Source organism: Halomonas campaniensis, assembly GCF_002211105.1.
GTDB lineage: Bacteria > Pseudomonadota > Gammaproteobacteria > Pseudomonadales > Halomonadaceae > Vreelandella > Vreelandella campaniensis_A.
The window spans coordinates 123534-181204 of the sequence record NZ_JPUA01000028.1 but is presented as its reverse complement, the minus strand read 5'-3'; the positions used below and the strand labels follow the sequence as shown (position 1 = coordinate 181204).

The 57671-nt window shown below is 54.5% G+C and carries 53 protein-coding genes and 2 pseudogenes (2 of these 55 cut by a window edge); 35 read left to right on the top strand and 20 right to left on the bottom strand.

Annotated elements, in window-relative coordinates:
- The 4 genes from ispA to JI62_RS11120 form a co-directional block, all read left to right on the top strand.
- Nucleotides 1–885 carry the 3' portion of a (2E,6E)-farnesyl diphosphate synthase gene (gene ispA, locus JI62_RS11135; protein ID WP_088700219.1) on the top strand. It extends 9 nt beyond the left edge of the window, so 885 of the gene's 894 nt are visible here — the last part of the coding sequence; its start codon lies off the left edge, out of view; the stop codon is at nt 883–885.
- A gap of 2 nt (nt 886–887) precedes the next feature.
- Nucleotides 888–2813, top strand: a complete 1926-nt coding sequence (gene dxs, locus JI62_RS11130; RefSeq protein WP_088700218.1) for a 1-deoxy-D-xylulose-5-phosphate synthase — start codon at nt 888–890, stop codon at nt 2811–2813.
- Between the two features lie 32 nt (nt 2814–2845).
- Nucleotides 2846–3610: a co-chaperone DjlA gene (djlA, locus tag JI62_RS11125; RefSeq protein ID WP_088700217.1), complete on the top strand. Its 765-nt coding sequence runs from the start codon at nt 2846–2848 to the stop codon at nt 3608–3610.
- An 89-nt stretch (nt 3611–3699) separates the two neighbouring features.
- Nucleotides 3700–4323, top strand: a complete 624-nt coding sequence (locus JI62_RS11120) for a glutathione S-transferase family protein (protein WP_088700216.1) — start codon at nt 3700–3702, stop codon at nt 4321–4323.
- 80 nt (nt 4324–4403) lie between these two features.
- Here JI62_RS11120 and cheZ read toward each other — a convergent pair whose 3' ends face one another.
- From cheZ to JI62_RS22450, 4 genes are all read right to left on the bottom strand, one after another.
- Nucleotides 4404–5090, bottom strand: coding sequence for a protein phosphatase CheZ (gene cheZ / locus JI62_RS11115; protein WP_088700215.1), 687 nt, complete (start codon nt 5088–5090; stop codon nt 4404–4406).
- Between the two features lie 284 nt (nt 5091–5374).
- On the bottom strand, nt 5375–6094 hold the full coding sequence (gene trhA / locus JI62_RS11110; protein ID WP_170938536.1) for a PAQR family membrane homeostasis protein TrhA: 720 nt from the start codon (nt 6092–6094) through the stop codon (nt 5375–5377).
- Nucleotides 6095–6130: 36 nt separating this feature from the next.
- Entirely contained in the window at nt 6131–6766 is a 636-nt protein-coding gene (gene ribA / locus JI62_RS11105) for a GTP cyclohydrolase II (RefSeq protein ID WP_088700213.1), read from the bottom strand.
- A gap of 3 nt (nt 6767–6769) precedes the next feature.
- Nucleotides 6770–6970 carry a hypothetical protein gene (locus tag JI62_RS22450; protein ID WP_141101317.1) on the bottom strand — a complete coding sequence of 67 codons (201 nt, stop codon included), beginning with the start codon at nt 6968–6970 and terminating at the stop codon, nt 6770–6772.
- 59 nt (nt 6971–7029) lie between these two features.
- Here JI62_RS22450 and hemE point away from each other — a divergent pair, with 59 nt between their 5' ends.
- From hemE to JI62_RS11070, 7 genes are all read left to right on the top strand, one after another.
- A complete protein-coding gene (gene hemE, locus JI62_RS11100) occupies nt 7030–8142 on the top strand; it encodes a uroporphyrinogen decarboxylase (protein WP_088700212.1) in 1113 nt (370 codons plus the stop codon).
- Nucleotides 8142–9008, top strand: a complete 867-nt coding sequence (speE, locus tag JI62_RS11095; RefSeq protein WP_088700211.1) for a polyamine aminopropyltransferase — start codon at nt 8142–8144, stop codon at nt 9006–9008. The genes hemE and speE overlap by 1 nt, the downstream gene beginning before the upstream one ends.
- 272 nt (nt 9009–9280) lie before the next feature.
- The gene (locus JI62_RS11090) at nt 9281–10306 is read left to right on the top strand and encodes an amino acid ABC transporter substrate-binding protein (RefSeq protein ID WP_088700210.1); all 1026 of its coding nucleotides are present in this window, start codon (nt 9281–9283) and stop codon (nt 10304–10306) included.
- 98 nt (nt 10307–10404) lie between these two features.
- Nucleotides 10405–11595 (top strand): amino acid ABC transporter permease, encoded by a 1191-nt coding sequence (locus JI62_RS11085; protein ID WP_088700209.1) that lies wholly within the window; start codon nt 10405–10407, stop codon nt 11593–11595.
- Between the two features lie 15 nt (nt 11596–11610).
- Nucleotides 11611–12711, top strand: coding sequence for an amino acid ABC transporter permease (locus tag JI62_RS11080; protein ID WP_088700208.1), 1101 nt, complete (start codon nt 11611–11613; stop codon nt 12709–12711).
- Nucleotides 12712–12813: 102 nt separating this feature from the next.
- The gene (locus JI62_RS11075; protein ID WP_088700243.1) at nt 12814–13542 is read left to right on the top strand and encodes an amino acid ABC transporter ATP-binding protein; all 729 of its coding nucleotides are present in this window, start codon (nt 12814–12816) and stop codon (nt 13540–13542) included.
- 126 nt (nt 13543–13668) lie between these two features.
- The gene (locus tag JI62_RS11070; protein ID WP_425348137.1) at nt 13669–14064 is read left to right on the top strand and encodes a RidA family protein; all 396 of its coding nucleotides are present in this window, start codon (nt 13669–13671) and stop codon (nt 14062–14064) included.
- Here the strand turns inward: JI62_RS11070 and JI62_RS11065 are convergent.
- Nucleotides 14061–14654, bottom strand: coding sequence for a histidine phosphatase family protein (locus JI62_RS11065; RefSeq protein ID WP_088700206.1), 594 nt, complete (start codon nt 14652–14654; stop codon nt 14061–14063). The two genes, JI62_RS11070 and JI62_RS11065, sit on opposite strands and share 4 nt — an antisense overlap.
- Nucleotides 14655–14826: 172 nt before the next feature.
- Between JI62_RS11065 and phnD the strand changes: the two genes are divergently transcribed.
- From phnD to JI62_RS11025, 8 genes are all read left to right on the top strand, one after another.
- Nucleotides 14827–15819, top strand: a complete 993-nt coding sequence (phnD, locus tag JI62_RS11060; RefSeq protein ID WP_088700205.1) for a phosphate/phosphite/phosphonate ABC transporter substrate-binding protein — start codon at nt 14827–14829, stop codon at nt 15817–15819.
- A 56-nt stretch (nt 15820–15875) separates the two neighbouring features.
- The gene (gene phnC, locus JI62_RS11055; protein ID WP_088700204.1) at nt 15876–16673 is read left to right on the top strand and encodes a phosphonate ABC transporter ATP-binding protein; all 798 of its coding nucleotides are present in this window, start codon (nt 15876–15878) and stop codon (nt 16671–16673) included.
- Nucleotides 16660–17472 (top strand): phosphonate ABC transporter, permease protein PhnE, encoded by an 813-nt coding sequence (phnE, locus tag JI62_RS11050; RefSeq protein ID WP_088700203.1) that lies wholly within the window; start codon nt 16660–16662, stop codon nt 17470–17472. Before phnC ends, phnE (JI62_RS11050) begins: the two co-directional genes overlap by 14 nt.
- A complete protein-coding gene (phnE, locus tag JI62_RS11045; protein WP_088700202.1) occupies nt 17466–18275 on the top strand; it encodes a phosphonate ABC transporter, permease protein PhnE in 810 nt (269 codons plus the stop codon). The genes phnE (JI62_RS11050) and phnE (JI62_RS11045) overlap by 7 nt, the downstream gene beginning before the upstream one ends.
- Before the next feature lie 105 nt (nt 18276–18380).
- A complete protein-coding gene (locus JI62_RS11040) occupies nt 18381–18809 on the top strand; it encodes a host attachment protein (RefSeq protein ID WP_088700201.1) in 429 nt (142 codons plus the stop codon).
- A gap of 125 nt (nt 18810–18934) precedes the next feature.
- Nucleotides 18935–20815 carry a methyl-accepting chemotaxis protein gene (locus tag JI62_RS11035; RefSeq protein WP_088700200.1) on the top strand — a complete coding sequence of 627 codons (1881 nt, stop codon included), beginning with the start codon at nt 18935–18937 and terminating at the stop codon, nt 20813–20815.
- A gap of 14 nt (nt 20816–20829) precedes the next feature.
- Nucleotides 20830–22941 (top strand): methyl-accepting chemotaxis protein, encoded by a 2112-nt coding sequence (locus JI62_RS11030; RefSeq protein ID WP_088700199.1) that lies wholly within the window; start codon nt 20830–20832, stop codon nt 22939–22941.
- Between the two features lie 252 nt (nt 22942–23193).
- Entirely contained in the window at nt 23194–25050 is a 1857-nt protein-coding gene (locus JI62_RS11025) for a methyl-accepting chemotaxis protein (RefSeq protein WP_088700198.1), read from the top strand.
- A gap of 4 nt (nt 25051–25054) precedes the next feature.
- On the opposite strand, the gene JI62_RS11020 is transcribed toward JI62_RS11025, so the two are convergent.
- On the bottom strand, nt 25055–25981 hold the full coding sequence (locus tag JI62_RS11020; RefSeq protein WP_088700197.1) for a LysR family transcriptional regulator: 927 nt from the start codon (nt 25979–25981) through the stop codon (nt 25055–25057).
- Nucleotides 25982–26161: 180 nt separating this feature from the next.
- On the opposite strand from JI62_RS11020, the gene JI62_RS11015 reads away from it, so the two are divergent.
- Nucleotides 26162–26938, top strand: a complete 777-nt coding sequence (locus tag JI62_RS11015; protein ID WP_007112363.1) for a ferredoxin--NADP reductase — start codon at nt 26162–26164, stop codon at nt 26936–26938.
- 112 nt (nt 26939–27050) lie between these two features.
- Here the strand turns inward: JI62_RS11015 and glnK are convergent, their stop codons facing one another.
- The 3 genes from glnK to JI62_RS11000 form a co-directional block, all read right to left on the bottom strand.
- On the bottom strand, nt 27051–27389 hold the full coding sequence (gene glnK / locus JI62_RS11010; protein WP_007112362.1) for a P-II family nitrogen regulator: 339 nt from the start codon (nt 27387–27389) through the stop codon (nt 27051–27053).
- Between the two features lie 189 nt (nt 27390–27578).
- Nucleotides 27579–28826 (bottom strand): ammonium transporter, encoded by a 1248-nt coding sequence (locus tag JI62_RS11005; RefSeq protein ID WP_088700196.1) that lies wholly within the window; start codon nt 28824–28826, stop codon nt 27579–27581.
- Nucleotides 28827–28870: 44 nt separating this feature from the next.
- Nucleotides 28871–29209 carry a P-II family nitrogen regulator gene (locus JI62_RS11000; RefSeq protein ID WP_007112359.1) on the bottom strand — a complete coding sequence of 113 codons (339 nt, stop codon included), beginning with the start codon at nt 29207–29209 and terminating at the stop codon, nt 28871–28873.
- A 356-nt stretch (nt 29210–29565) separates the two neighbouring features.
- Between JI62_RS11000 and JI62_RS10995 the strand changes: the two genes are divergently transcribed.
- The 9 genes and pseudogenes from JI62_RS10995 to JI62_RS10950 all read left to right on the top strand — a co-directional run bounded on the left by JI62_RS10995 (nt 29566) and on the right by JI62_RS10950 (nt 41889).
- The gene (locus JI62_RS10995; protein WP_088700195.1) at nt 29566–29922 is read left to right on the top strand and encodes an accessory factor UbiK family protein; all 357 of its coding nucleotides are present in this window, start codon (nt 29566–29568) and stop codon (nt 29920–29922) included.
- Nucleotides 29923–30149: 227 nt separating this feature from the next.
- Nucleotides 30150–32303 (top strand): TonB-dependent receptor, encoded by a 2154-nt coding sequence (locus JI62_RS10990; RefSeq protein WP_240513221.1) that lies wholly within the window; start codon nt 30150–30152, stop codon nt 32301–32303.
- A 49-nt stretch (nt 32304–32352) separates the two neighbouring features.
- On the top strand, nt 32353–33351 hold the full coding sequence (locus tag JI62_RS10985) for a helix-turn-helix transcriptional regulator (protein WP_088700193.1): 999 nt from the start codon (nt 32353–32355) through the stop codon (nt 33349–33351).
- A gap of 334 nt (nt 33352–33685) precedes the next feature.
- Nucleotides 33686–35788 carry a TonB-dependent siderophore receptor gene (locus JI62_RS10975; RefSeq protein ID WP_088700242.1) on the top strand — a complete coding sequence of 701 codons (2103 nt, stop codon included), beginning with the start codon at nt 33686–33688 and terminating at the stop codon, nt 35786–35788.
- A 171-nt stretch (nt 35789–35959) separates the two neighbouring features.
- A complete protein-coding gene (locus JI62_RS10970) occupies nt 35960–36859 on the top strand; it encodes an ABC transporter substrate-binding protein (protein WP_088700191.1) in 900 nt (299 codons plus the stop codon).
- A 115-nt stretch (nt 36860–36974) separates the two neighbouring features.
- Nucleotides 36975–37823 (top strand): annotated as a pseudogene (locus JI62_RS10965) (YifB family Mg chelatase-like AAA ATPase); the annotation flags it as partial.
- 80 nt (nt 37824–37903) lie between these two features.
- Complete coding sequence (locus JI62_RS10960; protein WP_088700189.1) at nt 37904–39679, top strand: hypothetical protein; 1776 nt, start codon at nt 37904–37906, stop codon at nt 39677–39679.
- A 198-nt stretch (nt 39680–39877) separates the two neighbouring features.
- A pseudogene (locus JI62_RS10955) lies at nt 39878–40682 on the top strand (IS630 family transposase).
- A gap of 196 nt (nt 40683–40878) precedes the next feature.
- Nucleotides 40879–41889, top strand: a complete 1011-nt coding sequence (locus tag JI62_RS10950; RefSeq protein ID WP_088700188.1) for a zinc-dependent alcohol dehydrogenase family protein — start codon at nt 40879–40881, stop codon at nt 41887–41889.
- Nucleotides 41890–41993: 104 nt separating this feature from the next.
- Here JI62_RS10950 and JI62_RS23205 read toward each other — a convergent pair whose 3' ends face one another.
- From JI62_RS23205 to JI62_RS10925, 5 genes are all read right to left on the bottom strand, one after another.
- Entirely contained in the window at nt 41994–42392 is a 399-nt protein-coding gene (locus tag JI62_RS23205) for a Rid family hydrolase (RefSeq protein ID WP_088700187.1), read from the bottom strand.
- 5 nt (nt 42393–42397) lie between these two features.
- Complete coding sequence (locus tag JI62_RS10940; protein ID WP_088700186.1) at nt 42398–43309, bottom strand: PhzF family phenazine biosynthesis isomerase; 912 nt, start codon at nt 43307–43309, stop codon at nt 42398–42400.
- A 130-nt stretch (nt 43310–43439) separates the two neighbouring features.
- A complete protein-coding gene (locus tag JI62_RS10935) occupies nt 43440–44351 on the bottom strand; it encodes a LysR family transcriptional regulator (RefSeq protein WP_088700185.1) in 912 nt (303 codons plus the stop codon).
- A 14-nt stretch (nt 44352–44365) separates the two neighbouring features.
- Complete coding sequence (locus tag JI62_RS10930) at nt 44366–45340, bottom strand: quinone oxidoreductase family protein (RefSeq protein ID WP_088700184.1); 975 nt, start codon at nt 45338–45340, stop codon at nt 44366–44368.
- Between the two features lie 147 nt (nt 45341–45487).
- Entirely contained in the window at nt 45488–46381 is an 894-nt protein-coding gene (locus JI62_RS10925) for a LysR substrate-binding domain-containing protein (protein ID WP_205737509.1), read from the bottom strand.
- A 154-nt stretch (nt 46382–46535) separates the two neighbouring features.
- On the opposite strand from JI62_RS10925, the gene JI62_RS10920 reads away from it, so the two are divergent.
- Together JI62_RS10920 and JI62_RS10915 are read left to right on the top strand one after the other, a co-directional pair.
- The gene (locus tag JI62_RS10920) at nt 46536–47321 is read left to right on the top strand and encodes an NAD(P)H-dependent oxidoreductase (RefSeq protein WP_088700182.1); all 786 of its coding nucleotides are present in this window, start codon (nt 46536–46538) and stop codon (nt 47319–47321) included.
- Between the two features lie 41 nt (nt 47322–47362).
- The gene (locus tag JI62_RS10915) at nt 47363–47656 is read left to right on the top strand and encodes a DUF1330 domain-containing protein (protein ID WP_088700181.1); all 294 of its coding nucleotides are present in this window, start codon (nt 47363–47365) and stop codon (nt 47654–47656) included.
- 124 nt (nt 47657–47780) lie between these two features.
- On the opposite strand, the gene JI62_RS10910 is transcribed toward JI62_RS10915, so the two are convergent.
- The gene (locus JI62_RS10910; protein ID WP_205737508.1) at nt 47781–48494 is read right to left on the bottom strand and encodes an AraC family transcriptional regulator; all 714 of its coding nucleotides are present in this window, start codon (nt 48492–48494) and stop codon (nt 47781–47783) included.
- Nucleotides 48495–48688: 194 nt separating this feature from the next.
- Between JI62_RS10910 and JI62_RS10905 the strand changes: the two genes are divergently transcribed.
- The 3 genes from JI62_RS10905 (at nt 48689) to JI62_RS10895 (ending at nt 50731) form a co-directional block, all read left to right on the top strand.
- A complete protein-coding gene (locus JI62_RS10905) occupies nt 48689–49639 on the top strand; it encodes a DMT family transporter (RefSeq protein WP_088700179.1) in 951 nt (316 codons plus the stop codon).
- Between the two features lie 117 nt (nt 49640–49756).
- Entirely contained in the window at nt 49757–49951 is a 195-nt protein-coding gene (locus JI62_RS10900) for a hypothetical protein (RefSeq protein ID WP_088700178.1), read from the top strand.
- 84 nt (nt 49952–50035) lie between these two features.
- The gene (locus tag JI62_RS10895) at nt 50036–50731 is read left to right on the top strand and encodes a hypothetical protein (RefSeq protein ID WP_088700177.1); all 696 of its coding nucleotides are present in this window, start codon (nt 50036–50038) and stop codon (nt 50729–50731) included.
- A 70-nt stretch (nt 50732–50801) separates the two neighbouring features.
- Here JI62_RS10895 and JI62_RS10890 read toward each other — a convergent pair whose 3' ends face one another.
- Nucleotides 50802–51785: a GlxA family transcriptional regulator gene (locus JI62_RS10890; RefSeq protein ID WP_088700176.1), complete on the bottom strand. Its 984-nt coding sequence runs from the start codon at nt 51783–51785 to the stop codon at nt 50802–50804.
- A 120-nt stretch (nt 51786–51905) separates the two neighbouring features.
- Here JI62_RS10890 and JI62_RS10885 point away from each other — a divergent pair, with 120 nt between their 5' ends.
- The gene (locus JI62_RS10885) at nt 51906–52625 is read left to right on the top strand and encodes an enoyl-CoA hydratase-related protein (protein ID WP_088700175.1); all 720 of its coding nucleotides are present in this window, start codon (nt 51906–51908) and stop codon (nt 52623–52625) included.
- Nucleotides 52626–52797: 172 nt separating this feature from the next.
- On the opposite strand, the gene JI62_RS10880 is transcribed toward JI62_RS10885, so the two are convergent.
- The 4 genes from JI62_RS10880 to JI62_RS10865 form a co-directional block, all read right to left on the bottom strand.
- Nucleotides 52798–53562 (bottom strand): hypothetical protein, encoded by a 765-nt coding sequence (locus JI62_RS10880; protein WP_240513220.1) that lies wholly within the window; start codon nt 53560–53562, stop codon nt 52798–52800.
- A 650-nt stretch (nt 53563–54212) separates the two neighbouring features.
- Nucleotides 54213–55301 carry a TniQ family protein gene (locus JI62_RS23200; RefSeq protein WP_088700174.1) on the bottom strand — a complete coding sequence of 363 codons (1089 nt, stop codon included), beginning with the start codon at nt 55299–55301 and terminating at the stop codon, nt 54213–54215.
- Entirely contained in the window at nt 55301–56185 is an 885-nt protein-coding gene (locus tag JI62_RS10870; RefSeq protein WP_088700173.1) for a TniB family NTP-binding protein, read from the bottom strand. The genes JI62_RS23200 and JI62_RS10870 overlap by 1 nt, the downstream gene beginning before the upstream one ends.
- On the bottom strand, nt 56182–57671 hold the 3' portion of the coding sequence (locus tag JI62_RS10865; protein ID WP_088700172.1) for a Mu transposase C-terminal domain-containing protein. It continues 439 nt past the right edge of the window; 1490 of the gene's 1929 nt are visible here — the last part of the coding sequence; its start codon lies beyond the right edge, outside the window — the gene reads right to left on this strand; the stop codon is at nt 56182–56184. The genes JI62_RS10870 and JI62_RS10865 overlap by 4 nt, the downstream gene beginning before the upstream one ends.

Genomic DNA, 57671 nt, shown 5'->3' with positions numbered 1-57671 from the left:
GTGCAGCCTAGCCAGCTTGCCACCCTGCGCCAGACCAGCAATGCCCGTGTAGATGCCACCCTGGCGGCGCTGTTTGATAGCCGCCCAGCGGTAGCGCCAAGGCTTGAAGCCGCCATGCGCCATGGCCTGCTGGCCGGTGGCAAACGCCTACGCCCGCTGCTGGTCTATATGGCCGGGCACGCGCTAGGGGCTGAAGAGAGCGCCCTGGACGCCCCCGCCGCGGCCATCGAGTTAATCCACGCCTATTCGTTGATCCATGATGATTTACCCGCCATGGATGACGACGACCTTCGCCGTGGTCAGCCCACGGTGCATAAAGCCTTTGATGAAGCGAGCGCAATTCTGGCCGGCGACGCCTTGCAGGCGCTGGCGTTTGAGGTACTGGCAAGCAACGCTCACCCCCGGCTGGGCCACCTGGTACACACCCTGGCTTCCGCCTCTGGACGTGATGGCATGGTGGCGGGGCAAGCGCTGGATTTAGACGCCGTTGGTGGCCACCCGGATGTCGACGCCCTGGCCCATATGCACGCGCATAAAACGGGCGCCCTCATTGTTGCTGCTGTGCGCTTGGGCGGTCTGGTTGCCGTTGAAGACTCCGACCCCCGCTTAACGGCGCTGACTCGCTACGCCCGCGCCATTGGGCTAGCCTTTCAGATTCACGACGACATCCTGGATGTGATCGGCGATACCGTTACCCTAGGCAAAACGTCAGGCGCCGATGCCGCACGCGCCAAGCCCACCTACCCCAGCCTGCTGGGGTTAGAAGGTGCTCAACGCAAAGCGCACAGCCTGATTGACGAGGCCATTGCCTCGCTCGCCCCACTGGGCGAACGTGCTGCACCGCTGGCCGACTTAGCCCACTATATGATCGAGCGCGACCACTAAAGATGCCCATGAAGCTGTTCGACGAAATCCCCCGCGAGCGCCCCACGACGCCGCTGCTCGACTCCTTTGAGCACCCCGCCGCGCTGCGGGCCATGAACGCCAAGCAACTCGCCCAACTGGCTGACGAGCTGCGCGCCTACCTGCTTTATAGTGTGGGTGTTTCCGGCGGTCACTTTGGCGCTGGACTCGGCGTGGTTGAGCTGAGCATTGCTCTGCACCATATCTACCAAACGCCCAATGACCGACTGGTGTGGGACGTAGGCCATCAGGCCTACCCGCACAAGATTCTCACTGGCCGCCGCGAGGCAATGCTCAGCATTCGCCAGCACGGCGGCTTGGCGGCGTTTCCTCGCCGCGCCGAGTCCGAGTACGACACCTTCGGCGTCGGCCACTCCAGCACGTCGATTTCGGCGGCGCTGGGGATGGCGCTGGCAGCCAAGGCACAGGGCGATAAGCGCCGTGTGTGCGCGATTATTGGCGACGGTGCACTCACCGCTGGCATGGCCTTTGAAGCCCTGGCCCACGCGGGCCACGTAGACGCCAACCTGCTGGTGATTCTCAACGACAACGAGATGTCGATTTCCGAGAACGTCGGCGGCATGGCGACCTATCTTGCCCGGGTGCTCTCCAGCAAGCCCTATCTAAAAATACGCGAAGAGAGCAAAAAAGTGCTTTCCCACCTGCCCGGCGCACTGGAACTGGCCCGGCGCACCGAAGAGCATATGAAAGGCATGGTCAGCCCCGCCACGCTGTTTGAAGAGATGGGCTTTAACTACGTAGGCCCCATGGATGGCCACGATCTCGACGCGCTCACCGATACGCTCGAAAACCTGCGTGACCTGGACGGCCCACAGTTTCTCCATATCAAAACAGTCAAAGGCAAAGGCTTCCTGCCCGCCGAGGCGGATCAGATTGGCTACCACGCCATTACCAAACTGGAAAAGCCCGAAACGCTAGCCAACACGACTACGGTCAAGAAACCAGTGGTTACCCCGCCACCCGCGAAGAAAAAATACTGCAATGTGTTCGGCGAATGGCTCTGCGATATGGCCGCCACCGATTCACGCCTGATGGGCATTACCCCCGCCATGCGCGAAGGCTCCGACCTGATTCGCTTCTCAAAAGAGTACCCAGAGCGCTATTTTGATGTGGCGATTGCCGAGCAGCACGCGGTAACCCTCGCCGCGGGTATGGCCTGCGAAGGCATGAAACCGGTGGTCGCGATCTACTCCACCTTTCTACAACGCGGCTATGACCAGTTGATTCACGACGTCGCGGTGCAGAACCTGGATGTTACCTTCGCCATTGACCGCGCAGGCTTGGTGGGCGAAGACGGCCCCACCCACCACGGCAGTATGGATCTCTCTTTCCTGCGCTGTGTGCCCGGCATGGTGATTCTGGCCCCGGCGGATGAGGCTGAGTGCCGCGCTATGCTGAGTGCCGCCTATCACCACCCCGGCCCCGCCGCGGTGCGCTACCCCCGCGGCACTGGCCCAGGCGTGGAGATCCCCGCGCACCTTGAGCCACTGGCCATTGGTAAAGCGGAAGTACGCCGCCATGCCGCCAACGACGGGGTGCGTATTGCGCTGCTCGCCTTTGGCAGCCTCAATAGCGCCGCAGCAGAAGTCGCCGAACGACTCAATGCTACCCATATCAATATGCGCTCCATCAAACCGCTGGATCGCGATGCGGTGCTTCACGCCGCCGATGAGCACGAACTATTGGTGACCCTGGAAGAGAACGTGGTAGCCGGTGGCGCAGGCAGCGCTGTGAATGAGCTGCTCCACGCCGAAGGCGTTCAGGTGGAAGTGCTCAACCTCGGCCTACCGGACGCCTTTGTAGAGCATGGCACGCCTGCGCAGCTGCTTACCGACTGCCAGCTGGATAGCGCAGGCATTGAGCAGGCTATTCGCGCCCGACTCCCGTAAGTCATTATTTTCACATTACTTTTGAGACCAATATGCTATTTCTGATTATTATCTTCGCCTTGATTGGCCTTGCGTTTGGTGGCCCGGTGGGCCTCCTGATTGGCGGTGGTCTGGGCTGGTGGCTAGGCAAACGCCTTAGCCGTCGTCTGAATATCGCCCGCATGCGCATCCAGGAGGGCTTTCTGGAGTCGATCTTCTCTGTGATGGGTTGCCTATGCCAAGCAGACGGCAAGGTGACCGACGGCGAGCTGGACATCGCTGAAAAGCTGTTTGACCAGATGCATCTTCAGGGCGAACAGCGTGCCAAGGCCCGCGCCGCCTTCGAACGTGGCCGCGCCGATGACTTCAATCTGGACGCCGAGCTGGCCAACGTTAACCGCCTCACCCAGCGCCAGCCGGTTTTGCGTCAGGTGTTTATCCAAGTGCAGCTAACCGCCATAGCGGCAGACGGGGTACTTCATCCCGCCGAGCACGAAATGATTCTGCGCGTCGCCCGGGGCGTAGGCTGTAGTGATGCGGAAGTCCAGCAGATCGAAGCGATGCTCCACGGTGCCGCTGCTAATTCCCAGGGCGCCAGCGAAGAGGCCCTCAAAGACGCTTACCGCGTGCTCGGGGTTTCTGAAGACGCCAGCGATGCAGAGATCAAAAAAGCCTACCGCCGCCTGATGAGCCAAAACCACCCGGACAAACTCGCCGGCAAAGGCCTCCCCGACAGCATGCGCGACGTCGCCCAAGCACGCACCAGCGAAATCGGCAACGCTTACGAGCGAATTCGTGAGGCGCGGGGTAGCGCTTAGAGGTAGCTCTAATAGATAGCATCGAGATAATCGACAGCGACGTTCACGCCCGTTAGATTAAAGCATCGATTTCTCGCCAGGAGCACGCCATGATCACGCTATACACTTTCCCCCACTCCCGCTCGCTACGCGCAGCGTGGACGCTTGAAGAGTTAGGCCTAGAGTATCAGTGCCAGCACGTAGCGCTGGATAAAGGTGAGGGCCAAACAGCCGAACATTTGGCGCGCCACCCGGACGGTAAGGTGCCGGTGATCGAGGATGGCGAGCTCACCCTCTTTGAATCGGCGCCGATTTGCCGTTATCTAGCGGAGCAGTATGGCGATGGTACACTGCTGCCCAGCGATCCCGCCGCCCGCGCTCAGGTCGACCAGTGGCTTAGCTTTATTGTTACGGAAATTGAGCAGCCACTGTGGAATCAGGCCAAACATAAATTCGCCCTGCCTGAAAATAAGCGCGTGACGGCTGTGCTGCCGACCTGCGCCTGGGAGTTTCAGCGTGCGCTAAGCGCCCTCGAGCGTCGCTACAACGGTCAAGAAAACCTGGTGGGCAATACTTTTACCCTCGCGGATCTGTTTTTAGCCCATACCTTATCGTGGGCGATCAGCATGAAGCACCGCCTGCCCGAGCCGCTGGTGGTCTATCGCGAACGCCACATACGACGCCCCGCGATGGCAAAAGCAATTGAGAAAGAGCAGGCAGCCGCGAAGGGTTAATCAAAGTAAACGACAGCTAAGCGCTTTCAAAACCGTTGCTGGCAGCGCATGGCAACGGTTGTTTGCCGGTCTGAGTGCCTCTAAAAGCCAAGTTCATCAAGCAAATCATCGACCTGATCCTGGCCTGACACTGCGTCAACCTTGGTTTCGCCTACCTGGGGACCATTGCGCAGTTTGGCATGTTCATCGCGGCCATCTTCAAGCTTAACGCCATCGGTGACGTTAGGCACATTATCCACTAACACCTGAACAAGCTGCTCTTCGATGAGTTTGATGACTTCCATCATTTTCTTGATCACCTGGCCGGTGAGATCCTGGAAGTCCTGAGCCATCATGATTTCAAGCAGCTCTTTTTGTGTAGCCCCGGTTGCGCTGGGAAGCTTGCTGTTCAAAAAGTCCTGGGTGTCTTCGACGAGACTGGGATCACCCTCTACCGCCGCGAGCTTGGCTGCCGCTAACTGCCAGCGCTTATTAAGCGCAGCGCCCTCTTCTTCGAGACTGTCTTGCACGGGTTGCGCGCGCTCAACGGCATTCAAGGCCCGCTCTGCTGCCTGCTCCGTCATGGAGGCAACATAATTGAGTCGGTCATTGGCATCCGGTATCGCTTGCGCCGCCTGGGTAATTTGCTGATCTAAGCCCAGCTCTTTCATGCTGTCCCGCAGCAGGCGCGTCAAGTGGCCTATGCGATGCACCATTTCATCAGTACTGTCTTTTTTGCCCAGTACCGACGGCATGGTCGTGTCGTGGGCGTTGTTAACAGTGCTCATGACAATCCTCTTGTTGGAAAATCTTGTTGAATGTCGTTTTGGGTGTGGCGATAGACATCACTATGCGAATCCGCTGTGGTTTTTCAGGCCATTCGGCGTTAAATACATCCAGGTCAGTATTTAACCCTATTACTACTTTCGGCTTAATATCTTAAAACTTAAGTTTTTGGCTTAGTTTACAGAGGGATTCTACGACTTACAGGAATTTTCGACCCGCTAAAAAGGCAACTAATAGATAGGCAAATCGAAAAAGGAGAGTGATTTCGACGTCAGGCTATTAACCGCTACGCAGCCGAAACGTGGGGCAACACGGCATTATAAACGGCAAAGTAGTGGCAGACGCTTCCGGCAACCACAAACAGATGCCAGATCGCATGGTTGTAGGGGATCGCGCGCACGGCGTAGAAAATAACGCCTAGTGTGTAGGTGATTCCACCCGCAGCAAGCAGGACGATCCCCGTTGTCGATAGGCTCGCTGCCATATCGCCTGACGCCAGCACGATCATCCACCCCATAAGCAGGTAAATCGCCACGCGCAATATCGAAAAGCGCTGTGGCCACAGCAGTATGCAGGCAATGCCCACTAGCGCCAGCGACCACACGGCGGCAAACAAGACCCAGCCCGTCGTACCGCGCATATTGACGAGTAAAAAGGGTGTGTAAGTACCTGCGATAAGAAGATAAATCGCGCAGTGATCAAGTAATTGAAAACGCTGTTTCCAACGCCGATGAGGGATACCGTGGTAAAGGGTAGAAGCGGTATACAGCAGCACTAGCGTAGTGCCGTACAGGCTCAGGCTGACAATTTTCCAGGGGTCGACATGGGCGGCGTAGCTCGCCGCCACCAACAGTACTACCATTCCGACCAGACTGAGCACAGCACCAATACCGTGAGTGATACTGTGCAGCCACTCTTCAATAACGCTGAATTCACCCTGCTCTTCGGAAGGCTTTTCACGCTGTTGTTTATACTGCTGGTAATGCTCCTTACTGACGGCGTTCATCCTGGGGCGCTCCTGGCATGCCATCTCCCACTCATATCACCCTTTACGTTCAATATCTACATCGCTAGCCTGAGTGAAGTCATCCAAGGCCATCATGTGGCCAAGCTTGCCCGCTTTGGTGGATAGATACTGCTCATTATGGGGGTTAAGCCCGGTGGTGATCGGCAGGCGTTCGACGACATTCACGCCGTCGCGAGTGAGGGCATCCACCTTGCGCGGGTTATTGGTCATTAACCTTAACGATGTGATGCCCAAATGGTTAAGCATCGGCACGCACAGGTCATAGCGGCGCATGTCAGCGCCAAAACCGAGCTGCTCGTTGGCCTCGACCGTATCTGCCCCCTGATCCTGCAGGTGATAAGCGCGAATTTTATTCAACAGGCCAATACCGCGCCCCTCTTGGCGTAAGTAGAACAGGACACCGCGGCCCTCTTCAGCAATGCGTTTGAGCGCTTCCTGCAGCTGGTAGCCACAGTCGCAGCGCATGGAAAACAGCGCATCGCCGGTCAAACACTCGGAGTGCACACGCCCCAACACCGGCGCATCGCCGGTCACATCACCCAGCGTTAAGGCGATATGATCCTTGCCAGTGGCCTCATCTTCGAAGCCATGCATAGTAAATGTTGCCCAGGGCGTGGGCAGCCGGGAAGCGGCAATGAAGCGAATGGTCACAGGTTACCTCGCTGATTGACCAAACCAGTTAACCACACCAGTGTTGGCAAAGTGGGTCAGTATTCTAACAGGAAGCGGCGCAGGCCTCACGCTGGCGAAGAAGCTAAAATCGGCTAAATAGGCGAGAAAAATTGGCCGGGTGCGACGATTTTTGCCACCGAGTACCCCGCCCTGGCGCTTATCTTCAAGTACAATTGCTCGCATACGTTCCCAAGTACCTACACCCAGTACAATGCGGGCAAATTTCTTAAGAGCAAGTGTCTATGACCACTACACCGTTGCAAAATGATCGCTTTCTTCGCGCACTCGCGCGCCAGCCCGTCGACCGCACCCCGGTGTGGATGATGCGACAGGCGGGCCGCTATCTGCCGGAATACCGCGCCAGCCGTGCCGATGCGGGCAGTTTTATGGATCTGTGCCGCAACCATGACCTGGCCTGCGAAGTCACCCTACAGCCCTTGGAGCGTTACCCGCTGGACGCGGCCATTCTGTTTTCAGATATTTTGACTATCCCCGATGCCATGGGGTTGGGGCTCTATTTTGAAACCGGCGAAGGGCCTAAATTTCGCAAAACCGTGCGCACCTCCGAAGAAGTGGCGGCACTCAGCGTTCCTGATGCGGAGCGCGATCTGGATTACGTGATGCGTGCGGTGTCGACCATTCGCCGCGAGCTGAACGGGCGCATGCCGCTGATCGGCTTCTCCGGCAGCCCCTGGACACTGGCGACTTACATGGTGGAGGGCGGTTCCAGCAAAGACTTCCGCCATCTAAAAACCATGCTTTACGATACGCCGGACACCATGCACCAATTGCTGGACACCCTGGCCCACGCGGTGACTGACTATCTGAACGCCCAAATTCGTGCGGGTGCCCAGGCAGTGCAGATTTTTGATACTTGGGGCGGCGCGCTTTCGACGCCAGCTTATCTTGAGTTCTCGCTGCGTTATATGGAGCAGATCGTCTCCGGCTTGATTCGCGAGCACGACGGACGCCACGTACCGGTCATTCTGTTCACTAAAAACGGCGGCCAGTGGCTTGAGCATATCGCCTGCGCCGGTGCCGACGCGCTGGGTATCGACTGGTCAACCGAACTTTCTGATGCGCGCGCTCGTGTTGGGCACAAAGTAGCACTACAAGGGAACCTGGATCCTAACGTGCTGTTCGCCCGCCCCTCGGCTATCCGCGCCGAAGTGGCTCGGGTGCTGGAGAGCTACGGTCACGGCCCTGGCCACGTGTTTAACCTGGGTCACGGTATCAGCCAGTTTACCAACCCCGATAACGTCACCGCCTTTATGGAGGCGCTGCACGAACTCAGCCCGCAGTATCACCGCGATATTCCAACGCACTCAAACGCACAGCACTCAGGAGCCAATTGATGAGCGATTTACGCGACGACCAGTGGTTTACCGAAGTCTTTGATAGCCACGGCAGCGCCTTCTCACTAAAGATCTCTGAAAAGCTGCTGGATGTGCAGAGCCCGTACCAGCACCTGGAGGTCTACGCCACTGAAACCTACGGCAACCTGATGGTGCTGGATGGCTGCGTGATGCTGACCGATCGCGATAACTTCCTCTATCACGAGATGATTGCGCATCCGGCGCTGTTTACCCATCAAGATCCCAAGCGGGTGGTGATTATCGGTGGCGGCGACTGCGGTACCTTAAAAGAGGTGCTGCGCCACCCAGGTGTTGAGCAAGTTACCCAAATTGATATCGACGAAGAGGTTACCAAGGCGTCTGAGCGTTTCTTCCCGTCGTTGGTAGAATCGAATAACGACCCGCGGGCGGAACTGCTGTTCGCCGACGGCGTCAAGTGGGTGGACGATGCACCTGATGAGAGCATCGATGTGCTGATTATCGACTCCACCGACCCGGTTGGGCCTGCTGAAGGGCTGTTCAAAACCGACTTTCTCAAGCGCTGCCACCGTATTTTGAAAAGCGGCGGCGTCATGGTGCAGCAGAGCGAATCACCGCTTTACCACACGGGCTCGATCATTCGTGAGTTACGCCACGATATGCTTGAAGCGGGTTTCGACAGTGTTGCTACTTTGCCCTTCCCGCAGCCGGTTTATCCATCAGGTTGGTGGAGCGTGACACTGGCGGGTAAAGCCACCGATGTGAATACGTTCCGCGAGCAGGCAGCCGCCAGCCACGACCTCCCCCTTGAGTACTACAGCGTTGAAGCCCACCGTGGCGCCCTCGCCCTACCACCGTTTATGCGCAAGGCCTTTGCAGCCGAGTAAACCCTCGGCCGTTTTGCCCACCTTTTCGTCACCGCCCATTTCGACTTGCCCCACAAAGGTGCAAGCTGGAGTGGGCGCTTGCCTTTCTTGCACCTAGACCTTCGTCTCGAATTCGTTGAGTAGCGTTGAAAAGCGCTGAATTAACGCCTGTACCCTTGTTGGCATCTTCCTTGCTAGGTTTAGTTACATGCTACGGCATGCACAACTATTTCAATGACTGATTTCAGCGACTGATTTCAATAATCAATTTCAAGAACTTCGAGGGAAACTAAATGTTCAATAAAAAACACCTAGTGCTGCTGGCATCTGCTGGCTCACTTAGCCTAGCGGGAATAGCAACTGCTCAAGCCGACACCCTGGAAGATACCATTGAGCGTGGCGCCGTTCAGTGTGGTGTGAGCGATGGTCTGCCAGGCTTCTCAGCGCCGGATGACGACGGTAACTGGCAAGGCCTGGACGTTGATGTTTGCCGTGCAGTGGCGGCAGCGGTTCTTGGCGATGCAGATGCGGTGAACTACATTTCCCTCAATGCGGTTGAACGCTTTACCGCCCTGCAGTCGGGTGAGGTTGATGTACTTTCTCGTAACACCACCTGGACAACGACCCGTGACACCACCCTGGGCCTAAACTTCACCGGGGTTAACTTTTACGACGGCCAGGGCTTCATGGTTTCCCGTGACCTGGGTATTACCGGTGCCGATGAGCTCGACGGTGCATCCATCTGTATTCAATCGGGTACTACTACCGAGCTGAACCTTGCTGACTACTTCCGTGCTAACGACATGGAATTCAATCCGATCGTATTTGATACTTCTGAGCAAACAGTGGGTGGTTATCAAGCTGGCCGCTGTGATGTTCTGACCTCTGATACCTCTCAGCTAGCCGCACTGCGTATTCAGCTAGACGACCCTGAAGCGTCCATGATCCTGTCTGAAGTGATCTCCAAAGAGCCGCTGGGCCCCGTGGTTCGTCAAGGCGACGACCTTTGGTTCAATATCGTGAAGTGGTCACTGTTCGCCATGATTAACGCCGAAGAGTACGGCGTCACCAGCGAAAACGCAGAAGAGATGCTGAACTCTGAAAATCCCGATGTTGCTCGCCTGCTAGGCCAAGACGGTAACTACGGTGAAGGTATGGGCCTTGAAGCAGACTGGGCTTACAACATTATTAGCCAAGTTGGTAACTACGCTGAAAGCTTTGAACGTAACGTGGGTATGGACTCTCCGCTTGAAATTGAGCGCGGTGTTAACGCCCTGTGGAACGACGGTGGCTTCCAGTACGCTCCCCCGATTCGCTAAGCGTCTCGCTTGACCCCGGCCCGCCCTCTCTCACGTATCTGTTCCGAGAGTATGGGCGGGCCATTTGATTGACCTTCCGTATTGCGGAGACGCCACCCATGTCTGTAAGACCTAACGCTCGCCCCGTCGGCCAAAAGCCGCCGTTTTGGCGAGACCGCGCAAAGCGCGCACTTATTTTCCAGCTCATTTTAGTCGCCGTTGTCGCGGCTTTCCTGATCTATATTATCGGCAATACCCAAGCCAACCTGAACGCCCGCGGCATCACGACAGGCTTCGGCTTCCTGGGCAATACAGCCGGCTTTGGTATTGGTCAAAGTTTAATCGAGTACTCCTCCCAGAGCACCTACGGTCGCACCTTCGTGATTGGCTTGCTCAACACGCTGTTGGTCGGTGGGCTGGGGGTGTTAGCTGCCTCGATTATTGGTTTTATCGTTGGTATTGCACGGCTATCGCCCAATTGGCTGATTGCTAAGCTAGCCAACGCTTATATCGAAACGTTTCGTAACATCCCGCTGCTGCTGCAAATTTTCTTCTGGTACTTTGCAGTACTGCGGACGCTACCCAGCGCCAGAGAGAGCATGGCATTTGGTGAAGCCATCTTCCTAAATGTTCGCGGGCTCTACCTGCCGCAACCGCTTTTCGAGTCAGGCTTTGGGCTAATCCCTGCGACCTTTGTGGTGGCCATCATCGCTAGCATTGCGCTGGTCATTTGGAACAAGCGCCGCCACGAAGCCACCGGCAAGCGCTTGCCAGTTTTCTGGATGTCGCTGGTGATTATTTTTGGCCTGCCGCTGCTGGTATTAGTCGCCACCGGTGTACCGGTCACCTGGGAGATGCCGGTACTTCGCGGCTTTAACTTTGGCGGAGGCATCACCATTATCCCTGAGTTTTTGGCTCTATGGCTGGCGCTGTCTATCTATACGGCCTCCTTCATTGCGGAGATTGTGCGCTCAGGCATCCAGGCTATTCCCCATGGTCAAACGGAAGCCGCCCAGGCATTGAGCTTGCCGCGCAATTTAGTGCTGCGCCTAGTGGTGATTCCACAAGCCATGCGCGTCATCATTCCGCCGCTCACCAGCCAATACCTTAACTTGATTAAAAACTCATCCCTGGCCACCGCCATTGGCTACCCCGACCTGGTATCGGTTTTTGCCGGTACTACGCTCAACCAGACCGGTCAGGCAATTGAAGTCATTGCCATGACCATGGCGGTTTATCTGATCATCAGCTTGCTGGTGTCCATGTTCATGAACTGGTTCAACGCTCGCGTTGCGCTGGTCGAACGCTAGGCCGGAGGCGACCCCATGATTCACAATAAAGAAACCATACCTCAGCGCCCGGCCCCTAAAGGCACCATCGGCCCAATTGCTTGGCTACGTGGCAATCTGTTTAACGGCCCCATCAATAGCATTTTCACGCTGCTGGGCCTCTACGTGCTGTATCTACTCGTGGTACCAACAGTTCAATGGGCATTCATTGATGCCAACTGGGTAGGCGATAGCCGCGAAGACTGTACCCGGGCGGGCGCCTGCTGGGTATTCGTTAACGCACGTTTTTCCCAGTTTATGTATGGCCTCTACCCCAGCGAGGAGTACTGGCGCGCTAATATCGTGTTCGCCATGTTTGCAGGCATTATTGCCTGGATGGTCATTCCACGGCTGCCGTTCAAGCGTTGGATGGCACTGTTTGCCCTGCTGATTTTCCCCGTGATTGCCTACGTGCTGCTACACGGCGGCTATTTTGATCTACCCAGGGTTTCCACCCACCGCTGGGGCGGATTGATGCTGACGCTGCTACTGGCAAGCGTAGGGATGATTGGTGCGCTTCCTATCGGCATCGTACTCGCCCTTGGGCGACGCTCGAACATGCCTATCGTCAAAACATTCTGCGTGATCTTTATTGAGTTTTGGCGCGGTGTGCCACTGATCACCATTCTGTTTATGGCCTCTGTGATGCTGCCGCTGTTCCTACCGTCAGAGCTTAGCGTGGATCGCCTTGTGCGGGCGCTAATAGGCCTTACGCTGTTCCAAAGTGCTTATATGGCGGAGGTTATTCGCGGTGGTTTACAGGCGATTCCCAAAGGCCAGGACGAGGCCGCCGCGGCGCTAGGGATGACGTATTGGAAACGTATGGGGCTTATCGTGATGCCCCAAGCACTCAAAATGATGATCCCCGGTATCGTCAATACGTTTATCTCGCTGTTTAAAGACACCACCCTGGTGATGATCATCGGGCTGTTTGACCTGTTGGGCATTGTGCAAGCGGCGCTTTCCGACTCGCGCTGGCTGGGCTTCTCAATTGAGGGGTATGTATTTGCCGCGTTCGTGTTCTGGATCTTCTGCTTCAGCATGTCGCGCTACAGCCAGTACCTGGAACGCAAGCTAAATACTGGTCATAAGCAATAGGCTTATCCTCACGCTTAATGCCGAATCTATTTACGTTTTGAGTAGGATTTCAACATGACACAAGCAGCCACCAGCACCTCTGACACCAGTACTTCTGACCTGATGGTCGAGATGCGCAACGTTAACAAGTGGTACGGTGACTTTCACGTACTGCGGGATATCTACCTGGAGGTAAAACGCGGTGAACGTATCGTGGTTTGCGGACCCTCGGGTTCGGGCAAATCAACGCTGATCCGCTGTATTAACCACCTTGAAGAGCACCAAAAAGGTGAAATCGTGGTAGGCGGTGTACCGCTAACCCAAGATGTGAAACGTATCGAGCAGATTCGTCGCAGCGTCGGCATGGTGTTTCAGCACTTCAATCTGTTCCCGCATTTATCAGTGCTGGAAAACTGCTGTATCGCGCCAATGTGGGTACAAAAGAAGCCCCGCAAAGAGGCCGAAGCGCTGGCCATGGAGTACCTTGAAAGGGTGCGTATTGCCGAGCAGGCTACTAAGTACCCTGGGCAGCTCTCTGGTGGGCAGCAGCAGCGTGTAGCAATTGCCCGCTCACTCTGCATGCACCCGGATGTGATGCTGTTTGATGAGCCCACCTCCGCCCTTGACCCTGAGATGATCAAGGAGGTGCTGGATGTGATGGTGGAGCTGGCGGAAGAAGGCATGACGATGATCTGTGTCACCCACGAAATGGGCTTCGCCAAAAAAGTGGCTGACCGGGTCATCTTTATGGATCAGGGGCAAATCATTGAAGAGAACGCACCGGAGCCGTTCTTCAATAACCCACAGTCTGAGCGTACCAAACTGTTCCTTAGCCAGATTCTGGGGCACTAATACACAGCCCAGACTGCAAAGCAGCTGTGGATAAGTAAATTATCATGGGCCTCTCTTGAGGCCCATGATGGTTAACAGACTTAAAAAAACAGCCAGTAGAAACAGTTAACGAAGGATAAAAACATGATTGAAAAGCTGTTTATTGACCGTGCGCCACAGCCTATTGCGCCTTTTTCCCACGCCTGCCGGGTGGGCGATCTGGTCTTTATCACCGGACAAATGCCGACGGTGCCAGAAACCAATGAGATGCTTTTGGGCACCTTCACCGAGCAGACTCACCGAGTGATGCAGAACCTGGCGATTGTATTGGAAGAAGTCGGCAGCGACTTCGAATATGTGGTGCAGTCGCGGGTGTTTATTACCAATATGGGCCACTTCGATGAAGTGAATAAGGTCTACGCCAGCTACTTCCCCCAGCCGTTGCCAACCCGCACCTGCATTGGGGTGACCGGCTTGGCGGGCGGCGCCGATGTAGAAGTCGATATGATTGCCTGGATACCGCCTGCTGCCGAGAACGCCTAACCGCCTACTTGGGTAACGCTCGCGGGCAGTAATGCGGGCTGTTCACGGTGCTGGGTAAGGGGCTTATTCGCCAGCGCCGTTAACAAAATCTGTAGCGGGTCGCCGTGACTCACCAATAGGATGGTTTCACCGCTAACCTGCTGCTCCCACGCCGCTATCACCGCCTGCATGCGGCTCGCCACCCCGCTTAACGCCTCTACCTGATAGTGACGATGCTCGGCATCCTCGGCATCCAAAGCCCATATACGGGGATAGCGATCGTCTCCCTGCCCCTCTAACTCGCCAAAATGGCGCTCTCGCAAGCGCGTATCCACGCTGGGCACTAACCCGAACCTGGCTGCTACATGGGCAGCGGTTTGAGTGGTACGCAAAAAGTCTGAATGCACCACCCGGGTCGGCACAGGCCACTGCCAATCGGCAACGAGCTGGGCAAGTTGTTGCTCGCCATACTCGGAAAGACCGAAGTTTTCTATCCCTCGCTCTGGCGAGCTGACAATCACCCCCTGCTGATTGGCCTGGCTATGGCCATGGCGCATTAGTAAGTAGCGGTTACGCCAATGGTCGGAGAGCGGCTGTAAAGTATTTGACATAAGTTTGTCACAAACCCTAGATTGAAGGTGTCTACTTTCGAAAATAACCATCCTTGGCGCGGAATGTCCACTTACGAAAGCTTTTCTGTTTTCGATAGTGGCAAAACGCAGCAAAGGAAACACCGCTCGATCCATGCAAGAACACAACAATAACGCACAAACGAGGCTTACCATGGCAACTTCGCTCTTCCGCAAGCGCCCCCTTGCGATACTTACCGCCGCATCTCTATTACCGCTCGCCCTGCTCACTACGCCCGCTTTAGCTGAGTGCGAACGCGGCGATTTAGATACTATTTACTGTGATGAAAATGGCGATATGGTCGCCGACCGCCCTGCCGATGAGTCTGAGTGGGCTAATCCAGACACGCTGATTTTTGCTTATACCCCCGTAGAAGACCCGGCCATCTATTCAGATATTTGGCAGCCCTTTATCGATCACTTGGCTGAGGTTACCGAGCGCGATGTGCGCTTCTTTGCTGTGCAGTCCAACGCGGCGCAGGTTGAAGCTATGCGAAGCGGGCGCTTACATATCGCCGGTTTCTCCACTGGCCCTACGCCGTTTGCGGTGAACTTGGCCGGGGCCGTGCCGTTTGCGTTAATGGGCTCTGATGACGGCCAATTCGGCTATACCCTGCAGTTGTTTACCCATGTCGACTCTGATATCCATGAGGTAGAGGATCTCAAAGGCAAACGCGTCGCCCATACTTCTCCAACGTCCAACTCGGGTAACCTAGCCCCTCGCGCTCTGCTGCCTGAACTCGGCATTACCCCCGATGAGGATTATGAAGTGGTCTACTCGGGCAGCCACGACCAATCCATGCTGGGCGTCGTGGCTAAAGACTACGATGCGGCTCCGGTCGCTTCCGAAGTAGTCGAGCGGATGGCGGCGCGCGGACTTTACGATGAAGAGGACGTGCGCCTGATATTTGAGTCCGATCGTTTCCCCACCACCTCGTACAATTACGCGCACAACCTGCACCCCGATCTGGTCGAAAAAATTGAAGAAGCCTTCTTCAGCTTTGATTTTATCGGCACCGAGCTAGGCGAAGAGTTTGAGGGCGTCGAAAAATTCATCCCCATCAACTACCAAGACAACTGGAAGGTGATTCGTACCATCCAAGCGGCCAATAACGTGAGCTATACGCCCGAAAATTTGGAAGAGTAAACGTAGCGCACCGCCGCCGGCGGTGCGGTTATTGTCTCGACGATGGAAGCGGACACATGCTGGAAATTACCAATCTGGTCAAACGCTATGGCCACGATGAAGCCGTGCTGAAAGGGCTTGACCTCAAGGTAGAGGGAAACAGCGTTGTTTCTATCGTAGGTGCCTCGGGTGCAGGTAAAAGCACCATGCTTAGATGTATCAATCGCCTGGTCGAACCAACCTCGGGCTCGATCAAGCTCAACGGCAATGAGCTGGTGAACCTTAAAGGCGCTGAATTACGCCGCGCGCGCCGCAAAATCGGCATGGTGTTCCAGGGCTTTAACCTACTGGATCGCTTAACCGTGATGGAGAATGTACTGGCCGGGCGGTTGGGTTACGTCAATCTCTACCAGGCGATTTCACGTCGTTACCCCCAGGCAGATATTGAGCGTGCGTTTGTACTGATGGAGCGGGTGGGCATTGCTCATTACGCCAACAAGCGTGCCGATGAGCTCTCCGGTGGGGAGCGCCAGCGGGTAGGCGTGGTGCGCGCTTTAATGCAGGAACCTGAAGTGCTGCTGGCGGATGAACCGACTGCCTCGCTGGATCCACGCACTTCCGAGCAAATCATGATATTGCTGCAAAGCCTGGCCAGTGAGCTGTCGCTGCCAGTGTTGATCAATATCCACAATGTTGCACAGGCCAAAACCTATACCGAGCGGATTGTGGGTCTACGCCACGGTAAGATGATCTTTGATGGGTTGCCTGCCGATTTCAACAAAGACGCGTTAGACGCTATCTACGGCGGCATTGAAGCACCGGACGATGCGATTACCGATACGCCAGCGGAGGAGCGCTCCCATGACTCCGCCTGAGTCCCCTTCAACGGCCCCCCGCACCTGGAGAAAGCCGCCGTTTATCGCTAACCCGCTGCTGCGCTACGGGCTGATCATCGTCGCGGTGGTCTATTTGGTCTGGGCCTTCGGCTCATTGCCGTTTAACTGGGCGCGTATCTCGGAAGGTTTGCCACGCGCAGCACGCATTTTTAGCGGTGGCTTTCCACCCAACTTAGAGCGCTACGAGCTGCTGATAACAGGCTTTAAAGAGAGCTTCCAGATCGCCATTTTGGCTACCCTACTGGGGGTCTTTCTATCGATTCCGTTTGCCGTCATGGCGGCGCGCAATATCGCCCCCATGCCCATCTATCTCATTGGTCGCGCCGTCATTATTGTATCGCGCAGCTTTCACCCGGTGATCGTGGCGATTCTGTTTGTTGCCGCGGTGGGGTTTGGCCCGCTGGCGGGCATTTTGACCCTCACTCTCTACTCGATTGGTTTTGTAGGAAAGCTGCTGGCCGAAGAGATAGAAGAGATTGACTGGGGCCAAGTAGAAGCCATGAAAGCCGCTGGCGCGGGGTATGTGGCGATTCTGTTTTATGCCGTTTTCCCGCAGATACTGCCACGCCAAGTGGGGCTCTCCATGTACCAGCTAGACAGTAACCTGCGCGCATCAGCGGTGGTCGGAATCGTGGGAGCAGGCGGCATAGGCGGTACGCTAATGAACGCCTTTGGACGCTACGACTACGATTTCGCCTTTGCCATTCTGCTCATTATCATCGCGGTCATTTTGCTCAGTGAAGGTGTCAGCGGCTGGGTAAGGAAAAAAATATGGTAGATCACGCACAGCAGCTTGCCGACCGCGTTTGGCAACGCTACGACCGCAAACAGCGCCTTATTCGTTACGCCGTACTGCTAGCTACGTTGATGGTAGTGGTTTGGGCGGTACGCGACATCGATATTTTCTGGCCCTGGGTATGGGACGCGCCCAATCAAATTTCTGCGCTTGGGGGGCGCATGTGGCCGCCCAGCCCGGCCGGGCTGAACGGTATTATCGCCGCGCTGATCGAGACCGTGCATATCGCCACGCTGGCCACTTTCTTAACCATCTTCTTGGCGCTCCCGGTGGCCTACATTGCTGCCCAGAACACCACGCCTAACCGTGCCTGCCTGTGGCTGGGGCGTTTCATTCTGGTCTCTAGCCGCTCAGTAAACACCATTATCTGGGCACTGCTGTTCGTGGCCATTTTTGGCCCCGGCGTGTTAGCGGGCATTCTTGCCATCGTATTCCGCTCAATCGGCTTTATCGGCAAGCTGATGGGCGAGGCAATAGAGGAGATTGACCGGCGCCCCGTAGAAGCCATGGAAGCGACCGGCGCCTCCAAGGCAAAAGTGGTCGCCTACGCGATTGTCCCTCAAGTCATGCCCGCCTTTTTTGCCATTGTGATTCTCCGCTGGGACATCAATATCCGTGAATCAACGGTGCTTGGGCTAGTGGGCGCGGGTGGCATTGGGGTTATTTTGCAGGGGGCAATTGATACCTTCGCTTGGCCGACCGTAGCGACTATTTTAATTGCCATTATTGTGTTGGTGCTGATGGGGGAAGCCGTCACAAGCTTGCTACGTAGCAAGGTGCTGTAGCCCCACTGTTTAAACCAGGTTGTTTAAGCCAAGGTAAGCGTTTGACCTAACGCCAAACGCTTGCCATGGTTAGATGACCATCAACGACATGGAGTATGCACAGCGATGACAACCTATATCGTGGTAGCCGACGCCGCTCGCGCACGTATTTTTACCCGAGATGCCTTAACGTTGGCGGAAAAGGAGAGCATGGTTCACGCTGAAGGACGCCTGCACGAAGGTGACTTGGTCACCGACGGTCGAGGCGATGTGCATGAGTCGATGTCCACCACCTCTCGCTCGGCGGGTGAAGAGGGAACGGCTACTAAGCACGAAAACGAGCTGTTTGCGAAAGAGGTCGCTCAGCGGCTTTACAACGCTCGAGTAGGCAACAGTATGGAGAAGCTCATTATGGTGGCGCCGCCTAAATTTTTGGGGCTGCTACGTGAAAAACTTGATGGCCCAACTCAAAAGCTTGTTATTCACTCCCTATCAAAAGACCTCAGTAAAGCCTCACTGAACGACATCCAGCATGCAGTTAGCGACCTACGCTAGTCTGTTAAACGATAAATAAACCTTATAGCTAAAGGAAAAGTCGCTCTCGTCGATAGCTGAAGGGTCTCCCTTTTATCTTGTGCGGTCACAACGCGCTGATACAAACTTCGACCCAGAGAGCGACTATGCTTGCATCATTAAGAGTCCGAATCCTACTTGCCGCCTTGGCCCTCATTACCCTTGCCCTAGTGATTAACGGCATTGCCAGTTACACCACCGTTAAACACCATAATAACCAACAAGTAAGCCAGAACCTCAGCGCCGTAGTGAAAGGAAACACACAGGCCATTAATGAATGGTTTAACGTGCGCTACACCATGCTTGCCAGTATGGAAGATGCCGTTAATAGCGATGCTCCACTTGCCGCGCTGCGCCAGTTGGCTGCTTCTGGCAGTTTCAGGAGCACCTACATTGCCTATCCCTCCACACCAGACGCTATTTTTTCCGATGGATGGCAGCCCCCCAGTGATTACGATCCTCGCCAACGTCCCTGGTACAAAGGTGCGACCGAGGCCCAGGATACGGTTATCACTGCACCTTATATCGATGCACAATCAGGCGGGTTGATTGTCACCTTTGCACGCCCTTTTTATCGTAATGGACAGCTTGCCGCCGTCATCGGCGCTGACATTGCGATCACAGATGTTATAGAGATAGTCAGTGGTATCGCCCCCACAGAATCAAGCTTTGGCTTTCTAACCACTGACGACGGCACCCTGGTTGCCCATCCAGACGTGGAATTAACGCTTGAGCCTTCTACACGGCTGAGCGATGACCTGACTCCTACTCGTCTTAACCAAATCACCCAAGCCGATTCGCCCCAAATAGTGTCACTGCAAAACAGCGACAAGCTACTCATGGGCAGCCATGTCGGTGGTGACAGCGGATGGCAGTTAGTCGTTGCCATGGATGAAGCTGAAGCCACCGCAGGCCTACGAGCTATCGCCACCACCTCAATTGTGACACTACTGGTTGTCGCTGCCGTCACTGCTGTCTTGTTTGGCCTGCTGCTTACTTTTCTGCTGCGGCGTTTGCTAGTGGCACGCGACGCGATGAATAACATCGCCTCTGGCGAGGGTGACCTAACCCGGCGACTGCCTGAAGAAGGCAACGATGAGATCACTCAGATTGCCAAAGCCTTCAACCGATTTGTAAGCAAAATGGAAGCCGTCTTAATTGATGTGCGCTCAAGTAGTGAATCCGTTCACCATGCGGCTAACGAAATTGCCATGGGCGGTCAGGACTTGTCCCGCCGTACGGACAACGCTGCCGCTAGCCTGCAGCAGACCTCAGCATCGATCGAGGAAATCACCAGCACGGTTCAACACACGGCGGCCTCCGCAAAAGAGGCCAACAAGCTTTCTCAAACCGCCTCTGAAGTCGCCAACGAAGGCGGGAAAGTTGTGGCGAATGTAGTCACCACCATGGAGGACATTACCAAAGCGTCCGATAAAATTGGCGATATTGTGACGTTAATGAACAGTATTTCATTTCAGACCAACCTGCTGGCGCTTAATGCCTCAGTGGAAGCCGCTCGGGCAGGTGAGCATGGCCGTGGCTTTGCCGTGGTAGCTGACGAGGTACGCAAACTGGCCGGACGTAGTAGCGATGCCGCCAACGATATCCAAAAATTGATCGAAGATTCACAAAGCAAGGTGAATAACGGCACCACTCTCGTACGCAATGCTGGCGCCACCATGCAGGATATCGTGGCGCATATTACCCGTGTAACTGATGTATTGGAGGAAATCAATGCGGCCACCAGTGAGCAGAGTGATGGCATTAATCAAGTCAATATTGCCGTCGCCGAGCTTGATCGCATGACCCAGGAGAATGCTGCCATGGTGGAGGAGTCCACTACCGCGGCTGAACAATTGAAAGAACAGGCTGACCACTTGGCTGGTACCGTGGGAGCCTTCACTCTGTCAAGCAGTTCAGTGCCCCAGGATGGCCGTCTTATGGCGCCCACTCCACTGCCACAGTATGCGGTTACCTCGCTAGCATAAAGAGATCAACAACAATGAAATTTAAGTCCGTCCGCACCCTCATTGCCACGCTGGTCGGTGGTTGCATCCTTCTGGTCGTCGCTGCGCTTGTCATCTATTCGGTGATTGCCAACGCACGCTCCCAGGCGCTGGTTGAAAGTCAGACGAAGGAGTTGCTCGAAAGCAATATCGAAGCACGCCTGACGGCGATCGCCTCCGCCCAAACCGAAGAAATCAAAGGAGAGCTTGAGCACGCTCTGACCCTTGCCACTAGCTTGGCTAACACCAATGCCATGTTAGGCCAGGAGGACGAAGATGGGCGGCCTTTAATGACCATGAGTCGCCGCGAGCTTTCGCTGCTTGTGCGTCAAACCGTTGTGGATAACAGCGAACTACTTGACGCTTTTATTGGTTGGGAGCCTAACGCCTTTGGTAGTGATGCACGTTATACCGGGCGTGAAGATCAAGGTTACGGCCCCGACGGCCGCTTTATGCCCTGGTGGTATCGCACCGAAAGCGGCGATATTGAAGTTTTGGCGCTGGGCAGCGACATGGAAAACCAAGAGCGCGATGCTGATGGAATCCGGCGCGGGGAGTACTATCTATGCACCAAAGAAACGAAGCGTAGCTGTGTTGTCGACCCCCACCTATACGATTATAACGGCGAGATATTACTGGTTACTTCGTTTAATGCGCCCATCCTGGTAGACAATGAGTTTCGCGGCAGCGCCGGCGTCGACCTGTCTGTTGAATTTATTCAGAGTCTGCTGGAAGAGGCCAATGCATCGCTCTATGACGGCGCTGGAGAAATTGCGCTGATCGCTTCCCAAGGTGCTCTGGCGGCCTATACCAGCTCGCCTGACCTGCTAGGCAAACATGTTGAAAACGTGCTCGATGCTGACCTCCAGGCTGGCATCGCTCAGGCGCAGCAGGGAGAGAGAGTGCGCAGGCTCGACACGGAGCAGGGCATGACCGAACTTTACTGGCCCTTTTCCATCGATGAGAGTGGTAACCCCTGGGTATTGATGATTCGGCTGCCTGAAAGCGCCGTGCTTGCTGGCCTCAATGACTTGCAAGCGCAAATGGAAAGCCAGCGCGAGACTTCGACACTCGGTATGATTGGCATGGGTCTGGTGATCGCCTTTCTGGGTCTGATTGCCAGTTGGCTGCTGGGAAGCAGCATCTCTCGCCCGCTGAAACAACTGGCCGATCGCATGCGCGAGATCGCCTCTGGGGATGGCGACTTAACCCAGCGACTACCGGTGCGTGGGCGTGACGAAGGGGCAGAGCTGGCGATTCAGTTCAATGCCTTTGCGGTCAAGATCCACGATGTACTGGTTGACGTACGCACCAGCAGTGAATCCGTTCACCATGCGGCCAATGAGATCGCCATGGGCGGTCAGGACTTGTCCCGCCGTACGGACAACGCTGCCGCTAGCCTGCAGCAAACCTCTGCCTCAATCGAGGAAATCACCAGCACGGTTCAGCACACGGCGGCTTCGGCCAAAGAAGCCAACAAGCTTTCTCAGACCGCGTCAGAGGTAGCCAGAGAAGGCGGGCAAGTCGTGGCAAATGTGGTCACGACCATGGAAGATATTACCCATGCCTCGGACAAGATCGGTGAAATCGTCACCTTAATGAACAGCATTTCGTTCCAGACCAACCTGCTGGCGCTCAACGCCTCGGTGGAAGCCGCTCGGGCGGGTGAGCATGGTCGCGGTTTTGCCGTGGTGGCCGATGAGGTACGCAAACTGGCAGGTCGCAGCAGCGAGGCGGCCAACGATATCCAAAAACTGATTGAGGATTCCCAAAGCAAGGTCAATAACGGCACCACGTTGGTGCGCAATGCAGGGTCTACCATGCAGGAGATCGTGGCGCATATTACCCGTGTGACCGATGTTCTGGAGGAGATCAACGCCGCCACCAGCGAGCAAAGCGAAGGCATCAAACAAGTCAACATCGCAGTCGCAGAACTGGATCGCATGACCCAGGAGAACGCGGCCATGGTGGAAGAGTCCACGACCGCTGCCGAGCAGTTGAAAGAGCAAGCCGACCATTTAGCGGTCACTATAGGCAGTTTCAAACTGTCTCAACACCCACCGGCTCCGCTCACGCTAAAGTCTGCCAAAGCGTTGCCATCATTTTGAGGGATTAAGGAATCGGCGGTAGCGCTATATCCTACCTATAGGGGCCTCTTTTTGAGGCCCCTACTTCGTTATCCATCCCGCCTTAATCCGGTTTAATCCAGCGCGTATCTTCTCTCTTGCAAACCTCTAGCTACTCGAACTGACACATACGCCTAAAGTCGTATCTATCGGTGCCGATAGCATGACAGCAGATATTACTTACCAAGCGGTCAACTTCTGACCTTATTTTTCCTGAATAGCGAGACTTTCTTAATGCTGTCGTCCCTACGCTTGCGCATCCTGACGATCACTTTGGTGGTTATCACGCTGGCACTGACCATCAACGCCTCCGTCAGCTATCTGACCTTGCAGGCTCACAACGAGCAGCAGATAACTCGGCAACAGGCCTCCATCGTACAGGGTAACGCCCTAGCCATTGAGGAATGGGTATCTGCCCGTGCCGCTATGCTGGAAGCAACTCGCGCGCCCGTGCTCGATAATGCTCCTCTTGAGCCGCTAAAACAGTTAGCCGACTCAGGCGGGTTCATAGCGGCCTTTTATGGCCAAACCGATGGCAGCCATCTTTCTTCCGATGGCTGGATACCACCCAATGACTATGACCCTCGCCAGCGCGACTGGTACCAAGCAGCCATGGATCAGGATCGCACCATCGTCTCGCTGCCCTATGTGGACGCCAACAGCAATCGCTTAGTGGTTACCTTTGCTACACCGGTCAAACGTGAGGGTCGCCTGTATGGAGTGGTCGGCGGAGATGTAGCGATCGATAATCTGGTCAATCAGGTCAACGCTATTCAACCGACGCCGTCGAGCTTCGCTTTTCTAAGCAGTGGCGGCGAGACGCTGATCGCGCACCCCGACACTGCGCTGACTCTTAAGCCATTAAAGCGGGTCAGCGAGACCTTGACCCCTGCCGTTATCGAACGGCTTAGCGCTACACGAGACGCCTGGGAGCCTATCCAGGTTGACGGCCAGACCAAGCGGCTATCGGCAACCCCCATCGCCGGTACCGACTGGGAACTTGGCGTGGCGTTAGATGAGTACGAAGCGACTGCCGGCCTGCGTGCCATTCTCCACTCTTCATTGATCACGTTGCTGGTCATTATCGCAGTGACTGCGCTGTTGCTGAGTCTGTGGCTCAAGCGTACCTTCGCCGGTCTCGAGCGGGCGCGGGATGCCCTGGATGACATCGCTAGCGGCGAGGGAGACCTGACCCGCCGACTACCGGAGCAAGGCCGTGATGAAGTGGCCCAGATGAGCGGCGCCTTCAACCGCTTCGTAAGCAAAATGGAAGCGGTATTAATCGATGTACGCACCAGCAGCGAGTCGGTTCACCACGCGGCGAACGAAATTGCCATGGGAGGGCAAGACTTATCCCGTCGCACCGATAACGCCGCCGCAAGCCTACAGCAAACGTCAGCTTCGATTGAAGAAATCACCAGCACGGTTCAACACACGGCGGCCTCCGCCAAAGAAGCCAACAAGCTTTCTCAGACCGCCTCAGAGGTCGCCAACGAAGGCGGGAAGGTTGTCGCAAATGTCGTGACCACCATGGAAGACATTACTCACGCGTCGGATAAGATCGGTGAGATTGTCACCTTGATGAACAGCATTTCATTCCAGACCAACCTGCTGGCGCTTAACGCATCGGTGGAAGCTGCCCGCGCTGGCGAGCATGGCCGTGGTTTTGCCGTAGTGGCCGATGAGGTACGCAAGCTGGCCGGGCGCAGCAGTGATGCCGCCAACGATATCCAGAAACTAATTGAAGATTCCCAAAGCAAGGTCAATAACGGCACCACGCTCGTGCGCAACGCTGGCGCCACCATGCAGGATATCGTGGCGCACATTACTCGCGTGACCGATGTCCTCGAAGAGATCAATGCGGCCACCAGCGAGCAAAGCGAGGGCATTAATCAAGTCAACATCGCTGTCGCAGAGCTGGATCGCATGACCCAGGAGAACGCGGCCATGGTGGAAGAGTCCACGACCGCTGCCGAGCAGTTGAAAGAGCAAGCCGACCATTTAGCGGTCACCATAGGCAGCTTCAAGCTGTCTCAACACCCACCGGCTCCGCTCACGTTAAAGTCCGCCCAAGCGTTGCCATCGTTTTGAGGGATTAAGGAATCGGCGGTAGCGCTATATCATCACTGCGCTTGGCCCCGGCAGTCATTTCACGGCACAGACGCAGGAATTCGCGCACGCCGGTGGTGAGGTATTTATGCCGGTGCCAAATAAACGTGAACTGACGCTTTAGATCCAACTCCGGCGTGGGCAGCGGCACCAAGCTACCCCGCCGGAAGGCATCACGCAGCGCCAAGCGCGAGACACAGCCAATCCCCAGCCCCGACTCCACGGCACGCTTAATGCCTTCCGTATGCTCCAGCTCCAGCAGGGTATTGAAGCGGCTTCGGCGGTGGCGGGCAGCATGCTCCAGCGTCATGCGGGTGCCAGAGCCCTCTTCGCGCATTATCCAGTCTTCACGCAGCAATTGCTCAAGCTCAAGGTGCTCACGACCCGCCAGCGGATGACGTGGCGAACAAAACACGCACAGCTCATCTTCGACCCAGGGCTGGCTGATGATCATGTCATCGTCGCACTGCCCCTCAATCAAGCCTAAATCCAGCGAGTGCTGTCGCACACCCTCGATAATATGGCGGGTATTGCGCACCGCTAACCGCACACGACTCCCCGGATGACGCTGCATAAAATCGCTAATAAGCAGTGTCGCTAAGTAGTTACCGATAGTTAGCGTAGCGCCTACATCAAGCGTGCCAACCCCTTTCTGACCGCGCAGAAGCTCTTCAATCTCTTCACCTCGGTCAAGCAGCGCCACCGCTTTGGGCAATAGCTGAAAACCGAGTGCGTTGAGTTTTAGGCGTTTACCAATCCGATCCAGCAACTGGCAGTCAAACTGTCGCTCAAGCTCCGCAAGCGCGGTACTGGTTGCTGACTGAGACATGGCCAGCGCCCGCGCCGCATGGGAGACGCTCTCATGCTGGGCAACCGCCACAAAGACTTCCAACTGCCGCAGGGTGTAGTGCATAGCGTCTGACCTTTATTTGATCTATATCTATTTTTCAGATAACCGTTATCAATATAATTCGCTTAACAGATATACCACTCTTTGCTTAGACTTGCTGGCAACATATTTAATCATTTTTATTCTTTTTAAGAATATGACCGATGCGGACTAGCGCCAGCATCGACTAATGGAGAAAACGGCATGAGTAAGTTTGCTCTGGAAGAAGTGCTTAGCGTTCACCACTGGAACGATACCCTGTTCAGCTTCCGCACCACCCGCGAGCGCAGTCTTCGCTTCAAAACCGGTCAGTTTGTGATGATTGGCTTGGAAGTGAATGGCAAACCGCTGATGCGTGCTTACTCCATCGCCAGCCCCAACTACGAGGATCACCTGGAGTTCTTCAGCATTAAAGTGCCCGATGGCCCGCTCACGTCACGCCTTCAGCACCTGAAAGTAGGCGATCAGATTATGGTTAGCCGCAAGCCCACCGGCACGCTGGTATGCGATGACCTACTACCCGGCCGTAACCTCTACATGCTCTCCACCGGTACCGGCTTGGCGCCGTTTATGAGCCTGATCCAGGACCCTGAAGTGTACGAGCGCTTCGAGAAGGTAGTGCTGGTTCACGGTGTGCGGGAAGTTTCTGAATTAGCCTACGCCGACTTCATCACCAAAGAGCTGCCAGCCCATGAATACCTGGGTGAAGACATCGCTGAAAAGCTGGTCTACTACCCCACCGTTACTCGGGAAGAGTTCCACACCATGGGACGCCTGACCGACCATATTCGTACTGGCAAGCTGTTTGAAGACACCGGCCTACCGCCCATCGACCCGCGCCAGGATCGTGCCATGATCTGCGGTAGCCCCGCCATGCTGGACGACACCAGCGCACTGCTCGACGAGCTGGGCCTGAACATCTCGCCGCGCATGGGTGAGCCGGGCGACTACGTCATTGAGCGTGCGTTTGTTGAGAAGTGAGTAGAAAAATTCTAGCCGCTTTAATGACTACATCACTAATACAAAGCCCCTACTGGAGATGATCCGCAGGGGCTTTGTGCAACTTACGCCTTACAATTCACATTTCACAAACCTAAACCGCGTCTTTGCCCGTTTCGCCGGTACGGATACGAATCACCTGCTCCAGCGGCATCACAAAGATTTTGCCGTCGCCGATTTTACCCGTGTTAGCCACCTGAGTGATCGCATCAATCACTTGCTCCGCCATGTCGTCGTCCACGGCAACTTCCAGCTTCACCTTGGGTAGAAAGTCCACCACATACTCAGCGCCACGATACAGCTCGGTATGCCCTTTCTGGCGCCCAAAGCCTTTTACTTCCGTTACCGTAATGCCCTGCACGCCGATATCGGAGAGTGACTCGCGCACATCGTCGAGCTTAAACGGCTTGATAATAGCTGTGATCAATTTCATTACCATATCCTCTAACTGGGTGGCCGTGATGGGGTCGGGTTGAACGGCTGAGATTGCCCAACCGATGACCGCTAACTACCAGCATACACCGCTATCGGCAGAGAATAAAAAAGCCTCCCACTAAGGGGAGGCCAGAAGGAGCACGCCAGCTCAATTGGTCAGCATTAAATTATTTCTTAATACCGCTGTTTATTTCTTAATGCCAAATTCGGGATAAGCTTCAAGACCGCACTCAGCGATATCAACGCCTTCATACTCTTCTTCTTCACTAACCCGGATGCCCATGATGGCTTTCAGGATGAGCCATACCACCAGGCTTGCCAGGAAGACCCAACCGAAAATACCGGCGATACCGATGACCTGAGCACCGAACGACGCACCATCGTTAGTCAACGGTACTGCCAGCACGCCCCAGATACCCACAACACCGTGAACCGAGATTGCACCGACCGGATCGTCCAGCTTCAGTTTATCGAGGGTAACGATGGCAGCGACTACGATGATGCCGCCAACTGCACCGATAATAGTGGCACCCAGCGCAGTCGGGGAGAGTGGATCAGCGGTAATGGCGACCAAACCTGCCAGTGCACCGTTCAACGCCATGGTCAGATCCGCTTTGCGGAACCACAGTTTGGCCAGAATCAGTGCGGCAATCACACCACCCGCAGCAGCAGCGTTAGTGTTTACAAATACTTGCGCCACATTGTTTGCAGAATCGACAGCCGCCAGCTTGAGCTCAGAGCCGCCGTTGAAACCGAACCAACCCATCCACAGGATAAAAGTACCTAGCGTGGCCAAGGGCATGTTGGCACCCGGAATCGCATGGATAGAACCGTCTTTACCGTATTTGCCTTTACGAGGGCCTAGCACGATCACACCCGCTAGCGCAGCCGCCGCACCGGCAAGGTGCACAATGCCTGAACCCGCATAGTCAGAGTAGCCCACTTCAGACAGCCAGCCGCCACCCCAAGTCCAGTAGCCAGACACCGGATAGATAAACGCAGTCATAACGACAGCAAAGGCCAGGAAGGCCCAAAGCTTCATACGCTCAGCCACGGCACCCGACACAATCGACATGGCGGTTGCAACAAATACGACCTGGAAGAAGAAGTCAGAACGCATGGAGTAGTAAGGTGCGTCGTCACCACCAGCAGTCACTGCATCAACGCTGTTTTCCGCACCAATCAAGAACCCCAGATTGGGCAGGAAGCCGCCAGCGCTGCTGGAGTACATGATGTAGTAGCCCACCAGCAAATACATGGTGCAGGCAATGGCGAACAGCGCGATATTCTTGGTAAGGATCTCAGCGGTGTTTTTGGAGCGTACTAAGCCCGCTTCTAACATGGAGAAGCCTGCCGCCATCCACATGACGAGCACACCGCAAATTAGAAAGTAGAACGTATCGAGCGCGTAGCTCAGATCAGTCAACTCATTCATTGTAAGTTCCCCGTTGAACTATAGAAATGATCGGAAAAACAGCGTTAAACGGCGTCTGCACCGCGTTCGCCCGTCCGAATCCGAATAACGTCTTCAAGCGGCGTCACAAACACCTTGCCGTCACCGATCTTGCCGCTGTTAGCCGCACTGCAAATGGCATCCAGCACACTCTCTAAGCGGGCGTCGTCTACGGCCACTTCCACTTTTACCTTGGGTAGAAAGTCGACCACATACTCCGCGCCACGATACAGCTCGGTATGCCCTTTCTGACGGCCAAAGCCTTTAACTTCGGTAACCGTAATGCCCTGAACGCCGTTGTCGGCCAATGCCTCACGAACGTCGTCGAGCTTAAATGGCTTGATGATAGCGGTGATGAGTTTCATCCCGGATCTCCCCTGCTGGATAAGTCTTGCTAGATGGGTAGCGGCACAGCCGCCAGAATAAGCACCTGAACCGATAATGCGCATACTGTGCCAGCTGACTTTTTTTTCTTATATGTCAGCCAATTACCCGGCAACCAAGCAAACTGCAGGGCTAAATCTGGGCAAAGTCCATTAACGCGCCACCGCTATTGCACCAAAAAAGAGCGTAAGCAAAAGTTGCCTGCTCTATTTCGATGCAGACCAAGCGCTCCACAGTAAAGTCACGTGATACATGCGAATTCGCCGACTGTTGCGTATCCTTACCAGTAAGCGATTTTTAAAATGTTCATTTAGCGAGTTATTAAGGAGAGAGCGCTATGGTGCCTCAAGACCGCATCAGCCGACTGGCCCAGCAGCTTGGCGACCGTTTACAAAACGCCTCCCAGGCGCCGGAAGATATTCAAAAGGGCGTGCAGCAAGTCGTACGCGGCGCCTTTGACCGCTTGGAGCTTGTCTCGCGGGAGGATTTCGATATTTTAATGGACGTACTGCAACGTACCCGTTCACGGGTAGAGGCGTTGGAGCGCCAAGTGGCTAACCTTGAAGCGACCGTTGAAGCTGCTGCCCCAGCGGCCACGCCAATGGAAGCAGAGGCACCGCCGGTACCTACCCCCGAACCGGACGCCGATACAGATACAGATACAGATACAGACCAGAAGAATAAGCCCGCTTAACCCTTCCGCTTTAAGCGCAGCCATAGGGCATTGGCCTGTTGCTGCGCCTTACTCTTGCTACAAATATTCATTCGCTGGGACGGGCAGGCCAGCGAATGCCTCTACCCATCAACCATTGTTAACCAAAAAACAAATACGAATCACTATCGTTGACTTTGGCTTACGTGATGATAACCTCCGCTTCTTACTTGCTTATTTCCTCTATTATCGTTTGCGGATCGTTACCTATGCACGCGCTGTTATTTGCAAAATCGCCTTTTCCCAAATCGCCGTCGTCAACCGCTGCGCTCATTGGCACCGGTCTATTGCTGGGCTTCTCCAGCAGTGTTTTCGCCCAAAATACGGTGTCAAACGCGGACGAAGAGGAGACCATGGTTGTCGTGGGATCCCGTACGCCCACTCAGATCAGCCAAATTCCCGGTGCGGTGTGGGTGATCGACAAAGAGATGCTACAACAACAGACCCGCAATGGTGCAGACCTCAAGACGGCATTGGGTCGCTTGGTGCCGGGATTGGATCTGGCGCCACAAGGGCGCACCAATTATGGGCAAAACATGCGTGGGCGTGGCGTGCAGGTGCTTATCGACGGCGTCTCGCTCAACGGTTCCCGCGGGCTTTCCCGTCAATTCGATGCCATTGATCCCTTCAACATTGAACGTGTGGAAGTGCTTTCCGGCGCCAGCAGTCTGTATGGCGGCGGTGCTACGGGAGGGTTGATCAATATTATTACCCGCAAAGGCGAAGAAGGCCTGAACTGGCGGACTGAAGCCGGCATCACTTCCGGCTTTAACAGCAGCGATGATATGGATCGGCGTCTGTCACAATCGATCAGCGGCGGCAATGAGCGGGTTCAAGGCTATCTGGGGACTGCCATTGGTGACAACGGGCGCCACTATGACGGCAGCGGCCAGGAAATCTTCCCCGATATCGCCCAGACCGACCTGCAGGACAATCGCAGCATTGATGTATTGGGCAACCTCTCTTTTCGTTTGACCGATGAACAGAGACTGGAGCTGGGCGCCCAGCTGTACCGTTCAGGCTATGAAGGTAATCGGGGTGTCTACTTTCCCAACCTCGACGCAGCCACGCCCAATTTAAACGATGCCGAGATCCGTGACGGCTACCGTTCACAGCGCGATCCGGAAACCGACCGTAAGCTCGTCAACGTCAACTATCACCACGCCAACCTGTGGGGGCAAAATTTCTACCTGCAGGCGTTTCACAGGGAGGAGGAGTCCAGCTTCCAGGCCTTTCCCTACCCAGTCGCCGACGGCCTGCAATTTCGCGCCTCACAGCAAAATACCGATTTAAGCGGCATCAAAGCGCTGTTTGAATCGCGCCTGGGTGATGACGTTTCGCTAACCTACGGCCTCGATCTGGATAGGGAAACCTTCGATGCCAGCCAGATGCTGTTCGATACCGACATCTCGGACGCCTCCGGCGGCCTGGTTCAGCAGGCATCGGGGCTTGAACCCCGCTACCCCGGTTATCAAGTGGACGGGCTTTCAGGCTTCCTCCAGGGCGACTGGCAGGCCACCCAAGCGCTCAAGCTCTCCGCCGGGTTGCGTCAGCAGCATATGGACGTCGAGGTGGATGAATTCCAGGGGATTCCTGGCGGCAAGAATGACTACGAAGCGACGCTCTTCAATGCCAGCGCCCTCTACGACTACCGCAACGGACACCAGAACTGGCTGCAGTTTAGCCAGGGCTTCGAACTGCCGGATCCCGCCAAATACTACGGCAAGAGCCCCGACGTCAGTGTCGATAACAACCCTTTATCTGCCATCGAGACGGATCAAGTAGAGCTAGGCTGGCGCTACCAGGGGGGCAACTGGACGGCACAAACAGCGCTTTACTACGCCTGGTCGGACAAGGCAGTAGAGAACGCCGAGGATTTAAGCGTCAGCGTTGTGGATGAGAAGAAGCGCGACTTCGGCCTGGAAAGCGCCGTGACCCGTTACTTCGACAATGGCCTGGAGGCCGGGGGCACTCTGCACCTGGTGCGTTCCGAGCAGGAGAACGACCAAGGGGAGTGGGAGAAGCGTGATGCCCGCTATGCCTCGCTCTCTTCCGCCACCGCCTTTATTGGCTGGACGGACTATGTACGTTCGGCTCGCTTGCAGGCCAACCACAACTTCGACCTGAAAGACGATGCCGACCGGGAGATCGATGGCAATACCACCCTCGACTTATCGCTCAGTCAAGACACCGATTTTGGCACCTTAAGCCTGGGCGTGCAGAACCTGCTGGATGATCAGTACTCCACCGTCTGGGGACAGCGAGCAGCCATGTTCTATTCGCCCTACTACGGCCCAGAGTACCTCTACGACTACCAGGGCCGCGGGCGTACTTACACCCTGAACTGGTCGATGGCGTACTAAGTGCTGGTTCGCTGCTCGCTGACAACCGCTCAAGGGTGAGGTAACGGGGATGGCTACACTCGGCTCGATAACGCCATCTTGCGTACCACTCACCACCCATGACCTGCTGGCTATTGGTCAGCGCTTCGGGATCGACTACCGCTTTCCCGAAGCGCCCGACGGCTCCCAGCCAGCGCACTGTGTTGCCCGAGGGCGGGTGATGGACGTCGAGATAGACCCCACACTGCGCGTGACACACTCGGATCTTGACGTCCTGCACGCTTACGCCTCCACTTCCCGGCGTGCCGCGCCTTGGTTTCTCAGCGTGATACTCGAGGGCCATATCCAAGTCGGTCTAGGGCACCAGTCGTTTCAGTTGCAGGCTGGCGACGCTTTTAGCGCGCATTTCAACGAGCAGACCGGGCTTGAGGTCTTCCAGCCCGCACCACAGCGTTTGCGCATCCTCAACGTATCGCTTCTGGCTTGCACAGAGCTGCTCTCTTTATCGTCCATTAACTGTTCGCCTATCAATTTTTCCCCTCCGGCAACGCCCGTACTGCATACCTGGCAGGTGCCGCAGTTCCTTATTCATAGCCTGGAGGCAGCGCTGGCTTCGAACTGGCCAGTAGAGCGACAGCGCCTGCTATGGCAAGGTCTCGCGCTCCAGTTATTAGCGCATGGGCTGCCTGCCGCCCCCCTTGAGTCCAGCGACGCAGGAAAAGCCGTCAGCCTACCGTCGGGTCTAACCCAGCGCGACCACCAACGCCTGGAGCACTTGCGTCAGCAGCTCGAACACTCCCCCAACCAGGATTATCGGCTTGAGCAGTTGGCCCGCAACGCCGCGATGAGCCCGAGCAGTCTACGCAGCAAGTTTCACCGCTGTTACGGCTGCTCGATATTCGACTACCTACGACGTTGTCGCCTGACCCAAGCTCAAGCGTACTTACGCAAAGGGTATAGCGTGCAGCAAACCGCTCACGCCTGCGGCTACCGCCACGCCACCAATTTTGCCACCGCCTTTAAACGCGCTTTTGGCATTGCGCCCCATGAAGTACACCATCGCCATTAAAAGCCGCAGGGTTGTTTTTGGAGCGGTCAGGAGCCTCTGATTAACGTAATGAGCGCAGGCCAGACAAGGCAAAAATCAACGAAAAAAGGATCGGATTCGCGCGCGAATTTACGTGGGTGTAAATGAGCATTTTGATCGGACTCGCGCACGAGGCGATTTTTAACGCCGTATGGGCAAGCGTAATAGTTAATCAGAGGTTTCCTAAGTTCCTCTGTTGGACATTTTTTGGCAGCACGCATACGCCCTTTGTCATTGCGCATACCTTTCAACCGCCATTAAGCGCAATAATTCTCATTAACACATTGGTTAATTGATGCTTATTGCAGGTGCCTTCATGTTCATCCCCCACCACCGTTTTCTACGCTCTCCGCTTAGTGCCGCCGTTCTCTCGGCACTGGCTGTTTCCCCGCTATACGCTCAAGAGAGCACCGAGCTAGCCACCGTCACGGTGACTGCCCAGCAGGCTGCCACCAAAGTGGAAACGCCGACGATCGAAATACCCCAGAGCGTTTCTACGATTACCCGCGAACAGATGGATAGCCGCGGCGTAAGTACCGTACAGCGCGCCACCGACTACACGCCGGGTGTCTACAGCAACCAGGTCGGCGCCTCCAATCGCTTCGACTACCTGGTACTGCGCGGGTTTTCTGACGGCAGCTTGAGCAATACCTTCCTGGATGGCCTGAAAGTCATGGGTGATGCCAACTCCCATAGCAGCATGCGCATTGACCCATGGTTTCTGGAAAGCATTGAAGTAGTGCGCGGGCCCGCCTCGGTGCTCTATGGTCGCGCTTCCCCTGGCGGGGTGGTCGCCCTGAACAGCAAGCGGCCAGCGTTTGAACAGGGCGGTGAGCTGCGTTTTCGAGTGGGTAATAATAACCAGCGCAGCGCCGCTTTTGACCTCACCGGGCCGATTGGCGCAGAGCAACGGGTGGCCTTTCGCCTGACCGGCATTGCCAGCGCCGCGGATACCCAGTTTGGCCCGGCGGAAGAGGAGCGCTATGCCATAGCGCCCCGGCTCACCTGGGATATCACCGATGACACCAGCCTCACCGTAGAAGCCTACCTACAGGATGAACCCGAAGGCGGCTACCACTCCGGCGTACCCTATGAGGGGGCCGTGGTTGCCCATAACGGGCGCAAAATCAGCAACAACTTCTTTGATGGTGAAGAGGAGTACGACACCTACGAGCGCACCCAGCGCATGGTCGGCTACGCCCTTGAGCACCGCTTCAACGACCAGGTGACCGGCCGCCAGTTAATGCGCTACCTCAATTCAGACGTGGTGCTCAATCAGGTCTACGGCTTTGGCTGGGTATCACCAGACTCAGACGAACTCACCCGCTACTACTCCGGCAGTGATGAGTCGCTGGAAGCCTGGACGCTCGACAACCAGTTAGAAGCCACGATCAGCAGCGGCTTTATGGATCACACGCTGCTGTTCGGGGTTGATTACCAGCAGCGGGAAAACGACGTGTCGTGGCCATCGGGGTATTTCCCGCCGCTCAATGCGTTTGACCCGGTTTATGGCAGCGACCCCATCGAGTTTTATGCCCCGGTACGCGAACGCCATGAGATCGACCAGACCGGGGTTTACCTGCAAGACCAGATAGCCCTCGATAACTGGCGCTTTACCCTGGGTGGCCGCTACGACTGGGTGAATATCGACAATGCCAACCGCGATAGCGGTGATACCAGCTCCCTCAGCGACACCCAGTTCAGTGGCCGCGCCGGGGTGGTCTACCTGTTCGATAACGGCGTAGCCCCCTACCTGAGCTACTCCACCGCGTTCACCCCCACCAGCTTCGTGGATGAGAGTGGCGATCTGCTCAAGCCCATGGAGGGCGAACAGTGGGAAACCGGCATTAAATACCAGCCTAACGGTAGCCAAAACCAATACAGCGCGGCGCTGTTTCATATCAGCCAGGAGAACGTCGCCACCAAAGAGCAGCCCACCGACCCATACCGCGCTGTAGGGGAGATCGAATCCCAAGGGCTGGAGCTGGAAGCGCAAACCCAGCTAACGGATACCCTCTCGGTTCAAGCTGGCTATAGCTTCACCGACATCACCTACGCCAAAAGCGACGATGGTAACCAGGGCAACAACGCCATTTACTCCCCGCGGCACCAAGTGCAGCTCTGGGGCCACTACGAGGCCAACAAGGGCTGGCTGAACGGCGTGGATATGGGGGTCGGCGTCCGCCACTACGCGGATATCGCCGCTGACCGGGCCAACACCGAAACCGTGCCCGACTACACCCTGGTGGATGCCACCATTGGTTATGACCTGAGCCATGTTGGCGTTCAAGGTGTCGAAACACGTTTAAACGTGAGCAATCTACTCGATAAAGACTATGTGGCCTCCTGCAACTCGCTTGAGTATTGCTACTTCGGTGCGGAGCGCGGCGTCACCGCCAGCGTTCACTACCGTTTCTAAACGCTCGTGCTAGGCAGCGGTTCCAGCCCTTATCTAAGCATCGTTAATTTCTTGTAACTCCACCTGCCCAGGCCACTCCACCTGGGCATTTTTTTCTTGAATGCAGGTTTGCAAACAATAAATATTATCGTTTAAATACAGCCCTTATTTTCTGGATGGCCTCTCACCACCATGCGCCACACCAACCTGTTCTCTTTGCTCGCGCGCTGCGGGCTATTTGCCGTTTGTATGCTGTACCTGTCGGCCGCCCAGGCCCAGTGGGCCACGGTGGACTGGACGATCGCTGAAACACTGCTGGCCATTGATGCGCCGGTTAGCAGTGTTGCTCAACAGAGTGACTACCACGCCTGGGTAGGTGAGCCTCATATTCCCGATAGTGCCACCGATATGGGGCTGCGCACCCAGCCCAATATGGAACTGCTGGCCCAGGTGCCACCAGAACAGACGCTTATTTCGCCCATGTTTGCCGGTTTGACACCGCGCCTGGAGCGCATCGCCCCGGTCACTTCATTCTCGCTCTACTCGCCCGGCACCGATACCTGGCAGGAGATGCAAATCCTGACCCGCCAGCTAGGCGAATTAACCGAGCGCCAGCCCCAAGCAGAAGAGCTAATTGAAGAAACCCAGGCCTTGATGACAAGGCTGCGCGAATCCCGCACCCTCTCACCGTCAGAAACTGCGCCGCTGCTGATGGTGCAGTTTATGGATGCCCGACACGTGCGGGTGTTTGGGGAAAACAGTTTATACAACGCCGTGCTGGCACAGCTAGGCCTCCCCAATGCCTGGGATCAATCCACGAATGCTTGGGGGTTTGCACTGGTAGGGATTGAAGCGCTGGCGCGCTACCCAGAAGCAACGATGGTAATCATCGACCCGCTGCCCACCGGAGTCGAGGAAAAGCTTGCCAAAAGCGGCCTGTGGCAGCAGCTCCCCAGCGTCAGGCACGGCAGGATAGTACACCTGCCGCCGGTATGGAGCTTCGGCGCACTTCCCTCCGCCCAGCGCTTTGCCCGGAAGCTGACGACGGCGTTGGAGGCAGCGCCAGCGGTTAGCCATCAGGGCAATGAGTAGAAGAGCGTGAAGCTACCAAAGCGTTCTTAATTACGATAGGTTAAGCACTTAAGATAAAGTAGAGTTCGCTTACATTCGGGTTGGAGTTTTTACCTAAACGCAGCGAGGGAAGAGCATGACGCTAGCCATTGTCGCCACGCGAGCGGGCGTGGGGTTAGATGCACCGGCGGTGCATGTTGAGGTGCATCTGGCTAACGGCTTGCCGGGCCTAACGCTGGTGGGCTTGCCGGAAACGGCGGTAAAAGAGAGCCGCGAACGGGTGCGCAGCGCGCTAGTCAATGCGGGTTTCGATTTTCCTAATACCCGGCGTATTACCTTAAACCTCGCCCCCGCCGATCTGCCTAAAGAGGGTGGCCGCTTTGATCTGCCCATTGCATTAGGCATTCTGGCCGCCTCTGGGCAAATCCCGGTGGAAGCGTTAGAAGGCATGGAGTGTGCTGGCGAGTTAGCCCTGGATGGCAAATTACGCGCCGTGCCTGGAATACTCCCTTTTGCCCTGGCCACACGGCGGGCAAAGAAAGCGCTGATTATTCCCCGCGCCTGCGCCGATGAAGCCGCCCTGGCGGGCGATTTGCCGGTACTACCTGCCGATACGCTCTGGCAAGTCGTCGCTCACCTACTCGATCAAGAGAAGATCCCGCCGCACAAGCTAAGTGCCTCGGTGAAAACCACCGCCCCGGTAGATGATCTTGCCGATGTGCGCGGCCAGCAGCAGGCGCGCCGCGCGCTGGAAGTCGCTGCGGCCGGTGGCCATAACCTGTTGTTTGCCGGCCCGCCGGGCACCGGCAAAACCATGCTGGCCAGCCGCCTGCCGGGCATTCTGCCGCCGCTTTCCGAAGAGAATGCCCTGGAAGTCGCCGCCGTGCGATCGGTTTGCGGGCTACCGCTGGAAGCGGACTGGGGCAAAAGGCCATTTCGACAGCCCCATCACAGTGCCAGCGCTGCGGCGCTGGTAGGTGGCGGCTGTCATTTTCAACAATTGTTGCGACTAAACAATAATTACTGCGACAATCTCTATGTTGAGTTTACATAGAGCGCGCCCTTGTGACGGTTTCACTCAAACAATGCAGAACCTTTAGCTTTTCAGACGGCACTCTCAAAGACGAAGCTAAGCGCTTGGTCGTTTGGTGGTATGGGCCTGTCGAAAAAAATACCCGCGCAGAAAGCGTCCCTAAAATTTATGTATTTTTCAGGCCTATTGATCAGAATAACAATTTAGGAGATGTGATTGATCGACCAACGGTCTTAACACATATCGGGCTATTGAGGATTGGTTCCGTCTGGGAACAGGGGGTGAGCAACTCTCGCATTGCGTTTGATGAGAGAACATTCCCCGTTTCATTTTCTCCAGGCGGTTGGCGGATTGTTTCTCTAGATGACTTACGCAAAGCAGGACGCAGCCTCTACACCTCCTTTCATGATGATTACTATTTGCCACTGGACAGAAAGCAAAGATCGTACCTGATCGAATTTGACCTTCCAGATGGCAAACACTTGCTTATCCCTTGCACAGAATTTTTTACTCGCGTTTACGGCCGCTCTTCTGAGATCAAGCGAGTGCTCGCTACTTACCCTTGGGAAAAAGTCAAAGAGCGTCTTTATCGACCGCTTAATGCGCCTGCCGCTCCAGGTACATGGCCTGTCAAATTTACATATCGTGTTCATAAACACGATGCCATTTTGCTCGCCCATATGCTGTACGATCACTATGCGGAGCAGGCTGCCAGAAGAATTTATTCGCAGCTTGAAGCCCGCTTCCCCGAAGAGAAGATACTTTTTGAGGCCACGCCTTGGTTTCAGGGAAGCGGGGAACTCTCTGTGTCTGGCGTTCCGATTGACGGTGGCAACTCATTTCTAGGGTTGCAGATATTAGGCTGTACGCAGCCCGATGGTGCCACGATCCATCGCGAAAGAGAAAAGTCAGCGACAGTGCCCGCCACCGATGGCGATGATGCTCCCACTCCATTCCCCTATCATCAGCTTCAAGACATTCCCGATGTCATTGACCTGACCGATGATGAAGAACCCGACCATGGCTCTTCTTGGCTGGATATTACTGAGGACGAATTCGTTATTTTAGGTAAGCCTCGCGTTGTCCTGGATAAGCGATATACCCGAAAAAACGTGCCCGATACACGAGGCGTCCCCGTTCCTGGTGACGAAACGATTTTCTCCACCGGAGAGCTCTATGGGTCAGGAAAGGGAGTGGGGCAAGCATCTATTCATGCACCCATTACACTGGAGTCGCAGGGCTTTCTACGTGATATGTGGAATGCGCTTCTCTATTTAAAATCAGCCTATCCTACAGCGATTCATAGCGTTAGCTGGTTTACCTTTGAAGACGGCTTCAGCACGTCCCCTGATCCTCGATTAATTAGCCTCGAACCCTTCGGCACAGACGATGAGGTAGAAACGTCCGTGGCCAATTGGGTCTATATGGATACTCAGACCAAGGTTCTTCGCGGGGTACTTGTCATCAAGGTGCATGTGTTAGGTCAAGCGCTTTATCTCATGGAACTTCAGCGACGCCCTCCGAAACCCAGAAATGGCAGTAGGGAGGAAGGGTCAAAACCTCCGTCCTACAAAGGTTTAGTGTTTACGTTGGATCACCAAGACAGCTTTGAACACTGGTTGCGCCAAGTGCTGTCTAACGTGCGGCACGTTGAAGGTGTCGTTCAAAAACTCGTTCGACACTGTCCAGGATTCGCCGATACGTTCAAGCACCCGAAAGCCAAAAATGAGAACGTTCCCGGCGAAGCTTCCGTGCTGAATGCCTTTAGCAAGGTCGGTATCATGCGAGCAGACCTATCAGGTCACTAGCTATGTGAGGCACGTTATAAAAACAGCCAGTATAGCGGCATAGGCAAACAGATTGAGAAATCGGACGTTACTCATGAATCGTTCGTTTCTGGCGCTTTACGACTAGCAGTTATGACAGCTCAGACTGACAGAGCGCTAAGTGCCCTTGTCTTAAGTTCTTATGTAATACTGTTTCGGATATTCCTGACGGATGGAACTGTGTTAAAGCGTTTCGTTGCTCTCCTTACTGATCCTGAACAACAGACGCGGTCTTCTGCCTATCACTACGGTGACAAGCGCGCACTACTGCGCCGTGCAAATGCCATTCTTCTAAGCAATTATGGTCATACGATCAACCAGATTAGCCACATACTCGAGGTCCGCCGCGACGCCGTATCATGCTGGTTTAAATAATGGGAAGCGTCAGGCCTCAAGGGATTGATCGACAAGCCCCGTAGGGGTCGCACGCACGCCCTAGACGAAAGGAATCATCAGCGACTTAAGGAGCTTGTCGCCGAACAGCATCACCAGATTACTTTGATGAATCGGGCTTTTCACAATCGTCGTCGGTACCCTATGCGGGAGCCGCATCGGGCAACCCTGCGAGGTGACGGCCTACTCACACAGCCGTAGGCTGAACGTATTGGGGTTTCTCAGCCGTGCCGAGAAACTGTTCTACCACACCACGACGGTATCGATGACCTCCGAGACGGTCATCGAGGCGTTTAACCAGTTTGTAGCACAGAAAAACACCGATACCTTCACTGTCGTAGTGCTCGACAACGCCAGCATGCATCGCTCACAGGGCTTCAGGCGGAAAATGGTCGAGTGGATGTCACACCGTGTGAATCTGGTTTACTTGTCGGCCTACTCGCCAGAGCTGAATCTAACTGAGATACTGTGACGTCAGATGAAGTACGCCTGGCTGCCGTTGAGCGCTTACCCGTCGTTTGATCATCTATGTGAAAAGGTACACCGACTACTGGGTAGCTATGGAGCTGATGACGCGATTCATTTTGAATAAGCACTTAGCTGTAGAGCTACTTGTCTGAGAAGGCGTACTGCAAACTCGTAGTAGTAGGAAAATACTGTAAGGGCTGCTGTGTAAGTCTGATTAATGGCTAGCATGTCTATGAAGGAGCTTTACATACTGCTCTCCGGACGCATACCGCACATAGGAAACCATGTGCTCCGGCTAAATTTATGGAGGATACAGATACATGAATGCTTACACTACTGTCGGCGATGGCATCGTCAATCTTAAATTAACTGCACCTCCTCAGCAGAGCATTGGTTCCGACCAAATATTAGTAAAAATGCTTGCTGTGTCCCTAAATTACCGCGATCTCCTCGTTATAAATGGGGTCGCAACCTGGAAACCCCAGTCGAGAAGAATCCCTGTTTCCGATGGCGTGGGTGTAGTCCTCAATGTAGGCAAAGACGTATCAGAGTGGAAGGCAGGAGATATTGTCGCCGGAATCTATTTACCTGAGTGGCTGGACGGCCCCTTGACCGAGGAAAAGTATGTGAACCCGCTGGGCGGTGCAGCCGCAGATGGCGTTCTTTCAGAACAGGTAGTCTTTCATCGAAATGCTGTTGTCAAAGTCCCTGATCATTTAAGCCCGGTTGAAGCAGCGACCTTGCCAGTTGCTGCGGTAACTGCTTGGCATGCAGTGTCTTGCCGCAGTCAGGTGGCTCAGGGCGAAAGTGTTCTTATACAGGGCACCGGGGGGGTATCTTTATTTGCCATCCAATTCGTAAGCGCTCTAGGTGGCATACCGATCCTGATTTCAAGCAGCGATGAGAAAATCGAGAAGGCCAAGCGGCTAGGCGTAGCGTCGGCAGTCAACTACAAAAAATATCCAGACTGGGAAGACAAAGTACTCGAAATCACGAATGGGAAAGGGGTTGACCATGTTATCGAGGTTGTCGGCGGTGCAAACCTTAATAGATCCTTAAAGGCAATCAAGACCAGTGGCACGATCAGTTTTATCGGCCTCATCGCAGGGTTGAGTGCGCCAATCAACACCTACCACTTTGTCACCAAGAACGTGCAAATCCACGGCATTGAATCTGGCTCCAAGCAGATGTTTATGGATATGAACAAATTCGTTGGGCAGGAGAAGATCAGGCCAGTAGTTGATCGGATATTTTCATACAACGAAATTGGCGACGCGCTAAGATACTTGGAGAGTGGTGCGCACTTCGGAAAAGTTGTGGTTCAGTTCTGATTGCTCAGGGCCCTGTTTTAACAGGGCAAGCGAACTTGCAACTTTCGGCTTGCCCTGCTTGTCAAAACAGAGCCCTGCAATATCCAGGGAGTGGGGTCACCACGCTAGAGCTTTAGACAGTTTCGGTTTGAACGCTGGCACTTTCTTTCCGCGATCATTTGGATGCTAATCTTGGCCCCAAAACGGAGCGCCGGAACGCAGCCCATACCCCGTGCAGGCTTGTGATTCCCAAATGCATTAGCAAATAAGCCGTTCACACGATTCCAATCGTTCATGTCCGTCAGGTAAATAGCCGCACTTAGTAAGCACGTCAGTGAGCTCTGGGCGGCCTTCAGAATATTGCTGCAATTGTGAAAAAGTTGTCTGGCCTGGTCCGCTAGCGTCTCAGCGAGTGCTCCTGTTTTCGGATCAATCGGGAGCTCCATTGAGAGGTAAATTACACCCTCACTCTCAATGGTTTGGCTGTAACGACCATTGGCTGTAGGTGCTTCACAAGTCTCAATTTACTTCATTCGGGCAGCACTAGCTGGCCTTCGATAACTATCACGGCCTCACCTGCGATTTTGATAGAAATAGAGTCGTTTCGGTGACTTAGCCTTCCTTCTACAAGAACGCGGCCAGGCCTATTGAGTTCGTGCCCCTGACCAGCATAGAAGGATGCCAAACCGTCGCTATCAACCGGCAACAACCCGTGTCGAATCAAATAAGCACCCAGACACCCACTTGCATTACCGGTCACCGGATCTTCTGCTATGCCAATAGCGGGAGCAAACATACGGCCATGAGTGAGACACCCTGCGTCCGGGCTGTCGAAAGTCCAAGGGTAGAAACCATTGCAGCCAATTGCCTTGCTGATTTCAATCAACTCTTTATTGTCAGGTTGCATGCGTACAATAGACGCACGATCTCGAACCGGAATAACGACTTTGGAGTGCCCAGTGGAAACGATTTGGAGTGGATAGCCTTCAAGTAACTCGCTAGATTCAATTCCAAGTGCGGCGACAATTCGTTCACTGATTGCCGTATCGAAAGCTGGAGAGAATTCAGCTGTTTTCTGATGCATCCAGATTTGGCAGGCACCATCTTTTTCCGCTGTTTCGACTTTAAGTGGGCCGGCTCCGGTGTGTTGAGTACAGACCCCTGGGCCTTTTCCTGTACGAGCAAGAACAAAATGCGCGGCTATCGTGGCATGCCCGCAGATCGGCACTTCAGTGCTGGGTGTGAAAAATCGAACTGTTACATCACCGTCGCAGTCCCCGGAGGGAAAAACAAATGCGGTCTCGGAAAGGTTCATTTCTCGCGCGATGAGCTGCATCATCTCATCCGTCAGCCCACGGGCGTTCCGTACTACCCCAGCGGGATTCCCCGCAAACGCTTTTTGTGTAAATGAGTTAACTTGAAAAATATCAATAGAGTGCATGAACACGTTCCTGTTCGGCAAATAGCGGGCTGTAACATACCGACTGACAATCCATAATCCGAGCGCGAGCCTTTAGCGTATTGCGCGATAACGGCGACTGTCCTGTAATTTTCATTCTAGTTTTTAAAAACTAAGCTCCAGTGCTTTCATCGAACTGGTTGTTGAGCCAGTCCTTGAATGCATGGGTAACGGCGCTTGTGTATTTTCGTGATGGACGTATCAGGTAGATTCGACCTGGTTGCCCAAGTGTCCACTCTGGCAGTACCTGAACAACCTCGCCGCTCTTCAGCGCTTGATCAAACAGCCAGTCGCCAGCTCCAAGGATTCCAACGCCTGCTATGGCAGCGTGTAGCAATGCTTCACCATCGTTACCAGTTAGCGATCCTGAGACCCGTACGGTGGTTTTCTCTCGACCTTTGATTAGGCGCCAATTGGGGTGTGAAGAAAGTCCAGAGAACCCAAGACAGTTGTGATTGACTAAGCACTGGGGCGTGCTTGGGTAGCCATGGCGCTCAAGATAGCTCGATGACGCACACAGAATTCGTTGATAGTTTCCCATGGGGGTAGCGATGAGTCGGCTGTCATTGAGCTCGCCCACGCGTATTGCTGCATCAAAGCCTTCGCTAATTACGTCCACGAAGCGCTCACTGTGACTTATCTCCAAGGAAATGTCTGGATTAGCCAGGAGAAAACTTGGCAGCCTTGGTGCCAGCCACAGCCGCCCCATTGCACCAGGAACGGCAATACGCATGTGACCACGGACTTGAGCAGCACCTGAGGTCGCTTCTTGCTGGGCCTCCTCAATCAGGACTGTGGCCTGTCGCAACTTTGCCGCTAGGCGCTTACCTGCGTCAGTGAGGCTGACATGTCTCGTGCTGCGCTCAACGAGGCGCACACCGAGTCGAGCCTCAAGTGTTGAAAGCCGCTTCGATAGGATCGAAGGGTGACGCTGAAGATATTTACCGGCAGCCACAAACGAACCATGTGTCTCTACGGCCAGTAATGCGGTGATTTCGTCAGTCTGACGGCTATCGATGGGCATGAATCATCCAAGCACTAGGGAATCAGTACAATAGTGCCCTGAGAGTGGCCACTTTCGAGGGCTTCGTGTGCCTGGGCCACATCAAGCAGAGGAAAGGTCCTCCAGATACGGGCAACGATGATCCCTGCTCGGAGCGCAGATATCACGTCAGCTGCTCGTTCTTGATACTCTGCATCAGTCGCTGTGTGTGCGGCCAAGGATGGGCGGGTCAGGAAAAGTGATCCTTTTGCATTGAGCTGACTGACCTCTACCGTAGCGGGCGCACCGGACGATGCCCCAAACGACACCATCAGTCCCCGTGGGCGAAGACATTCCAGCGAACAGTTGAATGTGCTTCGACCAATAGGGTCGTAGACCACATCTACCTTATCGCCATTAGTCGCTGCTGCTACTTGTCTCGGTAGTTGCTCGGCGTCGAATACAAACACGTCATCGCATCCGGCGGCTTTGGCTTTATCGATACTCACGGCTCTTGAGACCACGCCAATAACGTATGCCCCAAGGTGTTTGGCCCACCGGGCCATGATGTCACCAACACCTCCAGCAACGCCGTAGATCATCACTTTGGTGCCTGCCTTTACCTCGTAGGTGGATTTGAGCAGGTACTGGGCAGTGATGCCTTTGAACAGGACTGCGGCAGCATCCTCAAAGCTGACGTCATCAGGTAGCTTTACCAAGCGACTAGCCGGTATGCATCTAGAAGCCGCATAGGCACCCAGCGGCCCAGTTGCGTAGGCCACTCGGTCTCCCGGTCGGAACCCTTCTACACCGGATCCTATTGCCTCTACGATGCCCGCACCTTCAAGGCCAAGACCGGACGGTAGCGGAATCGGCACAGCACCATTGCGTTGTGTGACGTCCAGGAAATTAACCCCAACAGCTCTTTGTTTGAGCAACACCTCGCCTTCAGTGGGAGCAGGTGCTTTGGCCAAAAAGGCTTCGAGGACTTCAGGGTGGCCGGGCCTTTCAAAGCGTATGACTGTGTGCATGATATGAGCCTCTCCGTTCAATGCCAGGATCGTCACTCATGATGAAAGATGCGGCAATACATCAAAAATGCAGTTCAGTGATGCACTAAATGCAAGGATGATCCAAGGACACGACTCCTGCAAATTCAGCTCTCCAGATTCTTTCGGTTACAAGCGGTCCAGATCGCTTTTTGGGGCAGTGTCTACTAGCCAATCAGCGAGCCACTGGGCAGCGCTACTTAGAGCCATTTCTTTGCCGTAGACGATGTAATAGGCCTTTCCTGTGAAGACTGCGTGCTCAAACAGCTGAACAAGCCTTCCTTGCTCAATATCGTCCTCTACAAGCCAAGGACTCGTCAGCACTATCCCCTGATTGCGACGTGCAGCCTCGATGGCAAGCTCCGACTGATCAAAGTGAAGCCCTCCCGATGCATCATCAGAACTTACGCCGGCCTCTGCGAGCCAGTGTGCCCAGTTCGCATGAGAGGTGGTGTAGAGCAGCGTAGCCTTACGGATATCGTTTACCTCGCTCAACCGTAAGTGCGCTCTGTAGCCAGGGCTGCAGTACACCCGTGCCTCATCTTCGAGTAACAGGCGTGAATGCAGCCGGTTATCAACTCCGTCGAAGTGGCGTACCGCCAAATCGTATGAGCCGATGACCAGGTCGACTGGGGCGGGCGAAGCGTTGACGTGAAGTTTCGTGTTTGGAAATTGCCGGGTGAAATCATGCATGCGCCGCGCAAACCAACTATTGGCAAACGCGGGGGGGAGACTGAGGGTTACGCGATTTGTCCTTTCCCCCATTACCATTTCGTTAGCCCGTTGGATCTGCTGAAGGGCAGGTTTGATTTGTGACCAATAGCGGAGAGCGGACTCTGTCGGCGTCAGCTTTCGGACACTGCGCACGAACAACTGGACTCCTAGCCATTGCTCCAGTTTTCGGATCTGTTGACCCACCGCTCCAGGTGTCACGAAAAGGCGCTCAGCCGCCAGGGTAGTGCTACCCGTGCACATCACTGCATCAAAACAGGCTATTGCCTTCAATGGGGCATCGGATCTCATGGCGTAGTTTTTCTCCTTCATGGCATGAGAACACATGATTTGTGGCTGCGCACTATCGTTACGACAATAAAAAACGTCCTGGTGCGTGGCGTTTGCTCGAGTAGCATTACGAAGCTCACCTCTAAGACCATGAACCCAGAGAGGAGTCCAATTTATGAATGTCTTGATTGTCCATGCTCACCCCGAGCCGCGCTCATTCAATGCCGCGTTAACGAAGACAGCGGTTGAAACCCTGTCGAGCCGAGGATATCACGTCGAAGTTAGTGATCTGTACGCGATGGGATGGAGTCCAGCCCTAAGCCCTGACGAGTTTGCAGACCTAGGTGAGGGGGACTACTTCAACCCTGCCAAGGCCCAGGAAATTGCTTACGCAAGCGAGCGGGTATGCGGCGATGTGGTTCGCGAGCAAGCCAAGGTGAGAGACGCAGATCTTTTGATTTTCCAATTTCCGATATGGTGGTTCTCAATGCCGGCCATTCTCAAAGGCTGGGTCGATCGCGTGCTAAGTCGTGGTTTTGCCTATGCCTCTGGCCGCAAATACGATAAGGGCATGTTCAGGGGAAAACGCGCCTTGCTGAGTCTCACGACTGGGACTGCCAGCTCTCTGTATCAGCCGAACGGTATCGATGGCGATCTAAACCACATTCTCTGGCCGATTCATAACGGTGTCCTCGCCTATACCGGATTCACCGTGCTTCCACCCTTTGCCGCCTGGATGCCGGCACAAGTCAGCGCAGAGCAACGCGAGGATTATCTGAGCGCGTATAAGCAACACCTAGATGGGCTGGATGAATTGACTCCATTATTCTTCCACCCCCGAGAAGATTACGACGACAACCAGCAGCTCAAGCCTGGAGTGGTCGCTCAGTCTGGCGTGCAATGGAATCCCAGCGCGGGTCAGTCTTTTGCACAGTCTGCTGAGTCAAACAAGCGGCGCTGAATATCACGGGGTACGCCCCTGCTAAAAAAAGGAAACTGTTTATGAGCGGCTATTGGATCATTTTCGCCTCAGAAGTTATCGATCAGGAGGCGCAGAAGGAGTACGGGCGCTTGTGGGGGCCTATCTCGGAGAAGTACGATGCAAAAATCAAGGTATTGGATCAAGGGGCCCTGGTCGAGACACAAGGTAGCAGCCGGGTATTGGTAGTTGAATTTCCGAGCTACTCACAAGCCAAAGCCTGCTACGAGGATCCTGCGTACGTCGAGGCGAAATCCTACGCTCTGCGTGCTGCGAAGCGAGAGGTGCTGATAACAGAGGGCGAGTTTGCATGGTGATCAAACTGGAGGTCGTTAGCTGATATGAGACTGCCTTCTTTTGACCGACCCTATTGAAAATAGTCTCGTCGCAGTTTTCCCTATGACAACCTTCTGGGCTCAACCGCCATAAGCAACCTAAAAATTACTGTTGCTTAAAATTTCGGCGGTACTCATCTGGCGTCTCACCAGTGAGGCGACGGAACATCGTGATAAATGCTGAGGCACTTGAATAACCAAGATCAAATGCGACGCCTTCAACTTTAGCTCCTGTTTCGAGCAGAGACATCGCTTTCACAACTCTCAAACGCTGCCGCCACTCTGATAGCGACATTCCCAAGTCGCGTTGGGCACGACGCATTAAAGTACGCTCGGTGGCGTGAACAGTCTTGGCCAGCTCAGCAAGAGTACGGTTATCATGGGGAGAAGCTTCGATTAACGACAGTACTTGGCCTAGCTGGGGGTCCTCAGAGGTGGGGAGGTAACTGCCAGCGCATTTCGCAGCAGCCAACTGATCCACCAACACCCGCAGCAGCCGCGTGACGTCATCAGGGTAAGGCGCTTGAACCTGATGGCGGCGAAGATGATCAAGCACAGACTTAATCAAAGGATTGATAGTTAACGCACAGGTCACCCTAGGCAGGCCATCAGCCAGCGGAGATGCAACATAGACAGAGCAGTGAACTGCCTCATAGCGGTTTAGCCCCTGATGTTCGACCCGCGGCGGTAACCATAGGCCGTACTGGGGCGGTGCAAGATAGTGCCGCTCACCAACCTTGACCTCTACCACCCCTCTATACGAATAGACAAACTCGCCCCACTCATGACGGTGGTATGGATATGCTGCACCAGCTGGCATACATCCGGTACGGAACACCACTGGAGCTGGCAGATGGTTGCTGAACGGCGGGAGAAGCAGATGTCTTGTAGAGTGTCCCATACCAGTATTTTATCTTTGTCTGAGTAGCTGCATTGGATGTCAAATCCTAGCTATATTTTTTAAATACGCCAAATATATACTCTCCTCTCGCAGCTAATTGCCTTGGAGGAAGCATGGATCCCCGCCAATCACTCGATTCTCACGCTGTCGGGCTGATGCTCGTCTTTTGCCTTACTCTGGGCATGCAACAAGTCGCCCTGAAGGCGACGGGTGATGATATCTCTCCCGTTTTGCAGATTGCACTGCGCTCTGGCATCGGCGCCTTGCTAATTGGACTATACGTGTTCGCAAGGCGGCAGCGCTTGTCGTTTAGTGATGGTAGCTGGAAACCAGGCTTAGCAGTGGGTGTACTGTTCTCACTTGAATACTTACTGCTGGGCGAAGCTCTGCGCTTCACCTCGGCTTCGCACACCGTGGTTTTTCTATATACTGCTCCAGTATTTGCCTCATTATTACTGCATTTCCTAGTACCCGATGAGCGCATGGCCCCTCTCCAATGGGCTGGTATTGGGCTAGCCTTTGGCGGTATCGCTATAGCGTTCTTGTTGCCTTCCGAAACCGCTGACACCAATAACGGTCCTTTGATGCTATGGGGCGATTTGTTGGCTCTACTGGCCGGTGCTGCCTGGGGTGCGACCACTGTGGTTGTACGCACCTCACGTCTTGCTCACGTGTCAGCCGAACAAACTTTGCTCTATCAATTAGTAGCGGCTTTCATCCTATTGCTGATGGGGGCCGCAGCCCTTGACCAACTGGCTATCAACCCTACGCCTTTAGCGTTGGCGAGCCTTGCCTTCCAGGCAGTTATCGTTTCCTTCGCCGGGTTTCTAGTGTGGTTCTGGCTGTTACGCCACTACCAAGCCTCGCGCATTGGCGTGCTTTCTTTCATGACACCGCTGTTTGGGGTTGGGTTTGGTGCTTGGCTGCTAAACGAACCTATTGAGCCAGGCTTTCTGATCGGTGCAGTGCTAGTCATCATCGGTATCACGCTTGTCAGCGGTCACGGCTGGCTTAGGCAACAGATGGGCTCGCTTGGCAAAACGGCGACAACTAATCGAAAGTAAGCCTCCCAACACGTATAGCCAGGGCCATTTCCCCGGCCCTGGATTTACATCTGATTTGTTGCATGCATGATGCTAGCGTCAGCATTTTCACAGTAGGCAGCCAGTAGGTCATACCCCATGGTAACCCGTACCCCATCGCTTGAACGCCCTATTCAAGAAATGGCGGTAAGAAGGAAGGGTCAAAACCTCTGTCTGACCAAAGGTTTAGTATTTACGCTGGATCACCAAGGCAGCTTTGAACACTGGATGCGCCAAGTGCTGTCTAACGTGCGGCACGTTGAAGGTGTCGTTCAAAAACTCGTTCGTCACTGAAGGGTAAAAAGCACACTTTAGACGTAGTATATTGGCACGGCGCTAGACGATTCATCAAACATCCAAACTGATAAGGCGATCATAATGGGTGACTTATACATCTCTTCGGCAGAAAGAGAAGCCTTAAAAAACCTCGACTCCGACGAGCTAGACATAGCCATCAGGGAGTGTGTCCACAGCGTAACGCTAAGTCAGCTCTACGGATTTAATTTAGAAAGTTGCGGCCTATATGTTTCAAACAAATTGAGAGACTTTCAAAAGTCAGTTGATGCACACAGTCGGGCCAAGTCTTCTAAAAAGCGTGATGAAACCGATGAGTCAATGCGTCGAGCTGCTGATGATCTAACACATGCTGTTCAACAGATGCAGCAGCGGATGGAAGAAGAAGAGAAAGACAACCTGTTGTTTCAAGTCGATGACCATATCTTCCAGCCCTTTCATTACGGTGATCGTCTGGAAGTGCGACTGGGGTACCAATGGCGTAAAAATACGGCGGATAATTGGACGTATGGCTCTATCACGTTCCTCTATACACCTGATCTTAGCCCCGATTACAGCTTTCCATTACCCAAGCGGAAGCCCAGTGCTGCGAAACTGGCACAGGAGCGTCAAGAAAAACTACGGCGTGAATGGGAACACCTTAAATTGTTAAGCCTTCATTCCCTGAGAAATTTTTTCAGAGAGGGAGGCATCGGTAGTGACATCCCTAAAACCTACCAGGTGACGTTAGATACCTATGGTCGCGGGCTCAATAACTTCAGTGCGGATTTTTGGCGCTAAAGACCATCTTGAGACAATGGTCGTTGAGGTTTTTTAGCACTGTGGCAAACCAAGCCGAAAGGCTGATTCCCTATCGCGTCTGGAACCGCTCCCGGTAAGCACCAGGGCTAATGCCTATTCGCTGGCGAAAAAGCCTTGTGAAAGAGCTGGTATCGCTATATCCAACCTGGCCAGCAATATTCTCTACGCTATCGGAGCTGCTCTCTAGCAGCGCCCGAGCAGCTTCCAGCCGGATATCCTGAAGATGGGCTAACGGCGTTTGATCCATGACAGACCGAAACCGCCGGTTCAGCGTCCTTTCAGTGACAGCAAGGGTAGCCGACAACTCTGACATCCTTATGGTTCTCGACATGTTGCTCTGTAACCATTGTTGAGCCCGGTACACCAGTGCGTCGGAATGACTCTTTTTGCCAAGTAACGGAAGATAGGGGATCTGGTTGGTCTGGCTAACGTCGATCAGCATGGTCTTTGCGCAAAGCGACGCGATGACAGGCCCCGCGAATCGCTCAATTACCCGCACCGTTTGAACCAAGTAAGACGCTGAGGCTCCTGCACATATCAGTCGATCCTCCTCCGTGAGGACTGGCTGAAGTTGCAAATTAACGCCAGGAAACTTCCCTCTAAAATGCTTTTCCAGCCACCAGGTCGTTGTCGCCGAACGACCGTTCAACAAGCCTGTTTGGGCCAGTATGAACGTGCCTGTGCAATTGGCGGCAACCCAGGCCCCTGACGACCACTGCGTTGTCAACCACTCACACGCGTTGGATTGCAAGTCAAGGAAGCTGTCGAACAAGCGATGCCCACCGTAGTAGATACTAGGGACGAACACCAGGTCATAGCGTTTACTTAGATCCAGCTTGTGAGTATGCAAAGCCATGCCATTGCTGGCGATGGCAGGTTCACCCGACATTGACACAAAGTCCCAATCGAATAGTTCGGATACGGGCGCTTTCTCAAGCCGTAGATGCGAATTGGCGACCTTCAGTATGTCTGCAAATCCCGCCACCGTGGATGCGTAGCAGTTATCAAGGGTCAGAATAGCAGCTTGAGGCATGAGATGTCCGAAATCGCATAAATTGTGTCATATTGAACACTTTAAGAGGTGTTGGTGGGTCTGTCCAATAGCGAGTGAGAACGTCATCTAACCCCTCTGTGCTGAAGGAAAATAACTGCTATGAAAAATATCGAGTCACTAAATTTCAGTATCGAAGATGGTCTGTTACACATTTGTATTGATCGACCCGACAAGCGCAACGCGCTCACGATGCCGATGTTCACCGCTATCACCGAGGCTCTGAAGGAGGCTGACCAGCGAGATGACGTGCTCTGCATCGTGGTCACTGGCAATGGCAGTGCATTTTGTGCAGGCCACGACTTAAAAGCTTTTGAAGAGTGGCCGCAGCAACCGCAAGACCCCGTGCCAGCATTCTTGCACGCCATTACCGACGTAAGAAAACCGTTGGTAATTGCAGCGCACGGTTCCGCAGCAGGCATCGGTGTGACATGGTTACTGCATGCTGACTGGGTAGTTACCAGTGAAGATACGAAACTCAAGCTACCCTTTATCGACATGGGCATCGCCCCCGAGGCAGCAAGCACGCTTCTGCTCCAACGTGCCGTGGGTCTTCCTCTAGCCAAACGCTTGATATTCGGAGGAGAAACCTTCAGTGGTGCCGATGCGTACCAGTGGGGATTGGTCGCAGAACTTTCGCCTGCTGAGGATGTGCAAGCTCGTGCTTTTGAGCGTGCAAAATTCTTCGCGTCGAAAGACCCCGTGATACTCAGACAGATGAAAGACTGGTTGCATCCGAGTAACGAGTATCATCAGCGAATAGACGAAGAAGTCGAAGGAATAAATGCGGCGGTAGAACGTCGAAGGAATGCAAGCGCGTAACGCGTTTGAGTGCTCATAAATCCAGACTGCAGGGCACTTTGGTAGACGCAAAGTCACAGGCCTAGTGCAAAGAAGTGTCCTAGCTTAAGCAGCAAACTGACGAACGCTTGAGCATGTCATAACCGTATTTCACCCAGAAGACACTAAATGAGATGCTGGAAGGAAGCCGGTATCACTTGATCGGCAGCCAATACCTTGAACCTGCGTGAAAAGCGACAACACCGTCACCAGCTTGGCTTAACTCATATGTCACTGCTGATTTTTTTGTGACCTTTTTATTATGAAAATACTCCATTCCCAATAAGACCCAACGTGCCATCCAAGCCTCATCTTTAGCGTCACTATCTGCCATTTCCATGATCATGCGAGCTAGCTTTTCTTTGCGCATCATCCTGACTCGTTTGCTATCCACCTTGGGAGCCAGCTCAGTGCTGTAGCGATGATTCAGAAAGTTGATAAATCCTGTTAGGGATGCTGCTTGCCCAGGCGCTACAACCAGGTAGTTTTCAACGTTAGCTTGGTTAGGCAACTGTAAGCCCTCAGGATGAGTCTTAAGTAATAACGTGGCAGCCGCCCTGAGCGTCAGTCGTGCAGAGGTATGCGACGTTTTCCCAGCCTCTATGCGCGCTTCCAATTGATGCCAGTAAGCTCTCAGCGCCTTTTCTGCTAGCGAAGCGGGCGGCATAGACCTGAGGCACTCCTGGATACGCCGTTTCTCGGAGTCGACTCGTTTTGCTTGATGATCCGGCTCCACTCCTTTTTCTTCATGTAGCCATCGCATCGGGAGCCTCACACGCCGCAACCCCTCTGCCCCGAAGTGGTGAAGTAGCTCCACATAGCTCGGTATCCGTGCCCATGCCTGGTCGAGCTCAGTGAAGAACGACCAGAAGTGGTTGATCTTCAGGGCAGCTTTATGCGGACCCGTGGTGCGAATCATCCATTCACCAAACTCCTCAAATGCCTCCCGTAACGCTTTGGTGGTGAGACCGGCTTGGCCAATGGAGATCCGCTTGCGGCATGTTCGTGTCCAGTAGCAGGGCTCACAGACATCGCCTCGACCGGCTGGCATAGGATGGCCACACGATGGGCAAGCAATGTCCCCTAGCTCATAACAGGCTTTGCACAGCGCATTCCCGTCGGGTGCCATCACCAATAAACGATGTCGACGACACGCAGAGCAAGTGCCGTGGTCTGCCGTCGCACAGCTTGGACATAACCGATGATCATGCCCCATACGCGTCACTCGGGTAAGACGTTGAGACGCCTTCCCACACCCCTCACAGGGTTCTGGCTCTCTAAAATAGGGAGCGCAGGCGTTACAGACAGGGCCGTAGGAAGTGACCTTGCCGATGGTGTAGTCTGAACTGGCTTTGCCACACCGTGCACACGGTTTGTCGACGTCACATTGGCGACAGACGGCTTCTGGGTCATTTTTAGGCAGACGGGCAAACTCACCACACTGTGGGCACATCCGCCGCTTAAACACACGGGCATAGCAGGTTGAGCAGTAACCATGCCCCTTATGACGTCGCCACAATTTGGAAACTTCCCGGCCACACTCATCGCAGCCGACCATTTGGTGTTGATTCAAGAGGATGGCTCCGCTTTCATTCTGCGTTTCAAACGCGCCCAAGAGGCTCTAACAGCACGCTCCGACGTAGGGCGATGATCCGGTTGAACGCGGCGGCGATGTGGCCCATGAGGATGATGAGATAATCGTGATAGTATCGGTAACAGGACAACAGGAGGTGACTTTCGAGGATCAAAAAGCGCGCTCGTTTTCACATTGAACGCGACCAACGCATCGAACGCCTCCTCAATACCTATGTCCATGAAGCGCTCAACCGCCGTCAATAAAGCACTCCGCTCGCTGATAGGCAACAGCTCAAACGCCAACCCAGAGATAGGCATGCGGTTATTCACGACGGGAATACCTAACGACAGAAGCGCTTCCGCGAGGGGTGATGAGGGCCGCCGACTTGCACGTCGCATAACGCCAACCAAAAAGCTCGCCATAGAAAACCAATCCGCGACTGCGATAGAGCTGCTCCCAAATCCTGCTCTCTCTCCTTTTAAAACACGATCAGCCAGCACCTGGAAACGGAACGCCTCAGGTAAAGGCGACGTGCATACTGCTTGTCTAAAATCCTCATGACACCGACTGCATTGAGCTAAATGTTGATCTTCCGCTGACAGACGATGAGGCTCTATAGGGGCCTTGCATACCGGACACTCATCTATCAGTTGCACTCCATGAAAGCCGCACCCAATGTGCCAAGCGAATCGCCAGTGTCGGCGTAAGTAAGGGGTAGAGTCCTCTGCCAAGCACAATGTGCATACTTGCTGTCCTCCATGGCGTAGTCGATTTCGGCTACCGAGGGCCAACAGCCAGGGCCAAGTTCGCATTTCCGGTAATGAGTCACCTGCCACTTTCTCACAGTCCTCCCGCATCCCCGCCTTCTGAAACTTGGCGGGAGTATTCCCCGAGGCATTCACCAATGGACGCATTCTTGCGAGGGGGATTTCCCGATCAATGTCCCTTGTCCATACACGCCATGATGGCCAGATAGCCCCGGTGAGCGATAAAGGATCACACCCCTGTCGCAACGCCGCCCGAACGAGCCATGAGGAAAGGGACTCCTCAGGCAGCAGAGGCACACTCAGCGCCCAAGGCATTACAACATCACTTCCCTAATGCCACGGGTAGGTCGCACCCATGATTTACTCTGAATAATTTTCTCATCGATGCGCTCAGCTCCAGACACAATAGCGGCATTCGCACACTCAACCAGCAGCCGGTGCAAGTCACCCAAATTACCGCCAGAAATCGCGTGGAGCTGAGTCGCCAATTGCGGCTCATGCAGCTGGGAAGGGTGTTGGAGCGGCAGGATCTTCTCAAAGCCAGCAAGCAGCTTCTGAAACTCCTGATTGAGCTCCCACTTCGGCAATGCAACCACATCAAAACGGCTCGCATGTTGCGGGTCTGAATGCAGCACACGCACAGCATCCTGCGTACCCACACCCACGATGGGTATCATCAACTCGTTGCATAGGAGCTTGATGGCATTCATCGTTTCCCGCTGCTTGACGGCTCCACCTGTTAACAATGAGTGGAACTCATCAATGATCAACAGGCGCGTATGGCAAGCCCGCAGTTGATGAATCACCTGGTAGCGCAGCTTGGGTACCGGGTCTGAAGGCCGATAGGGAGCCCAAAAGCTCTCTAGCACTGCGACATACAGACTTTTCTCATCAGCACTAGGTGGGGCTTGAGTGACGATCACGGGTTTCACCGGTTCTACGTCTTCATTCACGTAGCCCTCACCGTACTGTTTACGAAACCGTTGAACGATGGTGGTTTTTCCGTTGTTGGAATCACCCACGAGCAATAGGTTAGGCATACGAGGACGGCTAGGCTTCTCCATCAGCCCACGCATGACCTCGATGACACGATTGGCCAATGGGTACCCCAACCATCGCGGTTGATCCATAAACTCCATTCGCTCTTTAGCTGACAGTCCCAAGACATAACGAAGATCAGGATGAAGGTGTGTGCTCATGATATGTCCCAGTTCACATCGATATCACCCGATAAGAGACCGTCTGCCTGAGCGGGTGACTCTTTGGGAGCTGCGGTTGAAGGCGCATGTAAAAGGGGATCAGCAGGCGTCACCTTTTTCTCATGCTCTTTACGTCGTTGTGCCTGACGGCGACTTCGCTTGGTACGTGCTTGCGACTCCTCCACATGGGTTCGCAGTTCACTGATAGCGCGTAGGATTTCAGACTCATTGACCGAACTCCTACCTTCCTGGCGAAGGCGCGCTTTGGCCTGGGCATACTCCCAAACACTCATCGAGGGGAGGGCGAGATTGGCAAAGGGGACACGAAAATACTGCCCGAGCTCCGGATCTTTGAACCAAATGACGCTAATGTCACGAGGGTCACGCCGAAACACAAAGGTGCGTTTCTTGTTCGACGTGTCTGGATCTTTGGCATTGATCCATGGCCTGAGCGCCTCATCGTAATAGTTCATGCCATCGATGGTCACACCAAAAGTCTGGATCGTGCGCTGAAAGCTGGGCAAAAAGTCGAGCAATACAGAAAGTCTATTAGCAGGCCGTGGTGCTAAGCCCACTCCCTGCACATCGGCATTGCCAAACACACCGATTTCCCATTTCCGCATCGGTGACATACCAATGCCAGAATGAAGACGCTGGTGATAAACCTTACAAATCAACGTCACCAACCACTCTTCAAACTCGCTTTTCGTCATGGCCGCGTGCTTCTCGGGATCGTACCCCTCTTTCTCTTTAATGGAGGAAAAGGTCGTCCCAGGCAGGTTATGGATCTCCTTGAGAAGAGAGCCCAGCAACCGCTCGATGTGGCCACCGTAACGAGGCTGCTTAACAGGCCGAAATTCAAGGTTGATTCCATAGGCTAGGCATGAGCGCCGAAACGTCTCTGAGCGAAAATCGGGGCCGTTATCGACATGAATCGTGGCGGGCATGCCCCATACCGGCCACTCAGCCTCCACGTTATGCAGCAGCAACCATTCATCTTTAGGGAGCATTGATTGAGCCACACACATGCCGACGGATGTTTCAGAGGGTGGGTCGAACGATAAGTAATAGCCTGTGACTACGCGAGTGCACACGTCCATGGCCAACGTGATCCATGGTCGGCCAATCGGTTTGCGATGCACGTCATCGACCAAAATAATATCGGCGGGCGTGTGGTCAATCTGCATGACCGCTAGCGGATAGTCCGCATTGGGAAACTTCCCGGCCGCTGGCTGAAACTTGTTAATGGCTTTGTCTCTGAAGCCATGGCCACGCAACCGGTCGCGCTCTGGAATATCCCGCAGACGAGCACGAACGGTACCAGGGCTCGGCGGGTCGATGCGCCGTTCATGGCAACGCCGCATCACTTCCTGAACTGCTTTTTGTGCGGAGGGACGCTGCAGCGTCAGGTACACGTCTTTGATGACTTCCTGAATGACCGCCTCGGCATGCGCAGGGATACGCGACTTACCCTTCTTCCATCCTG

Bases quoted from the DNA above. Each gene is read 5' to 3' on its own strand.
- dxs (WP_088700218.1), top strand. From the start codon at position 888: ATGCCCATGAAGCTGTTCGACGAAATCCCCCGCGAGCGCCCCACGACG.
- djlA (WP_088700217.1), top strand. From the start codon at position 2,846: ATGCTATTTCTGATTATTATCTTCGCCTTGATTGGCCTTGCGTTTGGT.
- JI62_RS11120 (WP_088700216.1), top strand. From the start codon at position 3,700: ATGATCACGCTATACACTTTCCCCCACTCCCGCTCGCTACGCGCAGCG.
- cheZ (WP_088700215.1), bottom strand. From the start codon at position 5,090: ATGAGCACTGTTAACAACGCCCACGACACGACCATGCCGTCGGTACTG.
- trhA (WP_170938536.1), bottom strand. From the start codon at position 6,094: ATGAACGCCGTCAGTAAGGAGCATTACCAGCAGTATAAACAACAGCGT.
- JI62_RS22450 (WP_141101317.1), bottom strand. From the start codon at position 6,970: ATGCGAGCAATTGTACTTGAAGATAAGCGCCAGGGCGGGGTACTCGGT.
- hemE (WP_088700212.1), top strand. From the start codon at position 7,030: ATGACCACTACACCGTTGCAAAATGATCGCTTTCTTCGCGCACTCGCG.
- speE (WP_088700211.1), top strand. From the start codon at position 8,142: ATGAGCGATTTACGCGACGACCAGTGGTTTACCGAAGTCTTTGATAGC.
- JI62_RS11090 (WP_088700210.1), top strand. From the start codon at position 9,281: ATGTTCAATAAAAAACACCTAGTGCTGCTGGCATCTGCTGGCTCACTT.
- JI62_RS11085 (WP_088700209.1), top strand. From the start codon at position 10,405: ATGTCTGTAAGACCTAACGCTCGCCCCGTCGGCCAAAAGCCGCCGTTT.
- JI62_RS11080 (WP_088700208.1), top strand. From the start codon at position 11,611: ATGATTCACAATAAAGAAACCATACCTCAGCGCCCGGCCCCTAAAGGC.
- JI62_RS11075 (WP_088700243.1), top strand. From the start codon at position 12,814: ATGGTCGAGATGCGCAACGTTAACAAGTGGTACGGTGACTTTCACGTA.
- JI62_RS11065 (WP_088700206.1), bottom strand. From the start codon at position 14,654: ATGTCAAATACTTTACAGCCGCTCTCCGACCATTGGCGTAACCGCTAC.
- phnD (WP_088700205.1), top strand. From the start codon at position 14,827: ATGGCAACTTCGCTCTTCCGCAAGCGCCCCCTTGCGATACTTACCGCC.
- phnC (WP_088700204.1), top strand. From the start codon at position 15,876: ATGCTGGAAATTACCAATCTGGTCAAACGCTATGGCCACGATGAAGCC.
- phnE (WP_088700203.1), top strand. From the start codon at position 16,660: ATGACTCCGCCTGAGTCCCCTTCAACGGCCCCCCGCACCTGGAGAAAG.
- phnE (WP_088700202.1), top strand. From the start codon at position 17,466: ATGGTAGATCACGCACAGCAGCTTGCCGACCGCGTTTGGCAACGCTAC.
- JI62_RS11040 (WP_088700201.1), top strand. From the start codon at position 18,381: ATGACAACCTATATCGTGGTAGCCGACGCCGCTCGCGCACGTATTTTT.
- JI62_RS11035 (WP_088700200.1), top strand. From the start codon at position 18,935: ATGCTTGCATCATTAAGAGTCCGAATCCTACTTGCCGCCTTGGCCCTC.
- JI62_RS11030 (WP_088700199.1), top strand. From the start codon at position 20,830: ATGAAATTTAAGTCCGTCCGCACCCTCATTGCCACGCTGGTCGGTGGT.
- JI62_RS11025 (WP_088700198.1), top strand. From the start codon at position 23,194: ATGCTGTCGTCCCTACGCTTGCGCATCCTGACGATCACTTTGGTGGTT.
- JI62_RS11020 (WP_088700197.1), bottom strand. From the start codon at position 25,981: ATGCACTACACCCTGCGGCAGTTGGAAGTCTTTGTGGCGGTTGCCCAG.
- JI62_RS11015 (WP_007112363.1), top strand. From the start codon at position 26,162: ATGAGTAAGTTTGCTCTGGAAGAAGTGCTTAGCGTTCACCACTGGAAC.
- glnK (WP_007112362.1), bottom strand. From the start codon at position 27,389: ATGAAATTGATCACAGCTATTATCAAGCCGTTTAAGCTCGACGATGTG.
- JI62_RS11005 (WP_088700196.1), bottom strand. From the start codon at position 28,826: ATGAATGAGTTGACTGATCTGAGCTACGCGCTCGATACGTTCTACTTT.
- JI62_RS11000 (WP_007112359.1), bottom strand. From the start codon at position 29,209: ATGAAACTCATCACCGCTATCATCAAGCCATTTAAGCTCGACGACGTT.
- JI62_RS10995 (WP_088700195.1), top strand. From the start codon at position 29,566: ATGGTGCCTCAAGACCGCATCAGCCGACTGGCCCAGCAGCTTGGCGAC.
- JI62_RS10990 (WP_240513221.1), top strand. From the start codon at position 30,150: ATGCACGCGCTGTTATTTGCAAAATCGCCTTTTCCCAAATCGCCGTCG.
- JI62_RS10985 (WP_088700193.1), top strand. From the start codon at position 32,353: ATGGCTACACTCGGCTCGATAACGCCATCTTGCGTACCACTCACCACC.
- JI62_RS10975 (WP_088700242.1), top strand. From the start codon at position 33,686: ATGTTCATCCCCCACCACCGTTTTCTACGCTCTCCGCTTAGTGCCGCC.
- JI62_RS10970 (WP_088700191.1), top strand. From the start codon at position 35,960: ATGCGCCACACCAACCTGTTCTCTTTGCTCGCGCGCTGCGGGCTATTT.
- JI62_RS10950 (WP_088700188.1), top strand. From the start codon at position 40,879: ATGAATGCTTACACTACTGTCGGCGATGGCATCGTCAATCTTAAATTA.
- JI62_RS10940 (WP_088700186.1), bottom strand. From the start codon at position 43,309: ATGCACTCTATTGATATTTTTCAAGTTAACTCATTTACACAAAAAGCG.
- JI62_RS10935 (WP_088700185.1), bottom strand. From the start codon at position 44,351: ATGCCCATCGATAGCCGTCAGACTGACGAAATCACCGCATTACTGGCC.
- JI62_RS10930 (WP_088700184.1), bottom strand. From the start codon at position 45,340: ATGCACACAGTCATACGCTTTGAAAGGCCCGGCCACCCTGAAGTCCTC.
- JI62_RS10925 (WP_205737509.1), bottom strand. From the start codon at position 46,381: ATGAGATCCGATGCCCCATTGAAGGCAATAGCCTGTTTTGATGCAGTG.
- JI62_RS10920 (WP_088700182.1), top strand. From the start codon at position 46,536: ATGAATGTCTTGATTGTCCATGCTCACCCCGAGCCGCGCTCATTCAAT.
- JI62_RS10915 (WP_088700181.1), top strand. From the start codon at position 47,363: ATGAGCGGCTATTGGATCATTTTCGCCTCAGAAGTTATCGATCAGGAG.
- JI62_RS10910 (WP_205737508.1), bottom strand. From the start codon at position 48,494: ATGCCAGCTGGTGCAGCATATCCATACCACCGTCATGAGTGGGGCGAG.
- JI62_RS10905 (WP_088700179.1), top strand. From the start codon at position 48,689: ATGGATCCCCGCCAATCACTCGATTCTCACGCTGTCGGGCTGATGCTC.
- JI62_RS10900 (WP_088700178.1), top strand. From the start codon at position 49,757: ATGGTAACCCGTACCCCATCGCTTGAACGCCCTATTCAAGAAATGGCG.
- JI62_RS10895 (WP_088700177.1), top strand. From the start codon at position 50,036: ATGGGTGACTTATACATCTCTTCGGCAGAAAGAGAAGCCTTAAAAAAC.
- JI62_RS10890 (WP_088700176.1), bottom strand. From the start codon at position 51,785: ATGCCTCAAGCTGCTATTCTGACCCTTGATAACTGCTACGCATCCACG.
- JI62_RS10885 (WP_088700175.1), top strand. From the start codon at position 51,906: ATGAAAAATATCGAGTCACTAAATTTCAGTATCGAAGATGGTCTGTTA.
- JI62_RS10880 (WP_240513220.1), bottom strand. From the start codon at position 53,562: ATGATTCGCACCACGGGTCCGCATAAAGCTGCCCTGAAGATCAACCAC.
- JI62_RS23200 (WP_088700174.1), bottom strand. From the start codon at position 55,301: ATGCCTTGGGCGCTGAGTGTGCCTCTGCTGCCTGAGGAGTCCCTTTCC.
- JI62_RS10870 (WP_088700173.1), bottom strand. From the start codon at position 56,185: ATGAGCACACACCTTCATCCTGATCTTCGTTATGTCTTGGGACTGTCA.